General features: G+C 45.8%; 46 protein-coding genes (1 of these 46 only partly in view). 26 read left to right on the top strand and 20 right to left on the bottom strand.

Annotated elements, in window-relative coordinates:
- Positions 1 to 918 carry the 3' portion of a glycosyltransferase family 2 protein gene (locus QT984_RS09200; RefSeq protein ID WP_333209497.1) on the top strand. It extends 288 nt beyond the left edge of the window, so 918 of the gene's 1,206 nt are visible here — the last part of the coding sequence; the start codon falls outside the window, past its left edge; its stop codon occupies positions 916 to 918.
- 259 nt (positions 919 to 1,177) lie between these two features.
- On the opposite strand, the gene QT984_RS09195 is transcribed toward QT984_RS09200, so the two are convergent.
- Positions 1,178 to 7,108: an AAA family ATPase gene (locus QT984_RS09195; RefSeq protein WP_333056089.1), complete on the bottom strand. Its 5,931-nt coding sequence runs from the start codon at positions 7,106 to 7,108 to the stop codon at positions 1,178 to 1,180.
- Between the two features lie 168 nt (positions 7,109 to 7,276).
- Between QT984_RS09195 and QT984_RS09190 the strand changes: the two genes are divergently transcribed.
- From QT984_RS09190 to QT984_RS09175, 4 genes are all read left to right on the top strand, one after another.
- Positions 7,277 to 7,495: a hypothetical protein gene (locus QT984_RS09190; protein ID WP_333209499.1), complete on the top strand. Its 219-nt coding sequence runs from the start codon at positions 7,277 to 7,279 to the stop codon at positions 7,493 to 7,495.
- 131 nt (positions 7,496 to 7,626) lie between these two features.
- Positions 7,627 to 8,355 carry a hypothetical protein gene (locus QT984_RS09185; RefSeq protein ID WP_333271207.1) on the top strand — a complete coding sequence of 243 codons (729 nt, stop codon included), beginning with the start codon at positions 7,627 to 7,629 and terminating at the stop codon, positions 8,353 to 8,355.
- A gap of 84 nt (positions 8,356 to 8,439) precedes the next feature.
- Positions 8,440 to 8,631, top strand: coding sequence for a hypothetical protein (locus QT984_RS09180; RefSeq protein ID WP_333056091.1), 192 nt, complete (start codon positions 8,440 to 8,442; stop codon positions 8,629 to 8,631).
- Positions 8,632 to 8,882: 251 nt separating this feature from the next.
- Positions 8,883 to 10,586: an NAD(P)/FAD-dependent oxidoreductase gene (locus QT984_RS09175; protein WP_333056092.1), complete on the top strand. Its 1,704-nt coding sequence runs from the start codon at positions 8,883 to 8,885 to the stop codon at positions 10,584 to 10,586.
- A gap of 572 nt (positions 10,587 to 11,158) precedes the next feature.
- Here QT984_RS09175 and QT984_RS09170 read toward each other — a convergent pair.
- The 4 genes from QT984_RS09170 to QT984_RS09155 form a co-directional block, all read right to left on the bottom strand.
- Entirely contained in the window at positions 11,159 to 11,713 is a 555-nt protein-coding gene (locus tag QT984_RS09170) for an NYN domain-containing protein (protein ID WP_006635267.1), read from the bottom strand.
- A gap of 180 nt (positions 11,714 to 11,893) precedes the next feature.
- Positions 11,894 to 12,754, bottom strand: coding sequence for a glutamate racemase (gene murI / locus QT984_RS09165; RefSeq protein ID WP_333056093.1), 861 nt, complete (start codon positions 12,752 to 12,754; stop codon positions 11,894 to 11,896).
- A 112-nt stretch (positions 12,755 to 12,866) separates the two neighbouring features.
- Positions 12,867 to 14,660, bottom strand: coding sequence for an N-acetylmuramoyl-L-alanine amidase (locus tag QT984_RS09160; protein ID WP_333232083.1), 1,794 nt, complete (start codon positions 14,658 to 14,660; stop codon positions 12,867 to 12,869).
- A gap of 618 nt (positions 14,661 to 15,278) precedes the next feature.
- A complete protein-coding gene (locus QT984_RS09155; protein ID WP_333056095.1) occupies positions 15,279 to 15,608 on the bottom strand; it encodes a hypothetical protein in 330 nt (109 codons plus the stop codon).
- A 49-nt stretch (positions 15,609 to 15,657) separates the two neighbouring features.
- Here QT984_RS09155 and QT984_RS09150 point away from each other — a divergent pair, with 49 nt between their 5' ends.
- The gene (locus QT984_RS09150) at positions 15,658 to 15,861 is read left to right on the top strand and encodes a hypothetical protein (protein WP_333056096.1); all 204 of its coding nucleotides are present in this window, start codon (positions 15,658 to 15,660) and stop codon (positions 15,859 to 15,861) included.
- Between the two features lie 31 nt (positions 15,862 to 15,892).
- Here the strand turns inward: QT984_RS09150 and iscB are convergent, their stop codons facing one another.
- Together iscB and QT984_RS09140 are read right to left on the bottom strand one after the other, a co-directional pair.
- Positions 15,893 to 17,170: an RNA-guided endonuclease IscB gene (iscB, locus tag QT984_RS09145; protein WP_333056097.1), complete on the bottom strand. Its 1,278-nt coding sequence runs from the start codon at positions 17,168 to 17,170 to the stop codon at positions 15,893 to 15,895.
- A 255-nt stretch (positions 17,171 to 17,425) separates the two neighbouring features.
- A complete protein-coding gene (locus QT984_RS09140) occupies positions 17,426 to 18,448 on the bottom strand; it encodes an alpha/beta fold hydrolase (protein ID WP_333373820.1) in 1,023 nt (340 codons plus the stop codon).
- Between the two features lie 417 nt (positions 18,449 to 18,865).
- Between QT984_RS09140 and infC the strand changes: the two genes are divergently transcribed.
- The 3 genes from infC to QT984_RS09125 all read left to right on the top strand — a co-directional run bounded on the left by infC (position 18,866) and on the right by QT984_RS09125 (position 23,155).
- Complete coding sequence (infC, locus tag QT984_RS09135; RefSeq protein ID WP_006635262.1) at positions 18,866 to 19,402, top strand: translation initiation factor IF-3; 537 nt, start codon at positions 18,866 to 18,868, stop codon at positions 19,400 to 19,402.
- Positions 19,403 to 19,509: 107 nt separating this feature from the next.
- Entirely contained in the window at positions 19,510 to 22,557 is a 3,048-nt protein-coding gene (locus QT984_RS09130) for a HEAT repeat domain-containing protein (RefSeq protein WP_333209509.1), read from the top strand.
- 121 nt (positions 22,558 to 22,678) lie between these two features.
- Complete coding sequence (locus QT984_RS09125) at positions 22,679 to 23,155, top strand: Crp/Fnr family transcriptional regulator (RefSeq protein WP_190660410.1); 477 nt, start codon at positions 22,679 to 22,681, stop codon at positions 23,153 to 23,155.
- A gap of 248 nt (positions 23,156 to 23,403) precedes the next feature.
- Here the strand turns inward: QT984_RS09125 and QT984_RS09120 are convergent, their stop codons facing one another.
- Positions 23,404 to 23,817, bottom strand: coding sequence for a peptide chain release factor 1 (locus QT984_RS09120; protein WP_333056101.1), 414 nt, complete (start codon positions 23,815 to 23,817; stop codon positions 23,404 to 23,406).
- A 165-nt stretch (positions 23,818 to 23,982) separates the two neighbouring features.
- Here QT984_RS09120 and QT984_RS09115 point away from each other — a divergent pair, with 165 nt between their 5' ends.
- Complete coding sequence (locus tag QT984_RS09115) at positions 23,983 to 24,189, top strand: hypothetical protein (protein WP_333056102.1); 207 nt, start codon at positions 23,983 to 23,985, stop codon at positions 24,187 to 24,189.
- Between the two features lie 238 nt (positions 24,190 to 24,427).
- Positions 24,428 to 24,847, top strand: a complete 420-nt coding sequence (locus QT984_RS09110) for a DUF6335 family protein (RefSeq protein ID WP_333056103.1) — start codon at positions 24,428 to 24,430, stop codon at positions 24,845 to 24,847.
- 93 nt (positions 24,848 to 24,940) lie between these two features.
- Here the strand turns inward: QT984_RS09110 and QT984_RS09105 are convergent, their stop codons facing one another.
- From QT984_RS09105 to QT984_RS09095, 3 genes are all read right to left on the bottom strand, one after another.
- On the bottom strand, positions 24,941 to 25,621 hold the full coding sequence (locus QT984_RS09105) for a response regulator transcription factor (protein WP_333056104.1): 681 nt from the start codon (positions 25,619 to 25,621) through the stop codon (positions 24,941 to 24,943).
- The gene (locus QT984_RS09100) at positions 25,618 to 27,072 is read right to left on the bottom strand and encodes a HAMP domain-containing sensor histidine kinase (RefSeq protein WP_333056106.1); all 1,455 of its coding nucleotides are present in this window, start codon (positions 27,070 to 27,072) and stop codon (positions 25,618 to 25,620) included. The genes QT984_RS09105 and QT984_RS09100 overlap by 4 nt, the downstream gene beginning before the upstream one ends.
- A 203-nt stretch (positions 27,073 to 27,275) precedes the next feature.
- Positions 27,276 to 27,887 (bottom strand): cupin, encoded by a 612-nt coding sequence (locus QT984_RS09095; protein WP_333056107.1) that lies wholly within the window; start codon positions 27,885 to 27,887, stop codon positions 27,276 to 27,278.
- 407 nt (positions 27,888 to 28,294) lie between these two features.
- Here QT984_RS09095 and QT984_RS09090 point away from each other — a divergent pair, with 407 nt between their 5' ends.
- Complete coding sequence (locus tag QT984_RS09090) at positions 28,295 to 28,942, top strand: YHS domain-containing (seleno)protein (protein ID WP_333056108.1); 648 nt, start codon at positions 28,295 to 28,297, stop codon at positions 28,940 to 28,942.
- Positions 28,943 to 29,297: 355 nt separating this feature from the next.
- Positions 29,298 to 29,999 (top strand): DUF4079 domain-containing protein, encoded by a 702-nt coding sequence (locus QT984_RS09085; RefSeq protein ID WP_333057407.1) that lies wholly within the window; start codon positions 29,298 to 29,300, stop codon positions 29,997 to 29,999.
- A 239-nt stretch (positions 30,000 to 30,238) separates the two neighbouring features.
- On the opposite strand, the gene QT984_RS09080 is transcribed toward QT984_RS09085, so the two are convergent.
- From QT984_RS09080 to QT984_RS09070, 3 genes are all read right to left on the bottom strand, one after another.
- Positions 30,239 to 31,117: a sugar ABC transporter permease gene (locus QT984_RS09080; protein ID WP_333057408.1), complete on the bottom strand. Its 879-nt coding sequence runs from the start codon at positions 31,115 to 31,117 to the stop codon at positions 30,239 to 30,241.
- A gap of 171 nt (positions 31,118 to 31,288) precedes the next feature.
- The gene (locus QT984_RS09075; RefSeq protein ID WP_333057409.1) at positions 31,289 to 32,752 is read right to left on the bottom strand and encodes a CIA30 family protein; all 1,464 of its coding nucleotides are present in this window, start codon (positions 32,750 to 32,752) and stop codon (positions 31,289 to 31,291) included.
- A gap of 123 nt (positions 32,753 to 32,875) precedes the next feature.
- Positions 32,876 to 35,398 (bottom strand): ATP-binding protein, encoded by a 2,523-nt coding sequence (locus QT984_RS09070; RefSeq protein ID WP_333260492.1) that lies wholly within the window; start codon positions 35,396 to 35,398, stop codon positions 32,876 to 32,878.
- A 500-nt stretch (positions 35,399 to 35,898) separates the two neighbouring features.
- On the opposite strand from QT984_RS09070, the gene QT984_RS09065 reads away from it, so the two are divergent.
- Positions 35,899 to 36,273: a hypothetical protein gene (locus QT984_RS09065; RefSeq protein WP_333057411.1), complete on the top strand. Its 375-nt coding sequence runs from the start codon at positions 35,899 to 35,901 to the stop codon at positions 36,271 to 36,273.
- Between the two features lie 111 nt (positions 36,274 to 36,384).
- Here QT984_RS09065 and QT984_RS09060 read toward each other — a convergent pair whose 3' ends face one another.
- Both QT984_RS09060 and QT984_RS09055 read right to left on the bottom strand, forming a co-directional pair.
- On the bottom strand, positions 36,385 to 37,242 hold the full coding sequence (locus QT984_RS09060) for an Hpt domain-containing protein (protein WP_333373817.1): 858 nt from the start codon (positions 37,240 to 37,242) through the stop codon (positions 36,385 to 36,387).
- A gap of 163 nt (positions 37,243 to 37,405) precedes the next feature.
- Complete coding sequence (locus QT984_RS09055) at positions 37,406 to 38,332, bottom strand: DMT family transporter (RefSeq protein ID WP_333232100.1); 927 nt, start codon at positions 38,330 to 38,332, stop codon at positions 37,406 to 37,408.
- A 501-nt stretch (positions 38,333 to 38,833) separates the two neighbouring features.
- Here QT984_RS09055 and QT984_RS09050 point away from each other — a divergent pair.
- The gene (locus tag QT984_RS09050; protein WP_333313697.1) at positions 38,834 to 39,637 is read left to right on the top strand and encodes an SDR family oxidoreductase; all 804 of its coding nucleotides are present in this window, start codon (positions 38,834 to 38,836) and stop codon (positions 39,635 to 39,637) included.
- Positions 39,638 to 39,749: 112 nt separating this feature from the next.
- Here the strand turns inward: QT984_RS09050 and QT984_RS09045 are convergent, their stop codons facing one another.
- Positions 39,750 to 39,932, bottom strand: a complete 183-nt coding sequence (locus QT984_RS09045) for a hypothetical protein (RefSeq protein WP_333057415.1) — start codon at positions 39,930 to 39,932, stop codon at positions 39,750 to 39,752.
- Positions 39,933 to 39,947: 15 nt separating this feature from the next.
- Between QT984_RS09045 and QT984_RS09040 the strand changes: the two genes are divergently transcribed.
- Positions 39,948 to 40,955 (top strand): NAD(P)-dependent alcohol dehydrogenase, encoded by a 1,008-nt coding sequence (locus QT984_RS09040; protein ID WP_333057417.1) that lies wholly within the window; start codon positions 39,948 to 39,950, stop codon positions 40,953 to 40,955.
- 61 nt (positions 40,956 to 41,016) lie between these two features.
- Here QT984_RS09040 and QT984_RS09035 read toward each other — a convergent pair whose 3' ends face one another.
- Positions 41,017 to 41,826 carry a calcium-binding protein gene (locus QT984_RS09035; RefSeq protein ID WP_333057419.1) on the bottom strand — a complete coding sequence of 270 codons (810 nt, stop codon included), beginning with the start codon at positions 41,824 to 41,826 and terminating at the stop codon, positions 41,017 to 41,019.
- Between the two features lie 198 nt (positions 41,827 to 42,024).
- Between QT984_RS09035 and QT984_RS09030 the strand changes: the two genes are divergently transcribed.
- The 8 genes from QT984_RS09030 to QT984_RS08995 all read left to right on the top strand — a co-directional run bounded on the left by QT984_RS09030 (position 42,025) and on the right by QT984_RS08995 (position 52,426).
- A complete protein-coding gene (locus QT984_RS09030) occupies positions 42,025 to 43,005 on the top strand; it encodes an ATP-binding cassette domain-containing protein (protein ID WP_333057420.1) in 981 nt (326 codons plus the stop codon).
- A 295-nt stretch (positions 43,006 to 43,300) separates the two neighbouring features.
- Positions 43,301 to 44,089, top strand: coding sequence for an ABC-2 family transporter protein (locus QT984_RS09025; protein WP_333057421.1), 789 nt, complete (start codon positions 43,301 to 43,303; stop codon positions 44,087 to 44,089).
- Positions 44,090 to 44,428: 339 nt separating this feature from the next.
- A complete protein-coding gene (gene nirB / locus QT984_RS09020; protein WP_333232106.1) occupies positions 44,429 to 46,993 on the top strand; it encodes a nitrite reductase large subunit NirB in 2,565 nt (854 codons plus the stop codon).
- A gap of 261 nt (positions 46,994 to 47,254) precedes the next feature.
- Entirely contained in the window at positions 47,255 to 47,614 is a 360-nt protein-coding gene (nirD, locus tag QT984_RS09015) for a nitrite reductase small subunit NirD (RefSeq protein WP_333057424.1), read from the top strand.
- A gap of 217 nt (positions 47,615 to 47,831) precedes the next feature.
- A complete protein-coding gene (locus QT984_RS09010; RefSeq protein WP_333057425.1) occupies positions 47,832 to 49,925 on the top strand; it encodes a HEAT repeat domain-containing protein in 2,094 nt (697 codons plus the stop codon).
- A gap of 301 nt (positions 49,926 to 50,226) precedes the next feature.
- A complete protein-coding gene (locus QT984_RS09005; protein WP_333057426.1) occupies positions 50,227 to 50,757 on the top strand; it encodes a peptidoglycan-binding protein in 531 nt (176 codons plus the stop codon).
- Between the two features lie 359 nt (positions 50,758 to 51,116).
- Positions 51,117 to 52,199, top strand: a complete 1,083-nt coding sequence (locus tag QT984_RS09000; protein WP_333057427.1) for a patatin-like phospholipase family protein — start codon at positions 51,117 to 51,119, stop codon at positions 52,197 to 52,199.
- Between the two features lie 26 nt (positions 52,200 to 52,225).
- Entirely contained in the window at positions 52,226 to 52,426 is a 201-nt protein-coding gene (locus QT984_RS08995) for a hypothetical protein (RefSeq protein ID WP_333373815.1), read from the top strand.
- Between the two features lie 34 nt (positions 52,427 to 52,460).
- On the opposite strand, the gene QT984_RS08990 is transcribed toward QT984_RS08995, so the two are convergent.
- Both QT984_RS08990 and QT984_RS08985 read right to left on the bottom strand, forming a co-directional pair.
- The gene (locus QT984_RS08990; RefSeq protein WP_333057429.1) at positions 52,461 to 54,161 is read right to left on the bottom strand and encodes a pentapeptide repeat-containing protein; all 1,701 of its coding nucleotides are present in this window, start codon (positions 54,159 to 54,161) and stop codon (positions 52,461 to 52,463) included.
- A 571-nt stretch (positions 54,162 to 54,732) separates the two neighbouring features.
- Positions 54,733 to 55,149 carry a hypothetical protein gene (locus QT984_RS08985; RefSeq protein WP_333057452.1) on the bottom strand — a complete coding sequence of 139 codons (417 nt, stop codon included), beginning with the start codon at positions 55,147 to 55,149 and terminating at the stop codon, positions 54,733 to 54,735.
- A 255-nt stretch (positions 55,150 to 55,404) separates the two neighbouring features.
- On the opposite strand from QT984_RS08985, the gene QT984_RS08980 reads away from it, so the two are divergent.
- Positions 55,405 to 57,174, top strand: a complete 1,770-nt coding sequence (locus QT984_RS08980) for a S8 family peptidase (RefSeq protein WP_333339835.1) — start codon at positions 55,405 to 55,407, stop codon at positions 57,172 to 57,174.
- Positions 57,171 to 57,392 (top strand): hypothetical protein, encoded by a 222-nt coding sequence (locus tag QT984_RS08975; RefSeq protein WP_333057430.1) that lies wholly within the window; start codon positions 57,171 to 57,173, stop codon positions 57,390 to 57,392. The genes QT984_RS08980 and QT984_RS08975 overlap by 4 nt, the downstream gene beginning before the upstream one ends.
- Positions 57,393 to 57,671 lie beyond the last annotated feature (279 nt).

The following is a 57,671-nucleotide window of genomic DNA, read 5'->3' as shown; positions in this document are numbered from 1 at the left end:
GAAATCGCCCGTAACTGCGGTGCAAGTGCGATCGAGCGCCAAGACACACAACGCAAGGGCAAAGGATACGCACTGGATTTTGGCTTGCAGTCGATCGAATCCGACCCCCCAGAAGTAGTCATCATGGTTGACGCCGACTGCATCTGTGGGCCAGACTCTATAGAAAAATTAGCCAGGGTTGCAGTTGCTCAACAAAGACCAGTGCAAGCAACTTATCTCATGGAACAGCCACCAAATCCTACTCCCAAAGATTCCATTTCTGCTTTAGCATTTCTTGTGAAAAACTTAGTCCGTCCCAGCGGATTAAAACAGTTAGGATTCCCATCATTACTAACAGGTACTGGCATGGCTTTTCCCTGGTCGATAATTCGATCGGTGTCCCTAGCAAGCAGTAATATTGTTGAAGATATGCAGATGAGTTTGGATTTGGCGATCGCCGGACACCCAACAGTATTCTGCCCCGAAGCCAACGTCACCGGCTGTTTGCCACAGCAGCAGCAAGCAGCTAAAAGTCAAAGAACCAGGTGGGAACACGGTCACATACAGACATTGTTAACTCAAACTCCCCGGCTGACAGCAGCTTCAGTCGAACAAAAACGTTTTGACTTATTGGCGATCGCCCTCGACTTATCCGTCCCTCCCCTATCGCTTTTAGTCGCGATCTGGCTAGCTGCTTTTGCCACCTCTTTACTAGCAGCAATTTTGGGAACATCCTCAATTCCCGCCGTCTTGTTAGCAGTACAAGGATTGCTGATTTTAGTTTCAATTGTCGGCGCTTGGGCAAAATTCGGGCGTGCCGATATTTCTGGCTCAACTCTCTTATCTGTACCTTTTTACATCCTTTGGAAAATCCCTTTGTATCTAGGTTTTCTCCTGAAGCGGCAAACTAAATGGGTGCGGACAGAACGCGATGTTTAATATTGAAATTGAGAATTTTTAACCCCAGATATCAGCAGATAAACACAGATGAACGCAGATATAATTGTATCTGCGTTCATCGGCGTTTATCGGCGGTTAAAAAAACATATATAAAAACTTAGGGATGAGAATTAAATAAAATCCACTTTTCATGACTGTTGTGGGATGGGCCTAAGAGCCCGCCCAGAAAGGACGGGCTCTTAGGCCCATCCCACAAGAAAAAAGGGAAATTATTTAATTGACGATCCTTACAAAAAGTTCACTGCTTCACGGGAATTTCAATCACAAACTCAGCCCCCTCACCGGGCGCGGAAAAGCACATTAGCTTCCCGCCGTGTTTCTCTACCACAATCTGATAACTTATACTCAACCCTAAACCAGTACCTTTTCCCACAGCTTTTGTAGTAAAGAAAGGGTCAAATATTCGCGATCGTACTTCCTCCGTCATCCCCCGACCATTATCAGCAATATAAATTCTCACCAAGTTTAGGTCGCATACCTCAGTCCGAATCTTAATCCTTCGCTCAAAAATTGGAGATAAAGGATTTTCTAGTTGGGCAGTTGTCTCCGGTCGCCCAACTCCTAACTCCACTGCATCAATTGCATTGCTCAAAATATTCATAAACACCTGATTTAACCCAGAAGCATAACAATTTACGTTCGGCAGTTGACCGTATTCTTTAACTACCTCAACCCCATGTCCGAGTGCATCCTTTTTCAACCTGTGCTGCAAAATTAGCAGAGTCGAATCAATCCCGGAGTGAACATCCACTGGTTTCATCTCGGCTTCATCCAGGCGTGAGAAATTCCGCAGCGACAGCACAATATTGCGAACGCGATCGACCCCAACCTGCATTGATTTTAGAATTTTAGGCAAATCTTCTTGAATAAAAGCCAGGTCAATATCTTCTGTTCTAGCAACAATCTCAGGATTAGCATTCGGGTAAGACTCCTGGTACAGCTCAATCAATCCCAGCAGCTCCGAGCTATAATCGCTAGCATGGAGAACATTGCCATAAATGAAATTAATCGGATTATTAATTTCGTGAGCAACCCCCGCCACCAACTGTCCCAAAGAAGACATTTTTTCAGTTTGAATTAGTTGAGTCTGCGTCGAGCGTAATTGGGACAAAGTAACTTCTAATTGTGTCGCTTTTTCTCTCAATTGCCCCTCAGACAGTCGCAAAGCATCCTCCGCTAACTTGCGATCCGTAATGTCCTGTATCGTCCCAAATAACTTAATCACCTTACCGCCATCAAAAATAGCTTGCGCCTTAAGATAAATATATCTGACAGCTCCATCAGCGCGCAAAATTCTCATCTCATAATCGCAAGGATTTCCTAATAGACTAATCTGCTCTACTGCCTCTAACCACAACTTTAGGTCATCTGGATGAATTTGCTTCCTCTGTTCTAAAATAGTCGGTTCTGGTAGTTTAGGGTCAAGGCCAAAAATTCGGAATACTTCCTCCGACCAAGTTAATTTATCCCCCTCCAAATCAAATTCCCAGTTGCCTAGGTGCGCCAGTTTTTGAGCTTCTTGCAGCTTAGCTTCTTTAGTCTTTAATTCCTGCGTGCGCTCTTCCACTCTCACCTCCAGCGTCCGGGAATAATCCTCCAACTGTTCCTTAGCCTCCGACAAATTAGCAACAAGTACCGCATTTTCTAGAGAGATGGCAGCTTGGGAAGAAAGTATTTTCAAAACTTCCAACCTAGTTGGAGAAAACGCTTCAGTAGCTAAATTATTTTCCAGATAAAGGAGACCTACGAGTTTGCTTTGATTCAGAATAGGAGTACAAAGCGCAGATTTCACTTGCTGCCTTTTAATATAGGGATCGTCTGTAAATAGACCTTCTCTAGCAGCCTGACTTAAAACTACATCTAAGTGCGTTTTTTCAACATAATTAATCACGGTTATTGGCAAAACATCTGCAGGAGATACTCTAGGGCATTGTTCAACTGCAACATCGGAAGACTCCACCGATGCCGCTGCTTGAATCAGCAATTTGCCTGCCTTGGGCATCAACAGAAAACCTTTTTGTGCCCCAGCATTCTCGATCGCCATTTTCATTAATTTTTCTAACAACTTGTCTAACACAATTTCACTAGCTAGTGCTTGAGATGCTTTAACAACAGTTGTCAAATCCAATAAACTGCTGTGACTGCTGCTCGTGCTATAATTAGTGCTAGTAATAGTTCGATCTCCGCTGGCTCTTCCTGCCGATACAGGGGGTAAAGAAATCGGATATTCTGACTCCAAATGTTTGACCTTGGCGGTTGCTCCCCAATGAATATAGCCGTAGTAAGCATCTATTAGATAACTCTGAGCCACTTTGTTTCGACCGCGAGCCAGATAAAATTCTGCCGCGCGTTCGTTGGCTAGCGCTTCTTCGTGGATGTATTCATTTTCCGAAGCTCCTTTCACTGCTCGATCGTAATACAGAGCAGCTTTTTCATATTGTCCCAATACTCGCGCTTTCTCTGCCTCTACCAAGTCATATTTATGCTGATAATTCCTCGGAGATTTCACAGCCCAATGCTTCATTTTTTTCTGAAGCGAAGCAACTTTTTTTAAGTATTTTTTCTGTTCAAATTTTGAAGCTGTGGGATACAAAGCTAAGAGTGCTAGGGAATAGTAAAAATTGTGGAGGGGAACATACATCATGCCCATCACAGCCTCAGAATAATTTGATGCCATAATGGCATTTTCAGCAGATATTGCATAATCTTTAAATAGGTAATTTAGCCATAACTTAGACAAATGTACTAGAAATATTACCAGATTATTTTGACCATCTCTTAATCTTGGTAGCATAGTTTCTTCATTAAAATTGTCGCCAGTCAATAGGCAAGGATTGGCTGTTTTACCTTGTAAGTTTAAGACAACTTGTGATCCAACTCTGGCTTGATAAATCATAAATTCATTCTTATAATTCACCAACATTTGAATATAGTGACTCTGCTTAGTCTCCACCGACTCCAGAGGTTCCCCACTCAAAAATATATAATTGCTGTAAAAACTAGCACAATAACAAGCATTGTTGACATCTCCCGTTTCCAGTCCACTCTGAATACCCTCAAGTAAACCGCTAAGACTTTCCGTGACGTGTTCAGACCAGTGACGGATAAAACCATTAAAAATTAGTGAAATTTGAGAGTTGTACAAGTTGGTGTGGAATCGTTCTAAAAGTGCCTGAGCCATTTGACCGTATCGGTATCCAGAATCCATATCGCCTAACACCCCACACTGGAGCGAAGCATAGTTTGAATACCCAACACTAGATAGTGGCGTATTCCCGTACTTAAGAGAAAGAGTAACAATTTTAAAAGCGATCAGTGGGAACATATCGGGTAATGCTATAAAAGCAGCCGGAACCATATTCGTTAAAATCCGTATAGCCGCAATTTTATTAGGGTCAGTCATTGGTGGCAGTTGTAATAAATCCTCAATCTGCTTATTTCTTAAAGCTAGTTTTGTGCGAAATAGCTCCATTAAAATATTGAGTCTTTGTGGATTTTTAGGTATGTACACTCCCAGCATTTTCAAAGCTTCTAGAGCTATATCTATCGAAGCTTGGGCTTGATTTTGATTGAAGTGAAAAATAACTTTTAGCTCATAAACGGGGAGTTTGTCTAGCAATTTTTTGGCGCGGGACATAATAACATTTGATAGGTAAAATGAGCGCTCAAAATCGGTATTTATATAGGAAGCTTCCAGTGCTTCGGAATGGATTTCCATGATTAAATCGTAGTGACTCTGCCAAACCCCATCGGGTAGAAGTTCTAGACCTGCATTAAAATATTTTAGCGCTGCTTGATAGGCGGCACAAGCCTTAGCTTTCTTACCTGCTATGAGATTCAATTTAGCTAGTTCAATTCGCTGTTCCTGATTTGTGATGAATTCCACCCCGATATTGAGTTGGTTGACAATATCAAAGATATTTTCTGCTATCTCCGATGCCGTAGGGGCGGTGCCCCCGTGCCGGCCGTGCAATAGCATGAAGCCGATTTTTAAGTGAGTTTGTTTTTTCTCGGAGTCAGGGATGAGAGAATAGGCGGCTTGCTGTACGCGATCGTGCAAAAACCTGTAATCAATTGAGCGTTGCATAATTGCGGGATGATTTTGATTGTTTTGTGGGATGGGCGTCCCGCCCCTTCGGTGTGTTTTCACGATTTCCTCATCAAACATCGGAATTTTGTAAGCATCGCTCATTGGCAGAATTAAACCAGCTTGAAGTGCATCCCATAAATCTGCCGCCGTTTCCGAGCCTGATTTTTCCCGAACAATTGCCAAATTTTCTAAATTAAAATGGTTGCCCATACAAGCAGCTAATTTTAATACTTGCTGCGTCTCCCCCGGCAGTTGTTGCAGATTCCGAGCAACTAATTCAACGACACTGTAATCTGCAATACCAGCGACTTCAATTTCCGTGATGTCCCACTGCCATGCACCAATAGTGAAATCAAAAACTAATAGTTGTTCAGAGTGAATAGTTGAAATAAGTTGAGTCAGAAAAAATGGATTTCCGCCAGTTTTATTAAAAATTAACTCCGTCAAAGACTTTAAGTTTTCAGTTTGATTACCCAAAGTATCGCATACTAGCTCATTGACGCTGCTCAAATCTAAACATGGGAGGATAATTTGATGCACTGCAGCACCAGTCTGTTGAATATTTTCGACAGTTTGAACTAACGGATGAGTCGAATTCACTTCGTTATCTCGATAGGCTCCTATCAGTAAAAAATATCGGCTATCCAGGTCAGTAACTAATTCCTGAATCAATTTTAAGGAAGCTAAATCTGCCCACTGCAAATCATCCAAAAATAGAACTAATGGATGTTCGGATCGGGCAAACATATTCATGAATTCTTTGAACAATCGATTAAAGCGATTTTGAGATTCTGTCGGCCCCAATTTGGGAACAGAAGGCTGCGAACCAATGATTATTTCGACTGAAGGAACAACATCAATAATAATTGCACCGTTATTACCCAGCCGTGACAAAAGCTTTTCTTTCCAAATTACCAAATCTTCTGAGCTTTTTGTGAATAACTGCTGCATCAATGACTCAAACGCTTGAGTTATTGCAGCATAAGGAATATCCCGCTTAAATTGGTCAAATTTCCCAGCAATAAAATAACCCCGCTGCCTGACAATTGGTTTGTGGATTTCACTGACAACTGATGTTTTACCGATGCCTGAGTAACCGCTTACCAACACCATCTCTGTATTCCCAAAGCTGACTCGCTCGAATGATGCCATCAAATCAGCGACTTCTTGTGTGCGACCGTAGAGTTTTTGGGGAATCAAAAATTGACCAGATTTGTCAAGTGTCCCTGGAATGAAATTTTCAATTTTGCCAGTAGTTTGTAGCTGAGTTAGACAATTTTCCAGGTCTGCTTTTACTCCAAAGGCACTTTGATATCTGTCTTCGGCATTTTTAGCTAGTAGTTTCATGACAAGGGATGAAATTATCTGCGGGACTTGATTGTTTAGTTGATGGGGAGGAACTGGCGTCACCGCAATGTGGCTGTGAATTAATTCTAAGGGGTCGGTTGAATTAAAAGGCAACTCTCCTGTTAGCATTTCATAAAAGGTGATGCCTAGAGAGTACAAGTCAGTCCGGTAGTCGAGGTCTCGGTTCATCCGACCAGTTTGCTCTGGGGATATATAGCCTAGAGTGCCTTCTAGCACCATAGTATTGCTATTTTGGTGGACTTCTCTCGATAGGCGCGTCGCCATGCTAAAGTCGGTAATTTTTACTTGTTTGAAATCTGGTGTTATGATAATATTTGAGGGTTTTATATCTTTATGAATAATCTGATTTTGATGCACTTCTCCGAGAGTTTGAGCCACTTGAATAGCTAGTGGCAAAAATTTCTGAAGTTTAATGCTTTTACCCGCTTGATGGTGCTTGAGAGATTGACCGCCACAATCTTCTAAGATCAGAGCGAAACTGTTGTTATATTTTTCTAAGCTATGGGGTTTGACAATCCCTTCGAGTTTGAGATTCGAGCTAATTTTGTATTCATGTCTCAAACGGGTAATTTCTTCTATTGTAGGGTACTCGGTATTGAGTGTTTTAATAATGACTGACGCTCGATCAGATTCCCTGACAGCGCGATAAATGATGGACTTCACACCAAGTTGAACAACTTCTGTGATTTTGTAACCGGGAAGTGTATTCATGGCTTTTATTCTGTGACGAAATTTTTAGTAAACATTGCGCTTGATATCGATCGAATCTCTGGCGAACTATACCTAAGTATTTTTTGTAAATTTGGTAACTGGGGATACCTTACAACCTAAGTAATTACTCAGGGATTTTTTAGATAGCGAGATGCCTAAACTTTGAAAGTGTCTGGACGGGCGGACAGCCAAACATCTGGTTTGAACTCCGACTTAATCATGTACGGTCTGACACCTCACCCAGTTAATTGCCATATTGTAACAAATTCTGTGATGCCGATCGCACACATGACAGACAAATTTTTATATACTCAAGGTTTTGCTCAACGTTTGAGTCCGCTAACCAACAACGAAGGGGACGCCCGGAGGACGAAAACGCAGGTTTAGGCGATCGAGAACATAATTAAACGTGATGTCAAACACAACAATTATTGATTTAAATCACATTTGCGTCGTGATTAAGTTACTAGCCTATAGATTCATTAATCAGGTGCATCACAATGGAAGAAGTCCTAGAATTGATTGAAAAGAAGAAGCAAGAATTTGCTAAAGCAGAGCTATTTGAGTTTATGCGAGACAAAAGCATAGACCCAAGACAACGCCTAGCTTTCGCTCCCTGCATTGCTCACTTTGCAATGAGTTTTGGTGAATTGAACCAGTCTATTTTCCGAGAAGAACCAACCAACGATCCTCTTCAGGCAATGATCAACAATCATACTTACGAAGACGATCATCACTGGTTGTGGTTTTTGGCCGACATGGAAACACTGGGTATTAATAACAAATCCTTGAAGTTCAGCGATGCTTTGAATTTTGTCTGGAGCGAACAACTAAAAGCTTCACGGTTGGTAACATATCAAATTTTTCGATACGCTTTTGGAGCCAGTCCAATCACTAAGCTAGCAATCCTGGAAGTGGTAGAAGCATCGGGTAACGTGTTCTTGTCAGCGACAGCATCAATTGCCGAAGAACTCCAATCAATTACTAAAAAGGAGCTTATCTATTTTGGCTATTTTCATTTGGATGTGGAAACAGGTCATACTACAGGGACGCCGGATGTTGAGCAATCGATCAAAAACATACCACTGACTATTGAGAGCCGTCAAGAGATTTTTGAGATAGTTGAAAATTTGTTTGAAATTTTCACGAAACAGATCGATCAACTTCTGGTTTATGCAAAAACCCATAGTTTTGACCAACCTTTTACCGAACCCCGCGAGATTTTGCAACCTTTAAAAGCTGCGTAGCTTACGAGATGTAAACTTTGGTACTTTTAGAACCAGATCGATCTTAGAATTAGACAAAGTCTATTACTTACAAGGAGACCTATCATGTCACAACTTAACAGCACTTCTTCTACGATAATGAATGAACTAGAACCGAATTTGATCCACACTTGGACTGAGAATCTGGATATTGCTCACACTTGGACTGAGAATCTGGATATTGCTCACACTTGGACTGAGAATTTGGAGATTTCTCACACTTCTCCCATAGCTGAAGATGAGAAAGTAGTGGGATAAAATCTGTTGGAAACTGAAAGGTTGCACTAATGTTAATTGGGGCTTTTTCGTGGGTGGGGGCGGGTTTACTTAACCTGTTTGTACCATTTAACGCGGTTGGTGAACCCGCCCCTACAAGTTCTTGGGAATGGTGGAACATCTCAAATAAAACCTGTTGAAAATAACTATTTAGCCTCGCTCATTTGGAGGCTGAATAGTTAGAAATTTTTCTCGTAAATACCCAAATTCAGCATCTACTATCTCTCTGTGATATGAGCCATTACGACGTTGTAATTGTGGGCGGCGGCCCCGCTGGGAGCACTGCTGGCACTCTGATCAAGAAATACAATCCCAATCTGAGCGTGCTAATCCTAGAGAAAGAAAAATTCCCTCGCGATCACGTTGGGGAAAGTCAATTGCCTCAAATTAGTGATGTGCTTCAAGAAATGGGATGTTGGGACAAAGTAGAAGCAGCCGACTTCCCAATTAAAATCGGTGCTACCTATCGCTGGGGAACAGATCCAAATCCTTGGGATTTTAATTTTATCAAGCCTGAACAGTTTAAAGATGAACAGCGTCCTGCTAAATTTGAGGGACAGAGACGGCAAACTGCTTTCCAAGTCGATCGAGCAAAATATGACGAAATTTTGCTGCGTCACGCGGAAGAAATGGGATGTTTAGTAAGAGAAGAAACCCCCGTTGTTAAAGTAGATACAGAGGGCGATCGCATTACCACCCTGCACCTGCGGCAAGAACAAATAACTGCCCGCTACTACATCGACGCCTCCGGCCACATCGGCGTGCTGCGGCGAGTTTTAGGAATTGAAACACACTGCCCGACGCGGTTGCAAAATATCGCTATCTGGGACTACTGGACAAACGCTGAATGGGCCGATAAAATTGGCGTTGGTGGCACCCGCGTACAGGTAATGAGTTTGAGTCACGGGTGGATTTGGTTTATTCCCTTGGGCCCCACTCGCACCAGTATCGGCTTTATTTGCCCTGCGGAACATTACAAGCAGATGAAACAGCGGCCAGAGGAGATATATTCTCAAGCACTCAACAGCGAACCCCGCATCAGCAAGTTAATCGCTAATGCTACCAGTACCGGAAAGATTGAAACTACAAAAGATTGGTCATTTTTGGCTGATAGAACAGTAGGAGAAAACTGGTTTTTGGTCGGAGAAGCTGCTGGTTTTGCCGATCCAATTTTAGCTGCTGGCATGACTTTAGCTCACACAGGTGCCCGTGAAGTCGCTTACACAATTTTGGAACTAGAGCAGCAGAAGCACGAGGCTAACTGGCTGAAAACTCAATACGATCACAATCAGCGCAGCCGAGTTAAAAAGCACATTCGGTTCGCGGATTACTGGTACGCTGCTAACGGTCAGTTCACTGATTTACAAGAGCATTCTAGGGAAATCGCGCGGGATTCTGGGTTGAATTTAAGCCCGGAAAAAGCTTTTCAGTGGTTGGCTCAAGGCGGATTCACGAATGATATTTTGGGTCAAGCTGTGATTGCTGGATTTGATTTGGGTTCTATGAAACAGGTGATGCAACGCTTCTCGCAGCAGGAGGTTCCGTGGCTACTTTCGGCATACAATGTGTTTCAGTTAGATTTATTGGATGCGGAAGTCGAGTTTGTAGCTGTTTATGATGCTGGTCAAATTAGCAAGATCAAGTGTTATGTGAAGAACGGTCAGCGCTTGCCTGTTACAGGTTTATATGGTTTGCTGATTGACATTTTGGGCCGCACTCAGTACATTGAACAAATTTATCGGCAGTTGGTACTGCTGTTTAAGGAACGTTTTTCTGTGCAACACGCACGAGTAGCTCTTCATCAAGCCCTTGGTTGTTTGGAGGTGATGGTGAGTTCTGGTATTGTCAAGGCGATATTAAACCCGGAGTTGTCTAAGTTGAATATTTCCATACCTATGGAAGGTGAGTTAATTCACACTCACAGGGATGTGAATTAAGGCGCTACCAGAAAGCTTGACCCCAAACCATCTCAAGTCTTAAAAACAAAAAGTCTGAAGCTGGAAAATTCCAACTTCAGACTTTTACTAACTCCCCGGGTAGGATTTGAACCTACGACCAATCGGTTACACTTATCCCAACGTTTCCGAAGGGGGCGGACTATTTCATCATCCCTACAAATCATGTTTGTGATTTGTCGTCGGATGTCGGGCGCTATGAGATTTATTGGTTAGGCTCCTCATCTCTAGTCTCTGCACCTTTCCGGCTACTTGCGATCGTAACCGCTGCCTTTCGCCAGACTTGGCTCAAGATTGCCGCCACCCGAAGTGCTGCGGTTTCCTTGAATTCACCCGATTTTTCAGTATCCGTTACCGGATAGAGCTGCTATGTCACTAGGGCTTTTGGTTGATACCAAAGGCTTGCATTCATTACAGCCGACCGCTCTGCCACTGAGCTACCGAGGATTGGGGGTTTTTGTTACCCACATTTACTAACAATAGCTGAACTTCCTCGATTTGGCAAGGCCTTTGAGAAACTTTTTTTTTGTCAGACAGGGAGCGGGTTTCAGCAGCTAATGCAGCCCCATTCTCAACTTGGCGAGGCGCTGCTGGGATTCTGGATCGAGGGAACTGGCGAGAAAGCGACTGGAATTTTGTTTGCGGGATTTGTGTCGGCGCTCGCTGCGGCGGGCGGTGGATTCTACGTCAGCCGCTAGTTGTTCGGCGGACATCCATTCGGCACCGTAGCCGACTACGGTCAATTGCTGCGCTCGGTCTGAGGTGGCGACAATCATGCGGCCTTTGCCTTTGACCGATCGCAACTCGTAGCGCAAACTAGCACAAGATTTTTCAATATAAGTATCTGCTGTCTGACCGAAGTCAGTGTAGTGCACTGATAAATTTTTAGTAATAATTTCTTTAACGCCGGGAGTATCTCGATAGTGGGCGTCAAACACCAGCCTGGCCTCAAAATCTTGAACGGCGCTGTAGTTAACTAAAACCTCAATCAACTCGCGGCGAGCTGTTTCGAGTTCGTCGCGATCGCGCTTCTCTCGGAGTCGAGGCCAAAGTCCAATTATGTTATAGCCGTCTACAAGTAAAACTGCTTGTGATACATAGGGTGACATGGTTCAAGGCTGAAGAGCTCCAGCACGTATAGGACATTATTTGCATTGTTCATCAAAGCTTTTGTTCAATAATATTACCTATTGATGTGTAATTGCTAGGTTACATCGCAATAATTAAACCCCCCAGAGCCAGCTTTACCTGAGTTTTGGGGGGTTAGATTCATCTATAAATTTTCCGGATTATTCGGCAGATTCCAGTGGGACGGGCGATGGCTTACGCCCCGCTTCGCTACGTACAACTGTCGGCAGGGATATTTTCTCAACAGCAGGAGTACAACCGAGCCACTGCACCGACAACTGAGCAAACTGCTGCGGGGGGCCGCTCACGCAAAAACGAGTCGGTAGCGCCGTACCAGGATTTCGCAGCCCCAAAAGCTCCAATTCTCTGGCTGCAGCCGCCACCACCCGTACCGCAGGATCGATCAATGTCACCCCAGCAGGCAAAAGCGATCGAACCACAGGAGCCAACAGCGGATAATGAGTGCAGCCGTAAATCAGCGTATCGATGCGCTGCTGAATCAAAGGAGCCAAATATTCCCTAGCCACCTCACAAGTATAAGGATCGTGAATCCGGTTTTGCTCCACCAGTGGCACAAAAGCCGGACAGCTAACCTGCCACACCAGGCAAGAATCGTCCATCTCCAAAATCGCATTTCGATAAGCATTGCTAGCAGCCGTAGCAGGAGTTGCGATGACCCCGATCCGCTTGCCTTGCTGCACTGCTGCCTGCGCCCCCGGCAGAATTACTCCCAGCACCGGGATATCAAATTCAGCCTGCACCATCTCCATCGCCAAAGCAGAACTGGTGTTGCAGGCCATAATGACCATTTTCACATCCTGTTCCACCAACCAGGCCATAATTTCGCGGACAAACTCCACAATTTCTGACGGGGTGCGAGTGCCGTAAGGCAGCCTCGCGGTATCTCCAAAATAAAGTATCGATTCGTTGGGCAATTGTTGGTACAACTGGGTCAAAACAGTCAAACCGCCCACGCCGCTGTCAAAAATACCGATTCTTTGTTGTCCAGAGTCTGTTGTCATTTGTCAATAGTTAGTTGTCAGTTGGCAGTTGGCAGTTGTTAGTTGGCAGTTGGCAGTTGGTATTAGTCAACAGTTAACCGTCAACCGTCAACCGTCAACCGTCAACAGCCCATTATCTTTGTTGAAGATAAAGCAAAATGCCGCGAGCGATCGAAGCCGCCATTTGACTGCGGTAAGCTGGGTCAGAAAGCCTAGCAGCATCCTCAGCACCCGTCACAAAACCCACCTCCAGCAAAACAGAAGGCATAGAAGTCTTCCTCAAAACATAAAATCGCGCCTGTCGCACTCGGCGGTCATTCGCCCCCGTCCCCTCCAAAATACTGGCGTGAATCACCCTGGCCAAATCTTGGCCGTTATTGAAATAATAAGTCTCAATCCCATTGATATCCGGCCGACTCATATTAATCGCATTAGCGTGAATGCTGACAAACAAAGTAGCATTCACCCGTTCCGCCAAAGAAACTCTGGGATCCAGGTCGATTTCCCTGTCGTCAGTCCGAGTCATCACCGCCTGCACCCCTTGCTGTTCCAGCAGCCTCGCCACCTGAAGCGAGATATCCAAAACAATCTCCTTTTCCAGAATGCCCTGAATCCCGACTGCCCCCGGATCGCGGCCACCGTGACCAGGATCGATTACTATTACGGCGCGGCGGTTAGAAGCTTGGGGCAACTCATCGGTTCCGAAAGTCCTTCTCGGCAAAGGCTGCAAATTGGGAGTGCGAGTCAAAGGCTGCGCGCTAGCATTCGACGATCGCAACTGCAAAGACAGCAACTGCGGGTTGGGTCTCGTCACCCTGCCTACCTCTACCCCCGATCGCGGCTGCACCCAAATCACCACAGTCTCCGCATCTTCTTGGCTGGCACTAAACGATACAGGACTGTTGGCATCGAGCTGAGGAATTTCGCCCGTCAGCACACTAGAGGCGATCCTAATCCAGTAAGCTCTCGACCCCTGATCCCACCCGCTGCTATAGGAGACTTGGCGGTCAGTTCTGACCACCAGTTGGGTGCCGTTACTGGCTAAATCAATTGACTGAACTCTCGCTAAATTTCCTTGAGCTTGTCTAGCCGGAGGGTCTACAGTCAGGCGGCGGGGAACCGAGGGCTGTCGTACTACACTTCCAGGCAATAGCACAACCCCGCCCAAATTGCTCACTGACGCCCGCCACTGAGTATTAGGACTCTTCATCCGCAAAGTCACGCGGGTAACGGGCGGGTCTGTTGGCAGTTGCCGGACTTCAATCTTGTCAACCCCGTGCTGACCGTTCGTTTGAGGCTGTTGGCTGCTTAGGGCCGGAGCTAAAGTAGCTCCTTCAATATCGAGGGTAGCGATGTCCCCAGCGCGACTTTGTTCAAAATTAATTTGGGGGCGACGGCCCTGGGTGCGGACTAAAAAACCGTCCGCCGTCACCTGAACGTTTTGAACTACAGTCGCCTGGGCTGACTCGGCTTGGGATGCTGAAGGTTCAACTGATAACCTTTCTCCCCCTGGCTCTGAAATCGGATTTTGAGTTTCTGCCCGCACCGGCGTTGGCAAATCCACTGTCCACTCGCTCGGAGAAATACCCCGGAATTTTACTTGCTGAGGGTCTATAGTAAACCCGTCTCTGATCTCGACCACAATTCTGGTCGTATTGTTGTCAAACTGCCCTACCCGCACCGATTCGATCGCTCCTGAGAGCGGTCTGCTGACCGAGGGACGACCCAGACTCGTCCCCGGCAAGTCGATTACCAACCGCATCGGGTTGAAGATCAGTTGAGCCTTGGGTTGTACTCCCCCGTCTGTTGTAATGTAAAGCCGGTTCTCTGAAGCATCAAACCGCCAAGATTGCAGTCTAGCTGCTTCGGCGGCTCCGGCGAGCAAAAATACACTTAAGAAACTCGGTAGTAGCCAGTGGAATTTCACGACAGTTTTTTCCTCGTTTGCGTTACTGCCAAAAGCTGGAAGGGCGCTGCTTGCCCTCAGAGGCTTTCAGCAGTTAGCCGCCAGCAGACCGGGGGCACGGGGGCCGTCAGTTGTTGGCTAAATTGACTTTTTTATGCGTTAACAGGCTCCAAAATGCCAGATACCGGCATTTTTGAACTTTCCCGTATACTTGGGGGCGATCGGTTATAAGCAGACTGAAAGATTGTGGACACAAGGGAAGGTATTTATTTTTAGGAGCAAGAGACAAGGTGTTTCTTGAAGTTAGAAGGTACAAGTTAGAAGGTAGAATTTTACCTTTCTTCCAGGGAGGGGTTTCATAGCTCTTTAATGTTGGCGAATATCGTTACGGCTAGGGTTATAATCCGCTTTACACTTGCGTTTTGTTCTAACTTTTCCTAAACTACCTCAATAACTTAACAACTTACCTCGACAACAATCCGGATTTCCAAGATTTAGGTAACTTTTCAATACCGGCAAATGTTAGTCCCAGACAAACTAACATTTTTTTTGGAAAAAGCTTTTTTGCTAACTTTTTTGCTAACACATTGACAGTTAAATACAACTACATATCGCCCCTACTCTTTTTTTTCTGATTTTTTAAATCAGGGATTTTCGGTGCTGCTTGAAACTTAGTGGGGCGATCGCGATCGCGCCCGCCAATTTAACACTATGATAGCTAGTCCATGTTTTCAGCAGTAACGGGAGAGTTTTGTGTGTTACTTGGGCCGGCAATGCTTTGTACTTTAGACTCTTTTTGAGTGTTCGATCGACAGCCAGAGCATTGGTTGGTTGACCTGAGAAAAAGTTTTGACCGTAGATATAGTAGTTATCGCAGTTGTAAAGTTTGTTGGACAGCAAAGACAATCGATCGGCTTCTGGGTAAAACCTGTGATTTGGTTTAATGACTTGCCTTTCGACTAACTGCATAACTTGGATCTGTACTACCAGTTAGAGAAGATACACTATCTTGGTGATTGTGTCAATCTCTGAGCTTCTCAAAGAAGCAACCATCAATAACAGTAGATACATGACATCACAGAAAGACGGAGACTTACTTTGCTCCATGAGTCGTCCACCTAAAATGCGACAAGGGGGCGGACGCTATAACCGAGGCGGATATATCGAGCTCCGCGAGTACCGCCAACGGATTAGCGTCTGGGAAATTGTCGCCAATAAATAAGTTGCCCGACAGGGCATCCTTGTTTTTAGGACTAATATTCATAGCCATCAGCCTTATGAATAGTTGTCAGATGTTTTGGATGCACGTCAAAACATTTGTCTCTTGCGGTTAGCTTAAAACTTGGTCTAAACCGAATTGCAATTCTGCCTGTGTAGCTTCCTGCATATTTTCCAGTGAGGACGTTAGCTTTCACCAAGTCCCCAGTTTGAAAACCCATGAATAACTTTTGCGCCGGTGCATGACGAATGGGGAACCCAAATCTGTCGGTTCCGCAGCGCTGTCTTCTTCCGTGTCCCTTAGCCTTAATTAGCAAAGGTTTCACGCTATTTAGCAGTAGTCTTTCGGGAGTTGATTCCCCGACACAAGCTGCATCAGTCCAATGCTGTTTTTCTATTCCCCTGGTTTGGCGGTTGAATTTTGTTCGTCCCCCTGAACCCAATTCCACGGGCAGTCCGGTTAACTGTAGTCTTCTGTATAGCTCCCAACGAGTAGCATTGACGGCTGCTGCATCCAGTAGAGGTGTCTTGGCTTGGGCTAGTATCCGCTGAAGGATTTCAAGTTTTTTCTTGAGAAATTCTTCAACGGGTTTACTTCCCTTGGCTTGGTTGCAGGAATGGCAACTAAGACACAGATTGCTGACCCGATTACTTCCTCCCTTAGACTTGGCGAGAATATGCTCAACCTCGAAAGGAACATTTGTCGCACCGCAATAAGCGCACTTCCTATTCCATTTTTGCAGTAAATATTCCTTAATTTCAAAACCGAATAATTCGCCCCTTTGATATTCGATTCCAGAAATTTCAGGATTCTGGAACTGTTGTAAATCGAAACGCACCAATTCTTGAGAAATGGCGGTAACGGGACAGACCTTTCTGATTCGCCTAACCCAGGTTTCAATATTGGCAACACGGCTATCAAGAGATGGTGGCAACCATCCTGTTTTACGGGTTCTGTTTAAAAAACGGGGTTGGCGGTAACGGGTCTTTCTGTTGCGACGCCATCTTCTGAGCGAGCTGCGAGATTCGAGAGCCTCTTTAATTTGTTGCCCTCGGTGAGCAATTTCTAATGCGTTCGTGACGCGACCAGTTTGCTCTTGAACCACGGCAATACCCGTAGTTTTGCTACCTGGGTCAATTTTGATTCGGTGACAGTGAGTTACCGAATCTTCGAGAATCCTATCCTGTAAAACAATGGTAAACGGATAGCGTTTAAAAACCTTAGCCCTCCCTTTTTTCAATAGTTCTCTTGCCCGTGCCCGGTGGCATGGGTCAAGAGGTTTCAAGTTTTTATCTAGGACAAATGTACGCATTACTGCATCACTCAATTTCTTGGTTAAGTTTGCCTCGACGATGTTAAGACTCGGTACTATCTGAGCAACACTGGCTTTCCCTTAATCACCTGTTTAATTGCTCGGTTGTAGAGCTTGAAACTGGCACGCATTTCAAGGTACGAAGTTTAACGCTTGGTCTTAACGCCTGCTAGTCAAGAACTAGCCGTCTGGTCAACAGGCTTTTTCAAGCCCACACCAGACCCTTCGGGTTGGTGTGCGGTAGTTGACGTCTAATCAACAGTGCTGCAATTCGCTCTCGCCCATAGGTGCAAAATTCCGGCTCATCCAGTTCAAAATGGCTTGATTTACTTGTTCCGGGCATTCATCCTGGGGACAGTGGCCCGCATTGTCTAATTCAACTAGCTCTAAATAATTGGGGTTGCATTCGACAAATTGGTGGGGTCGGGCGAACCGAGGGGGAATCATCCGGTCTTGTTTGCCCCAAATTAACAGCATGGGGATTGTTAAATTTCGCATCACAATCTTGACACTGGGGCAAAATTGTGTACTCCCTACAGCTTTAAATAAAGCGCAGAAGGCGCGGGCTGCTCCCCGATCGCCCGCTGGCCCTGCTAGAATTTCAACTAATTCGTCGGTGACAGCTTCGGGGTTGGAGTAGGCAAAGCCAACCCAGCGACGGACAAAGGAAGGCTTGCGGGCAAAATAAAACAGAGGCCTGAGTATGATCGGAGAAACAAACAAACTTTCAACCGTTTCGATCGCCGGAAGCAGCCATCCAGGCACCGCCTCGGCTCGCACAGAGGGGTCTGGGAGGCTAATCATCACCGTGCCGGCCACCATGTCCGGGTGAGCCGCCGCTACGGCCAGACAAATTAGTGAGCCGATCGAGTTTCCTGCCAATATTACTGGCTCTCTGATAAAAGTTAGCCAAAAATCATAAACTTGATCGACCCACAAAGAGACAGAGTAGTCGATCGGAGCTTTTTGGGAAGCGCCAAACCCTAACAAATCCAAGGCGTAAACCGTTTGGTTTTCGGCGAGTTGGGCGAGATTTTGTCGCCAGTGTCCGATCGAAGCTCCAAACCCGTGCAGTAAAATAATCGGCGTTCCCGATGCGCGCGGGGCCATTGGTTTGGCCCCAGAATCTTGAAATTCCAGCGCGCCTTGATTTCGTACCCTATCGGGCCGCAAATAAGTGTAGCGAGTTTGCCAGCCCCGCCACATCCAGTCTCGTTGAGTTCCCACCCGTTGGTGCCACAGCAGAGAATTTGTCAATTTTGCCTCAGCTCGCAACATAAATTTACACTTGGTTATACCTATTCTACAAGGCAAATCAGGCGACTTGGGGGAGTTGCCAGACCGGGGGAGATGGGCTAGCAAAAGCGGTTGTACCTCATCCTTCAACTTTTACCCTGAATTTTTGACGGTTTTGTCATCGATCGGGCCTGGGAGCGGGCGATCGTGTGTGAAGTTAAAATAAAACTAGGCAGAAACTCAGCCAGACTGAGTAGAATAGCAAGTATTGTAAGAATTCATTTACGATCGTCCAAATATTCCCCAAGGCTTTAGCGGAGGGGGCACAGGGCGCGGTAGTACGTCCGGTAAGGGTAACACCTTATAAAACAGTTCGATCGTCAATCGTGAAAAATTGACCGCTCAAACCTGTAACTATCAAGAAGCTTCGCTATTAAACTACTGCTTGTAAAACCATTCATGCCTGTGATTGAAAGAAGACAAAATCGCAACCTACCCCAGATCAACGAAAATATTCGATACCCCAAAATCCGGGTAATCGATACCGACGGCGCGCAACTAGGGATATTGACACCTGCAGAAGCGCTGCGCCTCGCCGAAGAAAAAGAACTCGATCTCGTACTTGTCAGCGACAAAGCTGACCCGCCCGTATGCCGGGTAATGGACTATGGGAAGTACAAATTCGAGCAGGAAAAGAAAGCGCGAGAAGCAAAGCGGAAGCAGCACACTGCCGATGTTAAAGAAGTGAAGATGCGCTACAAAATTGAAGAACACGACTACCAAGTGCGCCTCAAACTAGCAGACCGCTTTATCAAATCTGGGGACAAAGTAAAAGCCACGATCATGTTCAGAGGTCGGGAAATCCAACACAGCAACCTAGCAGAGGACTTGCTTAAGCGCATGGCCACAGATTTGCAGGAAATCGCAGAAGTGCAGCAAGCCCCCAAAAAAGAAGGACGCAGTATGATGATGCTGCTGTCGCCAAAGAAAGTATAAATAGATAGTCATTAGTGAGCAGTCATCAGTCATAAACTGGTGACTGATAGCTGATGACTTCGGAAGTTAGTCAGGAATAAGCTACCACACAGGGAAATCAACGCTGCATGGAAAATTTTCAAATCAGCGGTTCGGCGGGAGTAAGACAAGGAGTGCTGCGATCGCTCAACCTGCGATCGGAAGAAGTAGAGCGAACCGTACTGATGTTCCTCGTCTACACTCTAACCTCCGTCGGGCTGATCTGGCTGGAACTCAGCACAGTAGGTCTTTTTCTAGATGAATTTGGTGCAGACAAAATGCCCTGGATTTATATAGCCAGCGCGTTTATAGGTTCTGGCTTGGGATTTGTCTACTCGTGGCTGCAAAAAATCCTGCCGCTAAGGCGCACCGTAGTGGTTGTTCTGGCAATGATGTCGATACCGCTATTTTTATTTCGATTCGGGATCGGCTACGAAAATACTAAGATAGCTGGCGTCAGCATCGCTTTTATTACTATTTTTTTGATGTGGCTGTGGGTAGAAGCTTGCTATGTCCTCAACGACCTTAATACTTCTATCACTTCCAACCAACTGTTTAATATTAGAGAAATCAAGCGCACCTATCCGCTAGTCAGTAGCGGCTATCTAGTAGCTGGAGTAGTCAGCGGATTTTCTCTGCCTGTTTTGCTGTACGTAGTCGGACTCAAAAACGTTACCCTCATATCGGGGTTGATGGTGGCGATCGGCTCGGTGTTGCTGTACTACCTCACGGAAAAATACAGCCAAGCATTCCCGGAAACGGCTCACTGGACGGATGATGATGATGAAGACGACGACCAAGAAGAATTTACCGCCCGCAAAGTTACAGGCCCACTTCAAAAATACGCCGTACCTCTAGTCAGTTTTTTCATCCTCGCAGAAGTCGTCTACGTGCTGGTAGATTTCCAATTCTACAGCCAGCTAGAATACCAAAACCCGGGGGACGGAGCTAGCTGGATCGCTAGCTTCCTGGGCATTTATGAAGGCATACAAGGCCTGTTTCAAGTGGCGACTCAATGGTTCGCTTCGAGCCGGTTGGTGGAAAGAATCGGTGTATTCGTGACGGCGATGATTTTGCCGGCGGGTATCGCTATACTCGGGGTGCTGACCCTAGGAGCATCGCTCGGCCAGCTAGTATCTGTGTTCATCGGGCTAATATTGCTGAGATTTTTAGACGAACTGCTGCACTACACGCTTTTGGAAACTGTTAGCCCGGTTTTATTTCAACCGATTCCCGACAATATTCGATCGGGCATTCAAACTCTGGTCAACGGTGTGGGCGAACCTTTGTCCTGCGGAGCTACAGGAGTAGGCATCCTGATTATGCTGTGGGTGACAGGCAAGATACTCCCCCAGCAAGACGAAAATGTATTTCACGACCAGCAAAGCTTGATATTTATTGGCGTGATCGTCATATTGGCACTGTTGTGGGTGTTTGTCGTATGGTTGATCCGCTCTCAATACGTGGGTTTGTTGGTCAAAAGTGCGGAGCGGGGGCGCTTGGGCGTCACAGACGTTGACCTCAAAGCTCTCAAGCGCGCAGTGGTGGAAACTCTACAAAAGCCGGGGGGCGAAGATGAAAAGCGCTCTTGCATAGAACTCCTGACGCAAATTGACCCCAAAAATGTCGGAGAAGTTCTGGCTCCCCTCCTCGATTCGCTGTCCCCTGGTTTGCAGCGCCAGAGCTTGGAAACGATGCTGCAACACCCGAACCCCGCCTATTTAGAATCAGTCCGCGCACTCTCGCAGCAATCCTTGCCGCCGGAGGTTCTGGCCTTGGCTTTGCGCTACATCTGGCTGACGGAAGCTGAACCGAATATTGAGAGCTTGCGGCCTTACTTGCAGCCGACGGTCGATCCGGTGGTGCGGGGGACTGCTGCTGCTTTAATTATGAGAAGGGGCGATCGCCTGCAAAAGGCAGAGGCTACTAATACGCTGCGCCAAATGCTGACGCACAAACAAGAGCGGGAACGTGTTATGGGGACGCGGGCTCTGGGAGAAGCTGATTATTTGCAAGGACTGCGGCTGCATATCCCCAATCTGTTGCAAGATGAATCTCTGCGAGTGCGCTGCGCTCTGTTAGACGTGATTTCGTCTACTCATTCGGAAGAATATTATCCTTCGCTGTTGCGCGGACTTGGTTACAAATCGACTAGGGAAGCGGCTTTGCAGGCTATAGTCAAACTTCACAACGATGCCATTCCTTTGCTCGTTTATTTGGCTGAGGATATCCACAAGTCGGATTTGGTCAGGTTGCAAGCTTGGACGGCTCTGGGTCAAATTGGGACAAATGAGGCGATCGACATTTTGGTGAGCAATTTGATGACGGCTTGGGGAACGACGAGGCGCAATATCCTCCGCATCCTGTTGAAAATGCCTTCGGAAGCGGGGATAGAAGGGGTTCTAGACCGCATCGGCCGTAGCGGCTTGGAAACTCTTATCGAACAGGAGTTAATGTTTATCGGTCAAATTTATGCAGCTCTAGTAGATTTTTCTGGGGTAACAACCTACGGCAATTTCTCGGATCGGGAAGCCAACAGCACCGGAGCACCTGGGAACGATACGGCTCAATTGTTGCAGCGGGCTCTGGCGGGATTGGAAGCTGATGCTAGGGAGCGGTGTTTTTTGCTGATGAAGTTTCTTTATCCGCTGGACACGGTACAAGCCGCTGCTTTCAACATCGCTTCTGGCCAACCTTCTTTGGTTGCGAGGGGATTGGAAATTCTCGATAATACTGTGGATATAGCTAGGAAGCGATCGCTCATCAATTTGTTAGACCAACACTCGGAAAGAGAAAAATTGAGCAACCTCTCGGAATTGATGGTTTACAAACCTCTAGCGCCTAGCGATCGTTTGCGCCGCTTGCTAGAATTGCGCCACTTCCTTTCCGATTGGGCCTTGGCCTGCTGCTTTCACTTGGCGAGACAAGCGCGCTGGAGTCTTACGGCTCAACAAACTCTTGTCTGTCTGCAGCACCCGACGGGTTTTGTCCGCGAAGCAGTGTTAGCCTATTTGAAAATAGCCTCGCCGCGGGCTTTGGTCGAATTGTTGCCCAGGCTGCAAAATGACCCCGATAATTTGGTATCCGCTCAAGTTGAAGAAATGATGGCAGAGTTGGGTGCTGGGGGGAAAAGGTAAAGAAGGAAGAAGGAAGAGGGATGAGGGAACAAAAAGAAACTATGCCCAATGCCCAATGCCCAATGCCCAATGCCTCTTCCTCTTCCTTTGTTTAAGTTTAAATTAATCATTGCATCTCATTATGTTAACAAGCGTCGAACGCCTATTGTTTGTGAGGGAGGTTCCGATTTTTAAGGAACTGCGGGATGATTTTCTCGTGCGTCTAGCATCGGTAATGGATGAACTTTCATTTCCTTCTAAGCACAGGATTTTTACGGAAGGACAAGAAGGTCGATCTCTCTATATTTTGGTATCGGGAACGGTGCGGGTGCATATAGGCGATCGGGATTTGGCACAGTTGAAAGCGGGGGCTTGTTTCGGGGAAATGTCGCTGTTTGATGCAGAACCTCGATCGGCTTCTATTTCTACTCTCGAACAATCCGAGTGTTTGATGCTGACTCAAATGCAGCTATACGATGCGATTGATGAAACGCCGGGAATTGCGGTGAATATTATTCGCTTGCTGTCGCGCCGGATTCGGGAGTTGAATCAAAAGTTGAATGCTAAAGAAGCGATGATGCCTCCTACAGAGACTGTGAGAGTTCCTGAAATGCGATGAAATTGGGGAATTGAGAATTGTGTTTTTAGTCGATCGGTAATTCTGCACAATTTATCTTCTGTAAGGTGCCAATAGCGCACAATTTTTCTGGCTAGTGTCCGCTATTTGCACCTCATACTATATTTACAAAAAAAATGTAACTATAGACAACCCCCAAACCCGAATATTCATCAGTCATAGCCAATCTAAAATCTAAAAACTAAAATCTAAAAACTAAAATCTAAAAACTAAAATCTAAAATGGCATGACTATCGCCAATAAGGTCGGCCCTTCCAAAAAACTCCCACCGTAACTCCGATGAGTGCAGCTTCCGATAAACTTGCTAATAAAGGAGGGATGGGTAGGAATGACTTTAACACCAAACCCAAGAGCACGCAGAAAACTAAAACCCACAAACTAATTCGGTTGAGCAAAAATTGTTGTTGCCAATACTCTAAAAAGTACACTGCTAAAGCTCCCATTCCCAGTGCAGCAACGAAAGGTATCAATGTCCCGAGGGAGGAGCCGTAAAGAAGCGTCACGACGTTGCGGATTGGCCGCGATTGCGTGAAACCCCAGGCTAAAAATAGCTCCACTCCAATCACGATTGAGTTGACGAGGGCGGAAATTTGCAGCATTTCTCGCCAAGGTAAAAGTTTTAAGCGCCGCAGAAAATTGTTCACGATCGGCAGATTAGGTAGGTTGCTTTGATTTTATAACAGTTTTGCCCTGGCGATCGACCTTTGATGACAATTTGTGAAGTAAAATAAAGATATAGAGCAGTCTCTTGACAAATTCACCCAGAGTACCTGCCTATTAATTGTTGGAACCGCGAAAGGAAAAAAGTTATGGTGGAGAACACTGTCGATTGTGCTGTAGCTTGCGTCAATGGCTGCATTCTGGGCGACAAGTGCCCGAAGCGGGAATACGCAGAAGCAACGTCCAACTTTATTGAAAATACTTCTCTGGATAAAATGCTAGAAATAGCAGAGGAAGCGGTGAGAAGGAAACGGACGGAACCCCCCAAATGGGTAATTCCTGATTTTCCCGAATAGAATTAACATCCCCATTAAAAAGCGATCGCCCTTATCAAACGGGCGATCGCTTTTTGTATTCCCAATGAAATAGCTGCTCAGAATCAATATATTTCCTGGGATAGAAGCTAAAAGCTTAAATAGCAATTACAATGTCATTTAATGATAGCCATTGGCAATTACTAAAAATAATTCAGCTCAAGCGAAATTCGGACATTTTTAATTTAATTGAGTTCAAAAACAAACAGGAGCAAGTCTCGTGGCACAGCAAAAGGAACGCAACGCAAAAACAACAAGAGATGGTGATAATTTGGGCGAATTGCCTCAAGAAATTACCGAATCTTACGGTACAGGCGTCATCGATCAACCGGGAGTGAGCCAAGACGACATAACAACTCTGCAGGACAGCAGTTCGGAATACTCTTCCACTTCCCAAATCGGCGGCGAGGACGGCGATCCGGCTGCGGAACAAGAAAGTGCCACGGGCGAGCAATCTGTGGGCGGAACCGCGCCTACTCCAGACCTGGATATGGTTGATGAACTCGGAGCCGCTGCGGGCATAGAGATGCCGGATGGGGCTATTTTGCACACAACAGATATGCTGGAACATCGAGATGAAAGCCGGTGGGAATTAGACCCGAGTTCTGCGGAAGATTATCAGGAACGACCGGATTTCTAGGTCGATTTTTTACAAAAAAATAGATAGTATAATAGGAGCGGGTTCACCAGTATCCATACTTCATATCCGAAGTATTTGTAAATCCGCCCCTCCTCACTTTTGCTCTCGCAACACATATCCAACTCCCCGAACCGTATGCAGCAGGCGTTTTGAGTTACTTGCTTCTAATTTAATCCGTAACGCACGGATATACACTTCAATAATGTTTGACTCTCCCATAAAATCGTAACCCCAAACTTTTTCTAAAATTCGGTCACGGGTAATGACTTGACGGGAATTTTGCAGCATAAATTCTAACAAATCAAACTCTTTGGCAGTGAGTTCAATTAGTTGACTGCCTCGATAAACTTCACGGGTTAAACCGTTCAATATTAGGTCTTCAAATTGTAAATTATCCGGGTCATTTGCTTGAGATCGGCGCAGACGTGCTTTAACTCTCGCGAGGAGTTCTTCCATACTGAAAGGCTTAGTAACATAATCATCGGCTCCAGCATTTAATCCCGTCACGCGATCGGGTACTTCATCTTTTGCTGTCAGCATAATTATTGGTACTTGAACACCAGTCGATCGCAACCTTAAACAGATGTCTAATCCAGAGATGCCGGGAAGCATCCAATCTAAAATTAATAAATCCGCTTGAGCATCACGAGCGATCGTTAATCCATCCAATCCGTTTGGGGCGACAGTGACGTGATATCCTTCAAGACTAAGTTCAGATTCGATGAACTTTGCCAGTTTAGGGTCATCTTCAACAAGGAGTATGCGATCGCTCATAGCTGCGGATTCCAGACAGGTAAGGTGATAGTAAAAATACTACCTTCTCCCGGTTTAGATCGGAGCGTAATACGTCCTTCCATGCCTTCGATCAGGCTTTTGGCGATCGCCAATCCCAGCCCTGTACCGTCTCTAGAGCGCGTCATTGACTCATCCACCCGGTAAAATCGCTCAAAAATCCGGTTTTGATGGGGGAGAGAAATACCAATTCCGCGATCGCCCACATGAATCATCACCTGCTGTTCCCTCTTTTCTAATACTAACTCAACTGGTTGTTCGGGAGCAGAATACTTGATTGCATTATCGACTAAGTTAATTAACACCTGTTGTAAACGATCCTGATCCGCACAGGCTACAACATCCTCATCATTTGACACGAAAATAATTTTTCGATTGCTAACTTTTTGACTCATCTGGGCAACCTCAGCCACCAGAGTATTCAGCATCACCGGATTCAAACGAAAGTGCAAGTTGCCACTATCAGCCCTTGCCAAATCCAGCAAATCTTCTAACATCCGAATCGTGCGTTCAGTTTCCCCAACGGCTGTTTCCAGTGCTTGTTGCTGATAGTCACTTAAGTTAGTGCTGCGTCGCAGCAAACTTTGTAAATAACCAACTACAACCGTCAGAGGAGTGCGTAATTCGTGGGAAACATTACCGACAAATTGGCGTTGTTGCTCCCAGGAACCAGATAAGCGAAACAACATCTCATTAAAGGTTTGTGCTAGTCCTAAAATCTCATCAGGAGCCTGATGCAGTTGGAGTTTTGCCGCCTGCAAATTATCAGCAGACAAAGTGCTAGCTACCTGACTCATATGTTCCAAAGGATGGAGAGCATGACGAATGCGACTGGCGATGGCCAACATTAACACTAAGATTACCACAACACTGACAACAATTAGACTGCGAATCCCATCATTTAATTGACGTTGCTCATCAGTGATATCTTGAGAGAAATATACCGTACCCAGTAACTCATTTTTAATCCTCAGAGTTCTGCTACAGATCACCAAGTAGCGATCGCCCACCTGAACAAAAGTAGGCTCAGCAGGTACTTCGGTCAACGAGATCATCTTCGTAATCTTAGAAGATTGCAGATCCATATCAGGTGAATTCACCAAAAGCATCCCATCATTTCGCTTCACCCACACCATAATTCCTCCTGTGGAAGCTTTATGGACGCTTCGGGTTAAGCCAATTTCTAGTGAACCCATTTCACTATAAAGCTCAACCTGTTCGGGAAAGCGTATTCCAATGTATTCCAGGGTTTTTTTATGGGCACCGACTAAATTTTGCGACCTTTGCCAGCCGGCCCAAAATGCCACACTGCTAAGTCCTATAATCGAGAGTACCAGCAATTCCAGTGTCAGGCGAAACTGAAGCGAAGAGGTGGAAATTCGCTTGCCAGTGAGAGGGTTGATAGCGACTATAAATTGGGGAATGAGCTTCATTATATCGTCAGGTAGCGAGGAGACTTAAGCATTAAAATTAGGAAAAATTCCAACTAGATTGTTCCTGGACGCACTGTACAGTCAGAAACCGGGTTTTTTTACGAAAATCCTTCGTTATAGCCAGGAGATTCGCTAAAAAACCCGGTTTATTTGGTATGATTGCGTCTAGGACTATAGCTCCAAAAAATCATTAGAATGCACCCTTAAAAGTTTTCCGCAGTACCTTTAATCTGGTTAAACTCAAATCGTCGATCGTAATCTGTTACACCATAAAGATTAAAACTAATGGTTGGTTGATCTCCCAGTGCTTCCACATGATGAATCGCATCTGGCATTAAGCACAAAACGTCACCAGGGGCAAGCAAAATATCGCCCACTGTTGTGATTTTATCGGGAAACTTGCGAGTTGGCGATCGCTGCCAAAAAGTATTTTTCTCCTGTCCATCAAGTAGCGCCACCAGTCCCCAACTGGCATGATTGTGAATCGGAGAAACAGCACCCGGAGCCCAAGCCACCAACTGCACCGTCAGAGGAAAAAATGGTTCATCATACAGTGTTTGTACGGCCCAGCCTGTCTCAGAGTCAGGCTCAAGGAGAGCAATTTGAAACCAGGAAGAACTATCTAACAACCTGCGGACAAGGGGACAAATTGCCTGGAGTCGTAAATAATCATCACTAATTTGCTCTAATACATCTTCCAAGTCAGTTAAAAAGCGGTAAAGTCGGTAGGGATGAGTCAAATCTTCAATTTGACTTGTAGCCTCAAAAATACTGCACTGTCCATCATCAGTCACTAACCAGTCTTTTCCTGTCATAATTTCTCAACTCGCGATTAAATTACTGCACTACTAAGTTTCTCATCAGCAATCTTGGGTTGAGAAACCAGATATCTAGCAAGAAACCCGGTTGCTAAGCCAAGAGTGTATCAAGGACTCTTAAGGATAGTCAGGGTTAATCTCCACTCTATAAGAAATTCCGGGTAACTAGATGATGCGTTCCTAATTTCCCGATGAATTTTTGCTGAATAAAGGGACGTATAAAGTATTCAGAGTTTTATCTCTCATCCATCTCTTCCTCATCTAGCACTCATTTTCTTGAGCATTAATGTAAATAACCTCAAAGCTTGAGGACAACAACAAGCCAGCATAATTCCCAGAGAGCAAGAACTCTCAAGCAAACATCTGGCGTGGAATTACTAAGAATTTATCTGGAAATTAGACACATGAAAGTAAAATACATTACTACGATCGCCATTGCCGCCATTCTCGGTTTGGTAACAACTAATGTTAGCTACGGCAACTTCAAGGCATCAACAAACTCAAACTCTACAACGGTTTCATCCAAGGTTGCACAATCCAATCCTTGTGCGGGTAAAGCCAATCCTTGTGCTGGTAAAGCCAATCCTTGTGCGGGTAAAGCCAATCCTTGTGCGGGTAAAGCCCATCCTTGTGCGGGCAAAAGCAGCACAGCAACCGTTCATCCTGAATTTTACACCGAAAAAGGTGTGGCTCTTGATGGTCAGGATGTTGTAGCCTATTTCACCCAAAGCAAATTAGTTATGGGAGTTAGCCAATTTAAACATAATTGGGGTGGAACAACTTGGATGTTTGCTAATGCAGCAAACCGTGATATGTTTGCTAAAAATCCTGAAAAGTATGCTCCTCAATACGGTGGATATTGCGCCCAGGGAACCAGTGAAGGGCATCTTGTTGTCACTCAGCCTGACGCCTGGAAAATCGTTAATGGGAAGCTTTATCTCAACTACGACAAGAAAGTACAAGCACAGTGGATGGGGGATATTCCTGGTCACATTGCTTCAGGAAACAAAAATTGGCCTGCTATTCTGAATAACAAAGAACTGTTCCGCTAAGGAATGAGAATTAAATAACTTCCACAAGTTTGTGGGATGGGCGTCCCGTCCGTCCGTTTTGGACGGGCGGGACGCCCATCCCACTTTCAAGAGTGGAAGTTATTTAGTTCTCATTCCTTAACAAGCTGTACCTCACACAATTGACAACTGCTATATTTTCTGAGCGAGCAAAATATTGGGTGACTTATCCTTCATAAAGCGTGTTGGTAGTCAGGACTTCAGTTGTATCTATGCCGATGAACAATTACTATTAGTCCTGACTACCAAATTCCTGTGCTTAGATCGCCGGATATGATATTATGTATCGCAAAAACCGGGTTAATGAAGCCAACTCTCCTCAAGAAAAAGGTGATCTATGGAATTTAAAGATTTTCTGGGTTTGCTGCATCCTATTTTAGCTGTAGCGATTGTTTTTCCTATGCTTGGTGTTGTTCTCAATATGGCGTGGCAAACTATGCAGCGTCGCAAGCAAATTGCGATCGACACCAAGAGCAAAATTCCACCTGTAGTCGGTTCAGAACACGTCAAAGCAGGTCGAATTCTGTCAGGTTCTGTGGTAGGAGTGACGTTGGTGGGTCTAGCCTACCCGATTTTTGAGCATATTTTGAGCAAGGATGTTTGGAGCAAAAACTCGTTTCAGGTCATTTTCATTGTGCTGATGTTTGTTGCAACTGTGGGTTCTTTGGTCATGCTATATCGAGCGACACCCGCTTTATGGCGCGGCATATTTTCGACCCTAACAGGTACGGGTTTGGTGATTCTTGGCACTCAGGATGGCGTTTATCGGCGAACCAATGAATGGTATTGGTCTCACTACTACATTGGCATCGCCGCTGCGCTAATTATGGTTTTTTCCCTTGCCATCATTGAAGACATTTACAAAGACCGTTCAAATCGCTGGCGCACTATCCATGTCATCTTGAACTCGATCGCCGTGCTGCTCTTTCTGGGACAGGGAATGACCGGAACCAGGGATTTATTAGAAATTCCTCTTAACTGGCAGAAACCCTATATTTATACCTGTGATTTCACCAATAAGACCTGCCCAAAACCGTGAGCGATCGCATTACTTTGAGATTCAAGTCTAAAATTAGTATAAATTAGAAGGGCGGGACACCCCACAAGAAATTTCATGTATTGTGAAACAGGCATCTTGCCTGTTTTTAAGATGTGATGTATTGTGGAACAGGCATCTTGCCTGTTTTTAAGATGTGATGTATTGTGGAACAGGCATCTTGCCTGTTCTTGAGATCAGAATGTTGCAATATCTCACTCACTACCAATCAGTCACCAATCTTAATCATTGCGAGTCAAACCCTGAAGACTAACTTGCAAAATCGACAAACCCAAAATTAGCAAAAACAAAACCAGCCCGATCGTACAAGCATAGCCAATTTCCAAATCCTTAAAAGCCCGTTCGTAAAGATAATAAACAACAGTCTTAGAATTATTGCGAGGGCCGCCCTGAGTCATAATATAAACTTCTTCAAAAACCTTAGTAGCAGAAATCGCCGAAATTACCGCAACCAAAACTAAATACGGCTTCATCAGCGGCACAGTAATATCCCAGTGCTTTCCCAAACCATCAGAACCATCAATAGCAGCCGCCTCATAAAGTTCTGCCGGAATAGCTTGCAGCCCTGCCAAATAAATTACCATGTAATAGCCCAATCCTTTCCAGATAGTAACTGCCATGACGCTAAAGATTGCTAACTTCGGATTAGCCAGCCAAGAAACAGGAGGTAAACCCAACAATTCCCCCAACTGATTCAGCAGTCCAGTCTCAGCAAACAGCCACTTCCAAGCAATCCCGGCGACAACCATGGAAATCACCGCCGGCGTGTAGTAGGCTGCACGAAACCAGTTCATCCCCTTAAGTTTTTGGTTGCACAAAATCGCCATTCCCAACGGTAGAACAACCAATACAGGCACAACGCAGGTGAGATACAGCAGCGTATTCGTCAAAGTTTGCCAAAATACTCGATCGCCCCACAACCTCTCAAAATTCTTCAACCCCACCCACTGCGGCATTTGAGTCAAATCATATTCGTAGTTGGTAAAACTCAAATAAAAAGCTTGCACCGCCGGCCACAAAACAGTCAAACTCAAAATAAATAAAGCCGGAAGCAAAAACAAATAAGGAGTCAGTTTTCGTCGGGAAAAAGTAACAGACATAAATTAATTATTAGTTATTAGTTATTAGTTATTGGTTATAACTGGTTCCCAGGCTGAGCCTAGGAACCAGTTATTTCTTAGTCTGCGGAGGCAGACTTCGTTTGTGTAGACGCGGTTTCAACCGCCGAGTAATCAAGGGGTAACAAACTAATCAGCCTCTACAAACAATTGTTATTTAACTCCAGAAAACAAACCCTGCCAGTCTCCGGGAGAACTGCCATTTTCCCCCTCTTTCACCTCAAAAGTAACGTTGCAAGCTTGCGGTTGTTCCAAAGCCTCCACGCACAATTCTGCAATATCTTCCCGACTGACTTTGCCCCTAATATTGTCTCCTTGCTCAAATATTAAAGCTTTGCCTCCCGCTTCTTCTGTCAAAGCGCAAGGTCTGACAACAGTATAAGGTATGCCGCTCGATCGCACGCAATCCTCCCCTTTCAACTTCCAAGTCAAAATCCCCCCCAACATATCATTCATCCTGACAGCAGGCGGTTCTTCTTCCAAGTTAATTCCCGGTCGGCCAGGGCGGGTAACTCCTGCCGAACTCACCATCACAAATCGCGGCAAAGTCTGTCCCCCATCAGCTTTAATAGATTCTAACTCCAGTTGAAAAATACCCGGTGTAAATTTCGGGTTGAGCGCGCCATCATATTCAAACTTGCTCAACATTAACTGAAAAGAAAAAATAGTGCTGGCATCAAATTTAGAGCCATCTTTGACAGTTTTGGCGCGGAATACTGGGATTAACTCATCAAAGGGAACAGTGATAGTAATCCAGATATTGTAAACAGTATCAAACGAATAGCAATAGCCAATTCCATCCCATTTAGCTTCGCTGCGAACAATCAATTTGTAGCGCTTGCCGTCTCCTTTGACACGTAGTTGGAGACCGCTAAATCCTGCGAGATTGAGGGGAGGATCGAAGTTGCGGGTACGCACCGAAGCAAAGCCGCCCGAGTTGGCAGTAGAAACATTGCCTGTGAAGATAGCTGTATTGTCTGTAAGTACGATCGAACTTTCGCTAGTGCCGCCCATCACGATATCGTCTAGCGCACCCCAAGTTTCTTTTAAATCTTGGCTGGGTTTTGTGAAGTCAAAAATTATTTTTTCGCCTGCTTTAATTAGCTGGCGGCGAACGGCTTGCACTAAATTATTGAGGCCTTTGTATTCGACTATTTCGGGAACATCCACAACTTCCGGCATATAAAATTTGATGCCTTGATAATATTTTTCCCGCGTTGGAGTGTCTCCTTCTACTGGTTGAACTTTGGTGCCAGTACAGCAGATAACTGCTTCTATGCCCTCGGTTACTAGCGGTGTTAGGGTTTCTGGGAGAGTGATATCTCCTTCGACTAATTCGACATTTTTGCCGAGAATTTCTGTTGCTCTTTTAGCATCTCTGACGAGGGCTCGCACTCTATATCCCCGCTGTTGCAGCCGCTTGACAACTCGCTTCCCGACGCCGCCGGTAGCACCGGCTACCAGTATCAGTTTGGGTTGGTCTTTTTTAGTTTTGCTGCTGCTTCCAAAGAGTTGTTGCAGCCAGCTAATGCTGCCAATGAAGGGAATGACGCCGAAATAAGCCAAGGTTTTGAGAAACCGGCCGGCATCCCATTGGGCGGTTTTTTTTTCAGTCATACTAGCTTCCTCTGAATTGGCTCAAATCTACTTAGCTGCTTTTGTATTTTAATCTAATTTTCGATTTTTGAATTGGGGCGATTTCCTAGCCTTTGGGATAGATTCGCTAGCGCGGACTTTTTTTCACTTGACAATGGGTGTGGGGTGAGTTTGGCTCAAGGGAATCTCAATAATCAACTCGGTACCCTCTCCGGGGGCAGAAATGCAAGTCAATTTGCCACCGTGTTGTTCTAGCACAATTTCGTGGCTAATCGCCAAACCTATCCCCGCACCTTTGCCCACCTGTTTTGTGGTAAAAAACGGCTCAAAAATTTTCTGGCGCACTTTTTCTTCCATGCCCCAACCGTTGTCCTCGATCCGAACTGCTACGGCTTTTTTCCCCGGACAAAGTTCAGTCACAATCCGAATTTGTCCGTACTTAACTGGCTCTTCTTTGTCCCCGCCGTGCGACGATAAGTTATTGTTGACAAAGGCATCTTCGAGAGCATCAATGGCATTTGCCAGTACATTCATAAATACTTGGTTGATTTGAACTGGGTAACACTCAACAAAAGGCAGAGAACCATATTCTTTGATGAGATGAATTGCGGGGCGATCGGGCTTCGGTTTTAGTCGATTACTCAAAATCAACAAAGCGCTATCCAATCCGTCGTGAATGTCAACTGGTTTAATCTCTGCTTCGTCAATTCTAGAGAAGTTTCGCAGCGACTGAACTATCTCGCGGATGCGGTTAGCTCCTACTTTCATTGAACCCAGCAATTTCGGTAAGTCTTCAACTATGAACTCTAATTCTACTGCTTCTATTTGTGCTTCAATTTCTGGCGAAGGCGACGGATAGTGCTGGTTGTAAAGCTGCAATAAATTGATCATTTTTTGACTGTATTCATTAGCATAGCTAAGATTGCCGTAGATGAAGTTAATCGGGTTAGTGACTTCATAAGCTACTGCCGCCACCAACTGTCCCAAGCTTGACATTCTTTCGCTTTGCACCAATTGAGTCTGCGCCCGCTTCAGCTCGGACATCGCTGTTTTTAAATGAGCAGTTTTTTCCCGTTCTCTGGCGACTGATGCTTCTAGTGCTGTATTTAATTTTTCGAGTTTATCGACTTGACACAGCACTATATTAATCATTGCTTTTTTCAGTTCCAATGCAGCTTCTATTTCGCATTGTTTCCAAGGCAACGATTTGTACCTCACATTTTCTTTCCACAGCTCGAAGGATTTCCGAGGAGACAGTCGAGGGTTGCCATCTTCATCGGTTTCCACTGGTTTGTTGGGGTTGCCCGCCCAATTTACGGTCTTAATTACTTCCGGGCGAAACCACAAAACGTATATTTTCTGAGTCGGAGATATTGCTATGGCCAAACACCCGCTGGCTGTGTCTTTAAATTCCTCAGCTTCTGGATAGCATTTGGTGAGCGAGTCCGTATAAAAAATTTCTTGTTTGAGGTTATTTTGCACCCAATTAGTTAAGTATTTGAGCGCTTCTCCTTGAGGTGTTTGCCCTACTTGATAGCACTTGTCTCCAAATACTATTGCGGCTCCCTGGGCGTTGACTGCTTCTAGCAAATTCTGCTGACATTTAACTAACACTTCTGACAAGTTGTCGGACGTGGATATGTCTTCAAAAATCTTGGTTTGAATGGATTTTAAGTGTAGTTTGTAGTCGTAGTCTTCGTTTCCTTCTTTTGATTGCAGTTCTAAGGACATTACTTGCCCGATAAATTCGCAGGCGGCGCGCAATTCATAGTTGAGGTATTTTGGTGTATAGTTGTGGCAAGCAATCAATCCCCACAGTTTTTTGTCTTTGATTAACGAGATTGACATCGAAGCTGCAACGCCCATATTTTGCAGGTATTCTATGTGAATGGGAGAAACGCTTCTCAATACGCTGAAACTCAGGTCTCGCGGCTGGGTCGTGAGAGCATTATTTCCTGAAACAAGGGGGACTGGTTGATAATTAATATCTGGGATTAACCTCAGCCAATTTAACGCATACAGTTGTCGGGCTTGTTTGGGAATATCTGAACTTGGGTAGTTTAATCCTAAGAAAGGACTCAGCATTTCTGCTTTGTCTTCAGCGATTACAGCGCCGTTGCCTTCGTGGTCAAATTGATAGACCATAACTCTATCAAAACCCGATATTTTTCTGACTTCTTCTACAGTTATTTGAGATAATTCTTTGAGATTTTTGGCGCTTTGAATTTTGCTGATAGTAGATCTCACTGAATGATAAAAACTAAAAACTGAAAGATTTTCTGGGCTGGTGGCCAATTCCAACTCGACCATCAATACTTCTTCTACTCGGTGGAGGATGCAGTCAAATTCTAAATATTTACCTTTGTTTATGACAGAGAGTTTAATGGGATTAACGGTTTTTAAGTTTTCATTACACAAACAAAGCTTGAGTTTTTTGAGTTGAACTCTATTGAAGAATAAGCTCAAATTTCGACCGATCGCACTTTCGGGCTCTACTCCTAACAAATCTTGCGTATTTTCACTGACTTGCAGTATTTCTAGTTCAGGTTCTCGTACAACAAGTAGCACCCCGTGTGGCTGAATCAGCCCCGATATGTGAATCTGTTCTCTGTCGCAGTTTGTCAAGTCAACTTCTTCGAGTGCGGGAATTGTGATTTGTAGATCCATTTTCTTTGTCTTCCGCTGTAAAATGTCGAGAGGGTTCTAATGATTTGAGATTTGAGAGCCAAGTGGCTTTTCTATGATAATCTCATATTGTTCGATCGCATAACGGATCGATCCCTGGACGGACACTGAGAATCAATCAAGAATCAATCATCCGATCATCAGCGAATCAAAAAAGATTTAGTCGAAAATCAGCCTGCAGTATTTGTTGCTGTGAGACCAGCCTCAGCTTTCTATAAATTTTACCGACTTGGCTCCTATATACTATCGCTTCCCGATGTTAATTATCATAGCAATTGTTGCGATTCTTCAAGTATGTTTAATAATTTTCCAAAACTTTAATATTTGTGGTAAAATTTTCCCTGCTGGAAAAGGGGGAGAGAAATGCGTCTCCAGAGCGGCCTACTTACTGAAATATTAAGTTAAGGTAAGGGTGACAAGATATGAAAGTCAAGTCACGCTAAGCTCTTTAAGTATACCCAACAGGCCAGACATTTAGACTGATGCTCGACTTCAATACAGTTACTGAATTTTCTCATACCTACTGCATAGCTATCTGTGCCTTTTTAGTTCCGGCAAACTTGCTGACTACTTTGCAGACAGCGATTTTGACAGGACTAAACCGACCTCGAATGCAAATTTGGGCGTCTGTGGTTGTCGCCAGCCTTTGGGCTACAGCAATGATATTTCACGTTTTTACCTGGTTCGCGATCGGGGTAGTAATGCCTCCGACATACATCTTGCTAGTTATGGCAATCACTTGTCTGACAATCAATGTCTGGGCGATCGCTCATCCTGCAAGCATGATGCAATTAATTCGAGTTGCGGTATCAGTTGTTAGGGGATATTTCCGAAGGAAGAAGGATGTAGTTGTCTAAAAACTTAAAAAAAATGGCAGGGGGTAATGTGAAAAAAATCAGGGAAAATATGGGTTTCCGAAGATTTTTTCGAGAGGCAAATCGTGCTTCCGAGGGCTGAGTTTTCAGCGGTTATTCCGGTTCGCGATCGCGACAATCATCTGTTTCCGGGCCGCGGGGATGGATCGTGCAGTTGAGCAGGTAGCCCCCGTCGCTTCTGCCGTAATAGTAGCGGCATCCGATGCAAATTGCGGGAGGTTCGATCGCACTTTGGTAAAGCGGATAATCTCCAGTCGCCAGCAGCGAAAAGTCGCGCTGCGTCTGAACATTCCCGATAATAGCGCCGGAGAGTTCGACAGCTTGGCGGATGTTTTCGATCCTGGTGTAAGGTGGCAGGTAAATGTCAATACAAAGGCGTATCCCCTGGCTATCCCGATCGTGGCGGGTAATAGTGCCTCCGAGCAAACCGACGCGCGAAGCAATAGCCGAGGAAAATTCGCCCAGGGAGGTGCAGTAACCGGAGAAAACGTGAATATGTTCGTCCGTAGTAGCTCTCACCGTCAGGCGAGTGGGAATTCGCACTCTCAGGTAAGCGTCGAGTTCGTCAAAAACCGATTCGGCGAGGGAGAGCATTTGGCTGGCGTCTTCGTGGTTGAGCCCAAAACCCTTAGAAACCTTGGACACGAGGGCTGCTAAAATATCAAAAACTTCGGTTAAGAGCGATTGTAGTCTGCTATCAATGGCGATCGGACATTCTCTGAGCAGCTTTAAATAATCCTCCAACCGATGAGCAATGCGCTGAATGCTGCTAAATCCGAGCATAGCTGCTCCCGCTTTAATCGAGTGCGAGGCTCGGATGAGCTGGTGTATTCTTTGGGGATCTGGCAGGGTGTTTTGCAGATATTGCAAGCCTGGTTCGATAATTTGGATGTGTTCTGTGGCTTCTTCGATAAAGTAGCCGATGATCCGCTGTAGTTGTTCTGGCAGCATAATTTTATTCTCCTAAAGGCAACCGAGTATTATTAGTCATTAGTCAGACATTTGATAGTTTGGAACTGATATTTAACTGACGAGTTATTTTTGTTTTTAAGCCCTGATTTGTTTTATTCTGACTCACGGCAACTGTAGTGGCAATGTCGAAAACTGTTAACTCTTAAGTGTTGAGTGTTATTTTTTTTGCTCCTACGGTAGCGGTTGCTACACCCAACAGCAGCACCGCAGCACCTGCGAGTACCGCCGGCGCCGGCATTTCCCCAAACAGCAAATAACCCAACCAACTCGCCGCCACCGGTTCAAACAAGATGGCAAGAGTTACCAGAGTTGGGGAAATCTGCATTACAGCCCAGTTCAAAATGGTGTGGCCGACTAACTGAGGCAAAGCTGCCGTTAACAAAATATAAAAATATACAATGTCGGGGTAATTAGTATAAGTAGTGCCGAAGGCGAAGGGGAGAGGCAGCAGGACGATCGCAGCAACAGTATAGGCGATCGCGATATAGCCACCAATTCCCAGTCCCTGGCGCTGAGCTTCCCGGCCCAGCAGCAAATACAAGCTGACAGCCCAGGAACCAGCCAGAGCCAGGAAATCGCCCAGCAGTTGGCTGCTGCCAGCATTAGCTGCGCCCGCACTTCCAAGGGCGATCGCCATTCCCCCAGTCAGGGCTATAGTAATACCAGCGATCGACATTTTGCTGAGTTTTTCGCCGAACCAGAAACGCGACAAAAGCGCTACCCAGACAGGATTAGTGGTGACAAGGGCTGTCGAGGCGGCGATCGAAGTATAAGAAAGTGAGGTAATCCAGAGGGCAAAATGCAGGGCGAGACACAAACCCGCAGCCGCAGCATAGCGCCGAGCTCCCGGTTGCAGGGTGTTCCACTGAATTTTTCGCCAAGCCGGAAGCAGAATTAAAGCAGATAAAGTCAGACGAGAGGCCGCGAGCACCAGACTGAAACCCAAACCGCCCGCCCCTGCTGAAAAGTTAGCCAGCCGAATTAAGATTGATGAAGTTGAGACGGCTAAAACGCCGATAATTAACACTAGGGCGATCGACCAATTAGGCGTTTGTTTCGGAAGATTCATTTTTTAGGCATTGGGCATTGGCTAAACAGGGCATTGGGAAAATTTACAAAGCAATTTTCGCACAAATTATGAATAATTTCTCTTCTCTTCTTCTCCTCTCCTCTTCTCTCTTCCTTCGCGTCTTAGCGCTAACGCGCCGCATCGCTAACGCGCCTTCGCGGTTCGTTAAAAAAGCCCGATCGCCAAATGAAAAATTGCTATACTCAAGAAATATTAACCTAGAGCGCGCCTAAAATTACCTGACCTCTGTTATAGTTTCAATATCGCAGTATGGGCAGGGCGGGTTTATGAGATTGTAGATTATGGGCAATTATTGTTGGCGAACCCGCCCCTACAAAAATTAACATCACACAAGTCCGAATCATCTCGTTTCCGGTTGCATCGGTATTGTTCAAATGTCCAAACAGTTAACTGTTAACAGTCAACAGTCAACAGCTAACAGTCAACAGTCAACTGTCATTCCGGTTGAACCGGAATTGATATTACAATTTATAACTATCTATGGCTCCTACAGTTTTGATTACAGGCGCTTCTCAAGGAAGCGGCAAAGCAACAGCAATTTTATTTGCAAGTAAAGGTTACGATGTAGTTATGGTAGCTCGCCAGTCTGAGAGATTGGCAGCAGCAGCGGCTCAAGTGCAGCGAGAAGGCACTTCCGCTGTAGCTATTCCGGGGGATGTTGGCGACATTCATCAAGTGCGGGCGATCGTCCAAAAAGCCCTAGATACCTGCGGCAACATCGATGTTTTAGTTAACAATGCTGGCATTTGTCTCACGGGGGCGATCGAGCACACTACCTCCGAAGACTGGCAGCAATTAATGAATACCAATTTTTGGGGATGCGTTAACACAATTCAAGAAATGTTGCCACATTTTTTGGAACGAAAAACCGGGACAATCGTCAATGTTGGTTCAATTGGTGGCAAAATGCCTTTGCCTCAAATGACTGCTTATTGTGCCAGCAAATATGCAGTAACAGGTTTAACAGAAACTTTGCGATTGGAATTAGCGCCTCAAGGTATTCACGTTTGCGCCGTGCATCCGGGCCTGATTAACAGCGATTTTTTAGAAAGAGCTCAATTTCGCGATCGAGACGAACCCGCAGTCGAATCGCGCCGCCAGCAAATGAGCAAAATGCTGAAATCTGAGTGGGCAACTCAGCCAGAAGATATTGCTAAAGCTATCTGGGATGCTTTGAAAAATCAGCGTGCAGAAGTTACCGTCGGCCCTGCTTTTTTGGCATCGGAAGCTTATCGGTTATTTCCCGGTTTGATGCAGTGGGCAATGGGAAATGGCAAGTTATGAGACTAATTGGTAATTGCTATAGCAATCCTAAATGATTTGTGTAATTCTTGTAGGGGCAACCCCCCCGTGGTTGCCCCGATGCAGGCTGGGGTAGGCACTATTAGCACTACCCCTAAATATTTTTACAACTGATGCGAGGATTGCTATAATTGGTAATTGCTAATTGGTAAGGTGCGCCACAAGCACCCGACAAATTATTAGTAACGCGCATCATTTCTAGGGGTATGTTCACCTGAATATATACAACTAAAGAAAGAGACTGTGAAAGTCGATCGAGCACTATAATGGCAAACAAACCAGGAAATACACCATGCAAATCAAAGCACTTGCAGTTACAAAAACAGGCGGATTGCTTGAAGAATACAAATTCGATGTCGAACCTCCAAAAGTACATGAATGTATTATCAAAGTTTTAGCCTGCGGCATTTGTCACTCTGACTTGCACATGATTGACAATGACTGGGGTCAATCAAAATATCCCCTCGTTCCGGGCCACGAAGTTATCGGAGAAGTGGCAGAAATAGGGCCGCAAGTGACTCATTTAAAAGTGGGCGATCGCGTTGGTGTCGGCTGGCAAAGGTCGTCTTGTTTGCAGTGCCACGACTGCTTGCGCGGTAACGAAAATCTCTGCGATGAAAACCAGGGATTAATTGTTACAGGGCCGGGCGGTTTTGCCGATTATTTGATGGTAGATTCCCGCTTTGCTTTTCCTATTCCCAAAGGCATCGATTCCAACGTAGCGGGGCCGCTGTTGTGCGGCGGAATTACGGTTTACGCCGGTTTGCGAAATGCGGGGATGAGTTCTGGGCAAGAAATTGGCATTCTTGGCATCGGCGGTTTGGGACACATGGCGGTGCAATTTGCCAAAAAATTAGGCAACCGAGTTACAGTTTTTACTACTTCCCAAGATAAGGCAGAATTTGCACATAAAATGGGGGCGGACGAAGCTATTGTAGTAGGAAAAGGCGAAGTTCCTCAAGCCCCCAGCAGCAAATTAGATATTTTGTTGAGCACTGTTCCTGCTTCTTTAGATTGGGTTCCGTACATTGATTTTCTCGATTCTAACGGTGCGCTTGCTTTTGTGGGAGTTCCCGACGAACCTTTGAGCATTCCGTTATTTTCGCTGCTGGTAAAGCAACGCCGAATTGTGAGTTCTCTCATCGGCGGTCGCGCTATGATTAATGAAATGCTGGCAATTGCAGAGAAGTTTGAGATTGAGCCAATTGTTGAAGTTTTTGCGATCGCACAAGCGAATGAAGCAATGCAGAAAGTCCGGGACAATCAAGTGCGCTATCGCGCAGTTTTGACGATGAGTTAGATAATGGGTAATGGGTAAGGTGCGCCCGGTCGCACCCTACTAGAGATATATAAGCAACGAATTAAAGCAAAGAATTAGCATTAATAAAACGATCGTTTAAATCGGCTGGGGTCACATTCAAAACAGTACCCAACAACGCATTAGTAAAACCAAATCTAATATTAGTAGCTTCCACACGGCCGTTGCCATCGGGATCGAGACTTCGCTGGGAAATGCCACCCTTGGCTAACAAACTCGTTCCCCCCGCTATAGTTGCAGGATTGATCAGCAGCAGTCTCGGATCGTTCAAGCTATAGCTTACCTCTTCCAATGATATATTGCTGCTGGTAAATGCCACACTAATGCCAATCGAATCGCTAGACTTATCAAAATCCACAATTACCGCGTCAGGAACTTCAATTCCAACTACTCGGATTCCCGCTTGATCGACTCTAAAAACAAATACATCATTCCCTGCACCACCTTGGTAAATATCCACATCTCTGTCGCCAATTAAAGTATCATTACCGTCTCCGCCCACTAACAAATCAACACCTTGTCCTCCGCGCAACAAATCATTTCCCGCACCCCCATCAAGGAAATCGCTATTTCTATCTCCTGTCAAGAAATCGTCGCCAGTTTCTCCCAAAACATCGTCATCATCTTTGCCGGCGTAAATAGAATCATTGCCGACACCGCCTAACAGACTGTCTTTACCATCGTTGCCGAAAATCCGTTCTGCATCTGACGATCCCCTGACAGTATCATTGCCGCCCACCATCCAAAGTCCCCCAGGAAAACTAGCAAGTTGTCCTGGTGCAAGTGTAATATTTTCAGGAGAATTGTCTCCTACCAAACGAGAGATGCCTGAATTATCTGGGGTGAGTACCATAGTTGTAAACTTTGTGCGATGTGATTATGGATATTTTGCAATATTCTACAGTTTATTAGGGTGCGCCAGAACACAGTTACTTCCTGACTCGCGATCGAGCAATGGCTGGCGCACCCTACTAGATAGCTCGATCGCTCCATCTTGACACAAGCCTGATGGAAATACCCTAGATTAAAATAAAAGTTAAAATTTGAGCCGATGCCAATTATCTTAGTTGAAGACTTGAGCAAAGTTTATCCAGTAGCGATTAAAGAACCGGGACTTAAAGGAACAGTGCGACACTTTTTTAGTCGCACTTACCGCAATATCAAAGCAGTTGAGGGCGTCTCTTTCAGTATTGAACCGGGGGAATTCGTGGGGTTTCTCGGCGCTAACGGTGCGGGCAAAACTACTACGCTGAAAATGCTGACGGGTTTGATTTATCCGTCTGCGGGTACGGTGAGTGTGTGCGATCGTACTCCTTTCCGTCGCGAAGCCGATTTTCTGCAAAAAATCACCTTAGTGATGGGGCAGAAACAGCAGTTAATTTGGGATTTACCTGTGCTTGACTCTCTGCGAATCAATGCCGCTGTCTACGGCATTCCCGATGCAGATTATCGACGGCGAGTCGGAGAATTAACAGAGATGCTGTCACTAGAAGGCAAGTTAAATCAGCCTGTACGAAAGCTTTCTTTAGGCGAACGCATGAAAGCTGAATTGATGGCGGCGCTGCTGCACCAGCCGGAGGTATTATTTTTAGATGAACCGACTTTAGGTTTGGATATAAACGCACAGTTTAGCGTCAGGCAATTTCTGCGAGAATATAACGAGCGCTATCAAGCAACGGTGCTGTTGACGAGTCATTACATGGCTGACATTACGGCTTTGTGCAAGCGCGTTTTGTTAATCCATGAAGGGCAATTAGTTTATGATGGCAGTTTAGACGGATTGCTCGACAGGTTTGCACCTTATCGGGAAGTTCAGGTAAAATTAGCTAAGCCGCTGGAAAAAGATAGTGCTTTTGCTTACGGCGAGGTAGAATCTATTGAGGGACAATCGGTACGATTTTTGGTGAAAAGGGAAGAGCTGACGGTGAGCGTGGCGAAGATTTTGGCGGAGTTAGAAGTGATAGATTTGACTGTTACCGATCCGCCAATTGAAGAGGTAATTGGTAGAGTTTTTCGCACGGGAAAAGTGTAATGTTTTTGGCTGGGTTGATTCTCCATAGCAGGCAAGATATCTGTTCCACTAGATTTTCAATGTTTTGTGGAACGGGCATCTTGCCCGTTGCTAAAACAGAAAAATTGAACAGGCAAGATGCCTGTTCCACTAGATTTTCAATATTTTGTGGAACGGGCATCTTGCCCGTTGCTAAAACCGTTGCTAAAACAGAAAAATTGAACAGGCAAGATGCCTGTTCCACAAGAGTTTCAATATTTTGTGGAACGGGCATCTTGCCCGTTGCTAAAACAGAAAAATTAAATCTAGAATTGATATGAACAGAATTGTGAGAATTGCTAAAACTTTGCTAGTTACCTACTACGCTTATATGCTCGAATACCGGGCGGAGTTGTTTTTGTGGGCGCTGTCGGGAGCTTTGCCGTTTATCTTGATGGGTGTCTGGATGCAGGCGGCCGAAACTGGTCAATTTGGGCTGAATTCGATCGACTTTGCTCGTTATTTTCTAGCGGCTTTCATTGTCAGGCAAACAAATGTAGTTTGGGTGATTTGGGAGTTTGAAAAGGAAGTAGTCCAAGGCAGGCTATCTAATAAATTGTTGCAGCCTCTCGATCCCGTATGGCACCACTTCGTATCTCACATTTCCGAAAGGTTTGCGAGGCTGCCGTTTGTATTGGGATTAGTGCTGCTGTTTTTTGCACTTTACCCGCAGGCTTTTTGGCTGCCAAGTTTTGGCAGGTTTTTGCTGTTTTTGCTGGTTATCGTCTTGGCTTTTTGCTTGCGGTTTATTATACAGTATACCTTTGCGCTGTTTGCTTTTTGGCTGGAAAGGGCAAGTGCGATCGAGCAATTCTGGTTTCTAATTTACCTGTTTTTATCGGGACTTATCGCGCCACTAGAAGTGTTTCCCGCACCCGTGCGCGAAGTAGTTTTGTGGACGCCGTTTCCTTATTTGATTCATTTTCCCGCTTCTATCTTGATAGGATTACCCGTAGATTTAGGCCGCGGTTTGTTGGTAATGTTGGGTTGGAGTGCGGTGTTTTTTGTGTGGAATCGCTGGCTATGGCGGCAGGGTTTGAAGCAGTATTCGGGCATGGGCGCTTAAATAATAATTAAGAATTAGAAAACTGTAAGGTGCGTCACAGTAAAAATATTAATCGTTTTGTCAAAAAGACTTACTTGACGCACCCTACTTAACTGTGGAGTAAATCTAAAATCTAAAATCTAAAATCGACTAACGCACCCCACTTAACTGTGGAGTAAATCTAAAATCTAAAATCTAAAATCTAAAATCGGTCGATCGCACATATCATGCAAAAATGCAATCGGAAGTATTCGACAATTGCATAAATCTCCATTTTTTGTATCTATAAGTACAAAAGTTTATAATAAATTCTTATATTAATTAACCCAACGACTGATAAACGGGATAAAATAGATTCTCATGACAGCCAAAAAAAACCTCATTGTAATCGGCAATGGCATGGTAGGTCACAAGTTCCTGGAGTTAATGGTGAGCTCGGATGCTGCCAAACACTGGAATTTAATTACTTTTTGTGAAGAACCGCGCGTTGCTTACGATCGCGTAAACCTCAGCGGATTTTTCTCTGGCAAAACAGCGGGAGATTTATCTTTAGTTGCACCGGGATTTTATCAACAAAACGGCATCCAGATTCACATTGGCGACAAAGCAGTCGCCATTAATCGGGAACAAAAAACAGTCTCTTCAGCCAACGGTTTAGAAGTTCCCTACGACAAAATTGTTCTCGCGACCGGTTCCTATCCATTTGTGCCATCAATTCAAGGCAAAGACGCTACAGGAACTTTTGTTTACCGGACAATTGACGACCTGGAAGCGATGTCCGATTACGCTAAAAATTGCAAAACAGGTGTAGTAATTGGCGGCGGTTTGTTAGGTCTAGAATGTGCTAATGCTCTGCAAAATATGGGCTTGAAAACTCACGTTGTTGAGTTTGCCTCGCGGCTGATGCCCGTGCAAGTTGACGAAATTGGCGGGGCAATTCTCCGCAGCAAAATAGAAGATTTGGGGGTTTCGGTTCATATCAGCAAATCTACCACAGAAATTGTCAGTGAAGATGGCAAAGTTACTAAAATGCTGTTTGCTGACGGTTCGGAATTAGCAACAGATATGATTGTGTTTTCTGCTGGCATTCGGCCCCGCGACGAAATTGCCAGAAGTTGCGGTATAGAAGTAGGTGAACGCGGCGGCATTTTGATTAATGATAGCTGCCAAACCTCCGATCCTGACATTTATGCGATCGGAGAATGCGCCCTGTATCAAAATCGCATCTACGGCTTAGTTGCGCCTGGGTATACAATGGCAAGCGTAGCAGCAGATATTTTGAGCCGTGTAGCGGATGACGGACAAGATGCCCGTCCCACAAGCACTTTTACAGGTGCGGATATGTCCACTAAACTCAAATTATTGGGAGTGGATGTCGCTAGTTTTGGAGAGCCTTTTCCCAAGTCGGGCGATGCTAAAGAAATTGTTGTCACTGACACATTCCAAGGCATTTACAAAAAATTAGTTTTAAATCAAGACGGCAGCCGAATTTTAGGCGGAATTCTCGTGGGAGATGCTTCGGCTTACGGCACTTTGCTGCAATTCATGCAAAATGAAATTGCTCTGCCGCCGCATCCCGAAGATTTATTAATGCCACCGCGAGAAGGGGGAGCACCGGCGGGTTTTGGAGTTGACAGTTTGCCGGATTCTGCTCAAATTTGTTCTTGCAATAATGTTACCAAAGGGCAGATTTGTGCAGCGATTCGCGAGCATAATTTAACCGATGTTGCCAGCGTCAAGAAATGCACTCAAGCGGGGACGGGCTGCGGCGGCTGCGTGCCTTTGGTGACGGATATCTTCAAGGCGGAGATGAAGAAAGCTGGGTTTGCAGTCAAAAATAATCTCTGCGAACATTTTGAATATTCTCGTCAAGAATTGTACCATTTAGTGCGTTCTCAAGAGATTAAAACCTTTGAGGAGTTGATTGAAAGACACGGCAAAGGTAAGGGCTGCGAAATTTGCAAGCCTGCTGTTAGTTCGATGCTGGCTTCTACTTGGAATGACCATATTTTAGAGAAGTCTCACGTCGGTTTGCAAGATACGAACGATTACTTTTTGGCAAACATTCAGCGCGACGGTACTTATTCGGTGGTGCCACGAATACCGGGGGGAGAAATTACGCCGGATAAGTTGATTGTTTTGGGTGAAGTTGCCAGGGATTTTGGGCTTTATACTAAGATTACTGGCGGGCAACGGATTGATTTGTTTGGAGCTCGTGTGGATCAATTGCCGCATATTTGGCGGCGGTTGATTGATGCGGGATTTGAGTCGGGACACGCTTACGGTAAGGCTCTGCGTACTGTAAAATCTTGTGTTGGTAGCACTTGGTGCCGCTTTGGGGTGCAGGATTCAACGAGTTTGGCGATCGAAGTTGAATTGCGGTATCGTGGTTTGCGATCGCCCCACAAGCTCAAATCTGCTGTCTCTGGTTGCACTCGCGAATGCGCGGAAGCTCAAAGCAAGGACTTTGGGATAATTGCGACAGAGAATGGTTGGAATTTGTATGTGTGTGGCAACGGCGGTATTAAGCCACAGCACGCGGTTTTGCTGGCGACGGATATCGATAAGGAAACGCTGATTAAGTATATCGATCGATTCTTGGTTTTCTACATCCGCACCGCCGACAGATTGGAACGCACTGCTACTTGGTTGAACAAACTTGAGGGCGGAATTGAATATTTGAAACAGGTAATAATTGAGGATTCTCTGGGCATTTGTGCTGAATTAGAAGCGCAGATGGAACATTTAGTGAATACTTATCAATGTGAGTGGAAAACGACGATTGAAGACCCACAAAAGGTGCAGCGATTCCAGCATTTTGTGAATTCCGATTTGCCCGATCCGAGTATTGTTCGTGTTGCGGAACGGGGACAAACGCGGCCGGCTAACGAACATGAAAAGGCTCTGGCTGGAGTTTCGGAATAACCCATATAATCGGGTTTCCAAGCAGAGCCTAGGAAACCCGGAGATCCCCCCTAGCCCCCCTTAATAAGGGGGGAACAAGAACACTAGATTGAAGTAAATTAATCTCGTTCCCAGGCAGAGCCTGGGAATGAAGTCCCGGAGGCTCTGCCTCCTCTAACCGTAAGCCAGAGCCTCCTTCCGCGAGGCGAGGCAGAGCCTCGAAACCTACGTTCCCAGCCGGAGACTGGGAACGAGATTGAAGTAAAATAACAGGAAAAGAAAATGGTTCAATCATTACAAGTTTCGGATACTGTGACTACTTGGGTAGATGTGTGTTCTCTGGATGCGATCGCCCCTTATACTGGAGTTTGCGCTTTAGTTAAAGGCGAACAGGTGGCGATTTTCCGAGTGGGAAACGGGGATGAAGTTTATGCGCTTAGCAATTATGACCCGTTTAGCAAAGCTTTTGTGTTGTCGCGGGGAATTGTGGGCGATCGCAACGGCACTCTCAAAGTTGCTTCTCCCATTTACAAACAAAACTTTAGTCTGACTACCGGGCAATGTCTGGATGATGAAACGGTAAAGATTCCTACTTTTGCGGTTCGGGTTGTAGCCGATCGCGTCCAAGTAGCTGTTAGTTAGATTCAGCGGCTTAATTGTTCGATCGCCATCCGCCACCACCTAACATTTCTGTGGGTGCTGGCGGATTTTGCATTAGGGCCCTCCCGACTCAGTATTTTTCGTATAAAATAGAGTCGATTGGCTCCATACTCCACGCTCGCTCAAAAAAATCTCAATTAATATCCGAGCTGATGCGAGGATGGTCAATGCAAACAAACTTAAGGGGCAGGGTATCGGTATGTTGTTAAAAAAACTTGTTTCCGAAAATAATCCCCAGATTGTAGCAGAGTTAATCCATGCCCAACTCCAAATCGGTCAACTGACTTGGGGCGAACTCAACATACAAGTTTTCGGCCAGCACTGGCGGGACGAATCTTTGCACGAAGTCCTCAGAGAAATTGCAGCTAAGCTCGACAAAGAAACAGCGAGCCAAATTATAGAATATCTCACAGATCAGAACGGTCAACAAGAAAAATTTATTAATTTGTTTTTAGCAGCGCAATGCTTGTTAAAAGTTGAAAATGATATTAATAAAAAAACCGAAAAAAAACTGTTAAACGCTTTAAAAAAGTTATCGCAATACGGCACGGGTTTCCTGATTCTTTATCAAAGCGCTCAAGAATTGCAGGAAACTTATCAAATTCGCAATCGATCGATCGCCGCGATCGCCCAAACTTGGAAAAACGACCCGCAAACCCTGCCCTGGCTGAAAATACTCGCTCACTCCACCGACTGTGGCGAAGTCCGATCCACAGCAGTCGAAGCAATAGCCCGTGGTTGGCCAGATCAGCCAGAAATTTACCTGATGCTCAAAAACCTCGCCAAATCAGATCCAAGCTGGGCAGTGCGATCGACCTGTGCGCGAGAAATGGCTTGTGGTTGGCCCGACACGAGCGATACCTTGCCGCTGCTGAGTGCCCTGGCTATGTCAGATCAAAGTCCCGCAGTCCGCACCGCAGCACTCGAACAGTTGGCCTCTAATTGGCCCGATCGCACAGATACCTTGCTGCTGCTGAGAACCGCCGCCGAATCCGACGAAAATTTGGGAGTGCGAGTCTGTGCGTGGCAAGAAATAGCCAGAGGTTGGCACAGCCTTTTAGGCACGGCCTCCCTGCTCAAAAACCTTGCCCAGACAGGAAGTTCTATCCTGCGAACCGTAGCGGTGCGGGAGTTGGCAGCGGGCTGGCCCGCCGCAGCCGACGTTTGCCTGCTGCTGAAAACCCTAGCCGAATCTGACAGCAGTAAAGAAGTGCGGACAGCAGCCTTAGAAGAATTGGCCTCGCACTGGCCCGACGAACCAGACATTTACCCGCTGCTGAAGACTAAAGCCGAGTCCGACGCGAGTTCCAGCGTCCGGCGCTCAGCAGTGCAAGCAATAGCCTCTGGCTGGCCAGGGAACCCCGAAACTCTGACTTTTTTGAAAAATATAGCATTGGGCGATCGCGACGCCGACCTGCGAGAAATAGCCCTACAACAGATAGCCGCAGGTTGGCCCGATCACCCAGAAACCCTGCCCCTGCTGCAAAAAATAGCTGATTCCGAGGATTACTGGACTGTGCGGCAAGTAGTAGTGGAGGCTGTCGCCGCACTGGCATCAGGCAGTCTCGAAATCTTTGGCTGGTTGCAAAATCTCGCCGCGTCTGACAGACACCTGAACGTCCGAGAAACTGCGGTGGCAGAGATCGCAAAACGCTGGTCTCATCGGGGCGAGACGCTGCCTTTCCTCAAAAGCCGGGTCGAGTATGAGCATGATTCTCACCTGCTGAGCGTGCTGGTGCGATCGATCGTGCGGGGGTGGCCCGACGCCCCGGAAACCTTGTCTTGGCTGAAAATTCAGCTCGATTCTGGGGAAGCGCTAGTGCGGGAAGCGGCGGTGCTTGAACTCGCTTACAACTGGCCAGACAATCCTGAAACTTGGATGCTGCTGGAGGCTAAAGCAGAGGGCGATGAGAGTCCCGCTGTCAGGCAAATCGCTTTGCAAAAGTTAGCGCGCGGGTGGACAAATCAGTCTCAAACTTTCGAGTGGCTGAAAATTAGAGCTCAAAAAGATCAAGATTCGCAGGTGCGGGCGATCGCCCTGGTAGAGTTAATGCGGGGATGGAAAGATGAGCCGGGAATGTTTGAGTTTTTGCGCGATCGAACTTTGAGCGATCCTGACAATCAAAACGGTTCTTTTCCTTACAATCCCAGATTTACAGCACTCGAAGCTATTATCGAACATTATCCCGAAAATCCGGGAGTTGTGCCCTTGTTGCGATCGCTTGCAGTTTCCGACGCAGAAGAGCAAGTGCGGGCCTTAGCGGGTCGCCGGCTACGCAGCCAAGACTGGTAAGTAGAAACAATCCTTTAGACACCTCGGAAAATTCATCATGCCTGCTCTTCTTTCTGGAGTTTGAGGAGGCTCCAACTTTAGGCGTTTAGTGCATAACTTGTCTTCGTTGCACTCTTAACATTGTTTCAGTATATCATTCCGCCGCAGCCGGAAGAGATATTAACAGTTAACACTGGGACTAACTCAAACGAGTGACACTCAAATGAGTGACACTCGAAAAAGTGACTGTGCATCCACAAATCCCACCAGTTATACCTGAAATATCAAACACCAAAACTTAACTGTTGAGAGGAAGCACATTATGTACACCGAAGAAAGAAGCTTGAACAATGAAACTATGGCTCTCGTCGCCGATAATACTGCTCAATCAACTCTGGCATTTGCTGAAACCACGGGAGTAAACAAACCCACTTTACAAATGGGTTCAACAGGTCAAGCTGTCAAGGAACTACAACAGCTTCTATATCATTGGGGTTATTATTTTGGCCCGATTGACGGTATCTTCGGTGTCCAAGTTCAAAACGCCGTCAAAGGCTATCAACACCGCGTCTTTTTAAAAGAAGATGGGATTGTCGGCCCTATCACTTGGGAAGCACTATACTCTGGTGCACCTGTGAATATGCCGGTCGTCATGAAGGGCAGTTCTGGTAATGCTGTTAAAATAGTTCAGAATGTCTTGAAAATCAATGGATACTATTTCGGATTTATTGACGGATTCTTCGGGCCGATGACCGATGTAGCCGTGCGACAATTGCAACTGAGCAAGGCTTTACCGCAAGATGGAATTGTCGGCTATAGAACTTGGCACGCCCTCAGCAAGTTACCGCACTAATAACGGGTTGGATTCATATCAATTCCGGTTGCACTCCTCCGGAATTGTTGACTGTTGACTGTTTAGTCGGAAGCCAAAAACTCAATGTTTGAGTGTTAACTATTGACTCGATTTTCTTATTTCGAGGCAACCGCAAACTATAAGATGACGTTGGTTATTGGTATTTTGATCCTGTATGAGGAATGAGAATTAAATAACTTCCACTCTTGAAAGTGGGATGGGCGGGACGCCCATTCTTTTTGGACGGGCGGGACGCCCATCCCACAATAACAATTAAAATTGTAAGTTATTTAATTCGCGATCCTGAGTTTGTTTCATTTATCTTGACAACTTAAGCAATATCTAAAGGAGTAAATGTGATGGCTACTAAATTCAAGAGAAGAATTCTCTCAATTGATGGTGGCGGTATCCGAGGTATTATTCCTGCGATCGTTCTCAACTACATTGAAGAGCGCACAGGAAAACGCATAGCAACAATGTTTGATTTTATTGCAGGCACTTCAACAGGAGGAATTTTAGCACTGGGTTTAACTAGAAAGAACTCAGACTCTAGCATCAATCGTGAGCCAGAGTATACCGCTGCCGAACTTGTAAATTTCTATCGCAAGTATGGACAAAAGGTTTTTAATCAGAATATTCCAATGTCTTTTGACGAGTTGCTACAACCCAAGCACAACCCAAAAGGTAAGCAACAAGTTTTAAAGGATCTTCTAGGTGAAGCTAAGGTTGAAGATGCCTTACGAGAAATTTTCATCCCCAGCTATGATATCGAACTGAGAGCACCAGTTTTTTTTACAAGCAATCCGGACGCAGAGGAATGCGACAGTATTCATAGCCGCAAACTATGTAGTGGATTCAAAATGTGGGAGGCAGCCATGGCAACTTCTGCTGCACCGACATTCTTTCCACCCTACGAACTCGAAACGGCACATACTACCGATGAGGGACATTACGCTTTGGTAGACGGTGGAGTTTTTGCAAATAATCCTGCTTCAATTGCAATGATGGAGGCAATGATTTCTTACAAGAAAAAGACTGATGAAGAACTACACCGTAAGGATACCCTTGTTGTTTCTTTGGGTACTGGCTCAGTCACCAGGAGGTATAAGTATAGAGACGCCAAAAATTGGGGACAAATCAAATGGGCGCTTCCCTTACTTAACGTTGTTTTAGATGGTCAAAGCGAATCTGTTGCGTTTCAGCTTCAGCAGCTAATGGTGAGTAAAGGAGACAAAGATAATAACCGAAACTACTATCGTTTTCAACTTCAATTGAGTAGCGATAATGGTCAAGACCAAATGGACAACGCAAGTCCCAGTAATATCGATCACCTTGAGGAGCGAGGTGAAAAACTGATTGAACACAGTAAGAAAGATTTGAATGAGTTGTGTAATCTTTTGAAGGAGGAAACTGAACTATATTCTAATCAACCGGACAGTTAAATCGAGATCCGGTTGGAGGATTTTTAATGGGGGTAAGATTTTGTGTGTATTCATGCCCACAAAAGGGCATCCCAAACCGCACGGCTTCCCCCATTACCGAAGAGCGATCGCACTCCGAAGCCGTTTTCTCCCACCTGAGCAAATGTTCCCGAAAAACTTGGTATTGCTTGGCAGTAATGCACGATCGCTGGCAGTTTCCGACACCGACGAGCAAGTGCGGGTATTAGTCGCTCTCCGGCTTTAAGTGTTCACAATTAACTGTTAATAATTGAGCAAAAGAGCGATCGCAAACCGCACCGCTTCCCCCATCATCGAACCGCGAACGCGATCGGACGCCGTTTTCTCCCACGCGAGCAACTGTTCGCGAAAAACTGGGTCTTGCTTGGCGCGCTGCACGATCGCCTGACTGATGACTTTCTTTTGAATCTGCTCTGTCGGGATACCTTGCTGCTTCAAATAATCCAACAGCCGCTGCACGCTTTCGGAGAATTTATCCGGCGTCTGAGACATCAAAATAAACGAAATTTGGCGCACCATTCGCTGGTAGATTTCCTGTCTTCTGAGCAAAGCCTCCTTGTGACTCGCCTCCGCATTGTTACTAGGAACAGCCAAGTCGAGCAAACTCAAAATTTCAGCACCCTTGGCTAAAACCTTTTCCAACATATCTGGATAAAGCTCCAAAATGCGATCGCCCAAAATCTTGCCGTTTACCAAACGGTTCGCGCTCAGCCGCAGTAAACTTTGTTCTCCCGCAGAATCAAAAAATTGAACGTTGAATTTGAGTTCGTGGCTTTCCAACTCCACCCGACGCAGCGTAAAAACCAAAGCCTCCCAATTAGGAGATTCATCAAAACACACCTTGACAATAGAACTGTCCTCTTGATGCTGCCGCCCCAATTCCCCCGACTCAAAATCGCGATCGACCGGAAAGCGATTGGCCGCAACTTTGGCAGTATAATCAAACTCAGTAAAAACATAGCTGCAGTCAACTCTCGACAGATCGACATCTTGAACTTGCCAATTTTGAATGCAGCAACCCGTAAGCTGCGCCCCCTCCAAATTCGTCCGAATCAAACGGCACTCAATCAAACAAGCTTCTCTTAAATCCGCCTCACTCAACATCGCATCCATCAAATAAGCGCCACTCAAATCAGCTTTCCGCAAATCAGCACTTCGCAAATTAGCTTCGCTCAAATCAGCTCGCAGTAAATACACTCCTTGCAGGTTAGCTCGCAGCAAAAGCGCCTTCTTAAAACTCGCTTTCAATAAATAAGAACCCGCCAGATTAGCTCGACTCAAATCAGCGTTATCCAGCACCGCCTCAGTCAAATCCGCCCCCGCCAGCACAGCTCGGTGCAAGTCAGCGCCCGTCAGATTTGCCGATCGCATTTGAGCGCCATTCAAGTCAGCTTCAATCAAATTTACACCGCTCAAAATTGCCGATCGCAAATTCGCTTCCACCAAATGCGCTTCCCGCAAATTAGCACCCGTTAAATTAGCACCAACAAGACTGGCGCGGTTGAGATTCGCCTCCATCAATTCCGCCTCCATCAACTTCGCGCCGTCGAGTTTAGCCCCAGCCAAATTAATTTGGTCAGATTTAACTCCTTGAAGATTAGCACCGCCCAAATCCGCTTCGGGGAACGCGGCCCAATTGAGTTCTGCGGCTTCCAAACAAGCAAGGCGCAAATCCGCTTTAGCAAGATTTGCCCCGCTCAAATTTGCCCCGCTCAGATTCGCCCCAGCCAGCCCCACACTGCGGAGATCCGCGCGCCGCAAACAAGCCCCTATCAACTTGGCATTGCTCAAAAAAGACCAGCTCAAATTAGCACCGGTCAAGTTAGCACCAGTGAGGTCTATTTCTCGCAGGTTAACACCGCTTAAACTAGCGCCGCTAAGGTCAATGTGACCAAAGTTGCGCTCTCCCTGTTGATAGCGCTGTAAAAATTCTTGTGTTTGCATTCCGCAGATTGGGGGGCTGGCAATTTAGCTGTTTTAGGACGCGCGGGTCAATCGATTTTAGATTTTAGATTTTAGATTTTAGATTAAAGCATTGACCCCACAGATAAATACGTTCGCCAATTTTCATCGGATACAGGTTTTTTATTTCTGGACGGATGAATCACGTGGCGGGTATCCTGGATGCGAGGGGGTCAATAACTTGAACTGTAAGGTACGCACGGAACACGAGCGGGCTAAGCACGGGAACACTACTCCTACTACTTACTGTAATAACTCATGTCCTCCGGGCGATCAGTGCGTACTTTACCCCTATAGATGGCAGTTCAAAGGATTTGGTGCGTAACTTCTATTTCTACTACCAGTTTTACAGACTTTTGTAACTTCAAGTAGCCGAGTTCATATCTAATACGCTGGGAGCATCTTATATTTGGAAAAATACTTCTTCTGGCTCCTTCCTTCTTCCTGTTTTCTTCTGCCTCCTGCCTCCAAACTCCTGCCTCCAAACTCCAATTTTGGGCTTGGTTGCTTTCATTGAGATGCTCCCCATACACTGCCCCGCCGGAGAGTGTTTTTACCTAAAGCGCTGCAATTCTTGCTGTAAGTGTTTTCCCCATTTAGTCGCTAGAGGAATTTCTGTAAAAGGAACCTGCACCGCAGCAGCATCTTTCAACAAAAATTCGAGGGCGATTGGACTTCCCGAATTCGGCGGCGACTCTAAATCAACTGCCTGAGAGTTGACTAACAACCGCAGCGACTGCACGTCTTTTAAAGAAAAAGTTTGCAAATTTACAGGCCCGCTGCGAGTAGGTTTTCCCCAAGTTAAACAGTCTTCTTGCTGACCGAGTACAGCATAAATATCGTACTTGGCTTTAGCGAATTGTTCTGCCCAGACGCGATACGCTTCCAGCTTTTGATACTCGTTCCACCCTGCCCAAGCCAGCCCGATAAAGATTGCCAGCAGGGGCAGCCACATTAAACCTCTTTCCATGCAATACCCTTGTTGAAAATACTCGCTTGTTCTGTTTCTCATCTTCTCTAATGATACAATTAATTGAACTCCTAAAACTTGCTCTGCAATTTAAACTAGAAATTAGAGCAATTTTTGATCGAGCAACAGCCACAGCCGAAAAATACCAAACGCCCGCGTGCGAGATATCCACAAGCCACAGCAAGGAAAACTGGCGCGGGCAGTGAAAATTGGGTTATTGTGGTGAACACGCCTTCCCTAAACGGACGATCGGCAATGAAAAAGTTTTTCCTTCTGTGCTTATTTTTAATCGGGCTCGGCTGGGCGATTTCTAATTTCCCAGGACTTGCTACTCAAGGCACTTACGACTCGATTGTGCTGGATTTCCGCGAAGATTTGGGTGCTGCTGAGATTGCGAAAGAAGTAAATGCGATCGCCCAACAGTACCAAGTCGCACCGCAACTCAACAGCGAATTCTCAGCGGCAGACAATGTATATGTAGTTAAGGGCGATCGCACTTTGCTAAACGCCCTGAGAAAATCAAATTTGGCTAAAGATACCGAATACATTGAACCGAACTACGTCTACAGCGCTTTCGAGATTCCCAACGACCCCATGTATACCAAGCAGTGGAATCTCCGCAGTATCAATGTAGAATCTGCCTGGAACGAAACCAAAGGCAGCGGCACAACAGTAGCGATAATTGACACGGGTATTACTCCAGTCGCTGACTTAAAAGAAACCAAATTTGTACCGGGCTACGACTTTGTAAACGATCGCGCCGAAGCCTACGATGACAACGGCCACGGTACTCACGTCGCAGGTACTGTCGCCCAATCAACTAACAACAATTACGGCGTTGCGGGCATCGCCTACGAAGCAGCTTTAATGCCGCTAAAAGTGTTAAGCGGCAGCGGTGGCGGCACGGTTTCCGACATCGCCGAAGCAATTAAATTTGCTGCTGACAACGGCGCCGATGTTATCAACATGAGTCTCGGTGGCGGCGGTGAAAGTCAGTTAATGTCCGAGGCGATCGACTACGCCCACTCTAAAGGCGTTGTCATCATCGCAGCCGCCGGCAACTCCGGCGACAGTTCCGCTTCCTATCCCGCCCGCTATCCCCACGTCATCGGCGTTTCCGCCCTCGGCCCCGACGACGAAAAAGCCTCTTACTCCAATTTCGGCGCAGGGGTTGACATTGCAGCCCCCGGCGGTTCTGAAATGGGCAAAATCCTACAAAGTACGATCGACCCGGAAACCGGCGCCGAAGTCTTTGAAGGCTACCAAGGCACTAGCATGGCTTCTCCCCACGTTGCAGCCGTTGCAGCCCTTGTCAAGGCTTCCGGTATCACAGAACCAAACGAAATTCGCAGCGTACTCTTGCAGTCGTCGCGAAGTGTCACTGAAGATCCGTTAAACCATTTTGGTTCAGGACATCTAGACGCAGCCGCCGCAGTTCAGCTAGCCCAGCGCGGACAAATCAACTTCCGCGATTTTTTCCGCTGGCTGCGCGATAACGGCTATCTCAACCCCCGCTTTTGGATTGACGGCGGCGCAGTCGCCCTGTTGCCTAAAATTGCAATGGTGCTCGGTTCTTACCTGCTGGCTTTCTTGATGCGGAATTATTTCCCCTTCGCCTGGACTTGGGGCTTTTCCGGTGGCTTGATTGCTGGTAGTTCTGGGTTCTTTTTCCTGCGGAACTTGTTTGTATTTGACTTGCCGCAGTGGCCGATGCGGGTGATGGGCAGTTCTATTCCCGAACTCGGCGGTGCAATTACTGGCAGCAGTATGCTGAATCCCTTTTTTGCTAGCGTTTTGATTCCTGGGATTTTGATTGCTTTGCTGTTGGGACATCAACAGTGGAAGTGGATCGCGATCGCCATTTCGATCGGCTTTGCTAGCAGTTTAGCGGTGAATGCTTTTGTGTCTCCCGCAGTCTGGGGATTGGGCACAGGTTTATTATCACAAACATTCTTGATTGTCAATGCTTTTCTGTGTTTCGGACTGGCGCGTTTAGCAATTAAAACAGAGGTGCGATCGGCATGAGTATTACTGTCAAAGGCAAAATTGAACGCAAAGGATTAGGCCCGGGCACTTGGGCTTTGGTTGGCGAAGATGGGGAAACTTACGAACTTAAGAATGCTCCTTCTGAGTTGAAAAAAGCTGATTTGAAAGTCAGTGTCAAAGGTGAAGTCCGCAAGGATGTGATGACTTTTGCTATGATCGGCCCGGTGCTTGAGGTGCAGTCTTTTGATGTGTTGTAGGTCGATCGACTAATCCAGCTTTCGAGCAAAAAAAACCCCGGCCAAAATTGGCTGGGGTTTATTAATCAGGGTGCATCTTTATTTACTTTCCAGTGGCTAGGACGATGTTCGGGATCAATTTGATTTTTAACCGCCGATGTACGCAGATTAACGCGGATAATTATTGATTTATTGAAATTTTGTGGTTTTGACTGCAATACGAAAAAAAAACCCGGCCAAAATTGGTCGGGAGTTAATTAATCAGGGTGCATCTACTAATTTAGTCTCCGGTTCGAGGTG

This window comes from Microcoleus sp. Z1_B2, assembly GCF_036700325.1.
Taxonomy (GTDB): domain Bacteria; phylum Cyanobacteriota; class Cyanobacteriia; order Cyanobacteriales; family Microcoleaceae; genus Microcoleus.
Note: the sequence above shows the minus strand (reverse complement) of the source record. Positions and strands in the feature narration are given on the sequence as shown.

Excerpts from the sequence above, each read along its gene's own strand:
- QT984_RS08990 (WP_333057429.1), bottom strand. The coding sequence starts at position 54,161 with ATGCAAACACAAGAATTTTTACAGCGCTATCAACAGGGAGAGCGCAAC.
- iscB (WP_333056097.1), bottom strand. The coding sequence starts at position 17,170 with ATGCGTACATTTGTCCTAGATAAAAACTTGAAACCTCTTGACCCATGC.
- QT984_RS08975 (WP_333057430.1), top strand. The coding sequence starts at position 57,171 with ATGAGTATTACTGTCAAAGGCAAAATTGAACGCAAAGGATTAGGCCCG.
- QT984_RS09030 (WP_333057420.1), top strand. The coding sequence starts at position 42,025 with ATGCCAATTATCTTAGTTGAAGACTTGAGCAAAGTTTATCCAGTAGCG.
- QT984_RS09040 (WP_333057417.1), top strand. The coding sequence starts at position 39,948 with ATGCAAATCAAAGCACTTGCAGTTACAAAAACAGGCGGATTGCTTGAA.
- nirB (WP_333232106.1), top strand. The coding sequence starts at position 44,429 with ATGACAGCCAAAAAAAACCTCATTGTAATCGGCAATGGCATGGTAGGT.
- QT984_RS09125 (WP_190660410.1), top strand. The coding sequence starts at position 22,679 with ATGTTAACAAGCGTCGAACGCCTATTGTTTGTGAGGGAGGTTCCGATT.
- nirD (WP_333057424.1), top strand. The coding sequence starts at position 47,255 with ATGGTTCAATCATTACAAGTTTCGGATACTGTGACTACTTGGGTAGAT.
- QT984_RS09060 (WP_333373817.1), bottom strand. The coding sequence starts at position 37,242 with ATGCTGCCAGAACAACTACAGCGGATCATCGGCTACTTTATCGAAGAA.
- QT984_RS09075 (WP_333057409.1), bottom strand. The coding sequence starts at position 32,752 with ATGACTGAAAAAAAAACCGCCCAATGGGATGCCGGCCGGTTTCTCAAA.
- QT984_RS09010 (WP_333057425.1), top strand. The coding sequence starts at position 47,832 with ATGTTGTTAAAAAAACTTGTTTCCGAAAATAATCCCCAGATTGTAGCA.
- QT984_RS09140 (WP_333373820.1), bottom strand. The coding sequence starts at position 18,448 with ATGTTGCGAGCTGAGGCAAAATTGACAAATTCTCTGCTGTGGCACCAA.
- QT984_RS09065 (WP_333057411.1), top strand. The coding sequence starts at position 35,899 with ATGCTCGACTTCAATACAGTTACTGAATTTTCTCATACCTACTGCATA.
- QT984_RS09115 (WP_333056102.1), top strand. The coding sequence starts at position 23,983 with ATGGTGGAGAACACTGTCGATTGTGCTGTAGCTTGCGTCAATGGCTGC.
- murI (WP_333056093.1), bottom strand. The coding sequence starts at position 12,754 with ATGACAACAGACTCTGGACAACAAAGAATCGGTATTTTTGACAGCGGC.
- QT984_RS09005 (WP_333057426.1), top strand. The coding sequence starts at position 50,227 with ATGTACACCGAAGAAAGAAGCTTGAACAATGAAACTATGGCTCTCGTC.
- QT984_RS09100 (WP_333056106.1), bottom strand. The coding sequence starts at position 27,072 with ATGAAGCTCATTCCCCAATTTATAGTCGCTATCAACCCTCTCACTGGC.
- QT984_RS09055 (WP_333232100.1), bottom strand. The coding sequence starts at position 38,332 with ATGAATCTTCCGAAACAAACGCCTAATTGGTCGATCGCCCTAGTGTTA.
- QT984_RS09175 (WP_333056092.1), top strand. The coding sequence starts at position 8,883 with ATGAGCCATTACGACGTTGTAATTGTGGGCGGCGGCCCCGCTGGGAGC.
- QT984_RS09195 (WP_333056089.1), bottom strand. The coding sequence starts at position 7,108 with ATGAATACACTTCCCGGTTACAAAATCACAGAAGTTGTTCAACTTGGT.
- QT984_RS09180 (WP_333056091.1), top strand. The coding sequence starts at position 8,440 with ATGTCACAACTTAACAGCACTTCTTCTACGATAATGAATGAACTAGAA.
- QT984_RS09080 (WP_333057408.1), bottom strand. The coding sequence starts at position 31,117 with ATGTCTGTTACTTTTTCCCGACGAAAACTGACTCCTTATTTGTTTTTG.
- QT984_RS09070 (WP_333260492.1), bottom strand. The coding sequence starts at position 35,398 with ATGGATCTACAAATCACAATTCCCGCACTCGAAGAAGTTGACTTGACA.
- QT984_RS09090 (WP_333056108.1), top strand. The coding sequence starts at position 28,295 with ATGAAAGTAAAATACATTACTACGATCGCCATTGCCGCCATTCTCGGT.
- QT984_RS09170 (WP_006635267.1), bottom strand. The coding sequence starts at position 11,713 with ATGTCACCCTATGTATCACAAGCAGTTTTACTTGTAGACGGCTATAAC.
- QT984_RS08995 (WP_333373815.1), top strand. The coding sequence starts at position 52,226 with ATGGGGGTAAGATTTTGTGTGTATTCATGCCCACAAAAGGGCATCCCA.
- QT984_RS08980 (WP_333339835.1), top strand. The coding sequence starts at position 55,405 with ATGAAAAAGTTTTTCCTTCTGTGCTTATTTTTAATCGGGCTCGGCTGG.
- QT984_RS09130 (WP_333209509.1), top strand. The coding sequence starts at position 19,510 with ATGGAAAATTTTCAAATCAGCGGTTCGGCGGGAGTAAGACAAGGAGTG.
- QT984_RS08985 (WP_333057452.1), bottom strand. The coding sequence starts at position 55,149 with ATGGAAAGAGGTTTAATGTGGCTGCCCCTGCTGGCAATCTTTATCGGG.
- QT984_RS09025 (WP_333057421.1), top strand. The coding sequence starts at position 43,301 with ATGAACAGAATTGTGAGAATTGCTAAAACTTTGCTAGTTACCTACTAC.
- QT984_RS09035 (WP_333057419.1), bottom strand. The coding sequence starts at position 41,826 with ATGGTACTCACCCCAGATAATTCAGGCATCTCTCGTTTGGTAGGAGAC.
- QT984_RS09105 (WP_333056104.1), bottom strand. The coding sequence starts at position 25,621 with ATGAGCGATCGCATACTCCTTGTTGAAGATGACCCTAAACTGGCAAAG.
- QT984_RS09155 (WP_333056095.1), bottom strand. The coding sequence starts at position 15,608 with ATGCAGTTAGTCGAAAGGCAAGTCATTAAACCAAATCACAGGTTTTAC.
- QT984_RS09000 (WP_333057427.1), top strand. The coding sequence starts at position 51,117 with ATGGCTACTAAATTCAAGAGAAGAATTCTCTCAATTGATGGTGGCGGT.
- infC (WP_006635262.1), top strand. The coding sequence starts at position 18,866 with ATGCCTGTGATTGAAAGAAGACAAAATCGCAACCTACCCCAGATCAAC.
- QT984_RS09085 (WP_333057407.1), top strand. The coding sequence starts at position 29,298 with ATGGAATTTAAAGATTTTCTGGGTTTGCTGCATCCTATTTTAGCTGTA.
- QT984_RS09095 (WP_333056107.1), bottom strand. The coding sequence starts at position 27,887 with ATGACAGGAAAAGACTGGTTAGTGACTGATGATGGACAGTGCAGTATT.
- QT984_RS09050 (WP_333313697.1), top strand. The coding sequence starts at position 38,834 with ATGGCTCCTACAGTTTTGATTACAGGCGCTTCTCAAGGAAGCGGCAAA.